A 57,671-nucleotide genomic window follows, 5' to 3' on the forward strand; every position below is an offset into this window, starting at 1 on the left:
AGAACAAAACTACGCCGCAGGCGTAATGTCGCTCAACGTTTTAGCAGCTTGGCGATGGAGCTGACTTTTAGCACAAATGCTCAATAGAATTACTACTGTTCAACATTGCACAGAAGCCCAATAGAAGCACTTCACCGGCGCTATTGCCAATTTTTTTGTTATGAGCAGTATTTATCTTTTCTTCAACCATACACATAATTGCATTCCTTTGTTTGTCCATTGCATATATGGTTTCAAAAAATAGTCCGCAAATTTAGGCATAAATGTTTGGCAGATATAATATTCGTGAAAAGCCAATTCGTAGTCGTTTTGTCTTGCGTGTTCTTGAAATGATTTAAGGTCAAACTCGTATAAGTGAAATGGTTCGTGCATTGGACTTAAATTTCCAACGTAGTCAGTTCGTTTTAGTTTGTAAAACAAGTTGATTATTTTTCCAATAAGCCAATTAGATGAAGGAACTTCAATGTGGATTATCCCATTTGGCTTTAGCCATTTCATTGCTTTCAAAATTGAGTCAGACGGGTCGTACAGGTGTTCTAAAACTGCACCGAACGAAATAAAATCAAAATGATTTTCGGGATATGCAACTTCTTCAATCATTCCTAATTTTAACTTGTCAGGATTGATATTCATTTTTGAAATTGCTCTTTCGTGAAATTGTTTTGAAGGTTCAAAACCATAAGTGTCAAAACCCGCTTTGCTCAATGCAATCATTTGTTTTCCCAAGCCTGCACCAATGTCTAACGATTTCATTCCGTCCTTGAAGTCAAGTAGTGTCTTTAGTCTTGCTATTTCGCCTTGAAAATAGTTGTCCGTAATGGTGAAATAATTTTCTTTCCAATAGCTTTCTGGCGGAACTCCGTAATGGTCTTGTATGTCAAACGGCACAGGTTGCGGATTTGAATAAATAAGTCCACAGTTTGCACATTTTACAATCGTTGTCGTTATACCGATTTTGTTTCTTGGATTTTTTCCTTGAGAAGTATTTAATCGTTTCCCAAGAATTTTATGTGTGTCTGTCTTTGAACCACACATATTACAGTTGTCTATGTGGTTGAAGTAATACCGTTTGGGTGCTGCTATATTGCTCATAACGTTTTAGCAGCTTGGCGAAGTGGCGGATTTCGGAGTACAAAACTTTCATTTAACCATAAAAGCCGATGCGAGATAGAATTTTCAATTAACCACGTCACCCTCCATTGTGCCAAACGCCTGTTATGCGGTCGTTCTTTTTTCATTCGTCAGTTTTGTTAGTTCATCAATACAACCCTTTAAGGGGGCTTCTAAAAATTAGTTTTTTTTATTTTTTTCAGACACAAATCAGAATCCTTTTAAATCTGGGTTGAAAAAGTAAGCAATTGTACAAAATATTTTTTAATTCACATACAAAATTTTTATTTTTTATTCGATAATTCGCAACTAACTAACTAACTAACTAACTAACTAACTAACTAATGGTGGGTTCTATAATTTAAATCATTGTTATTCAAGCAATTATATGTATATTTGCGTATAATTTAACACGAAAACAATATGACATCACAAGAGTATAAAACCAATGGCCAAAAAGGATTATTTGACGAGCAATTTACTATTGAACGTTTGTCTGCAATTGGCAACCCATTAGAAATAATAAGCGATGTTGTTGATTTTGAGGCATTTCGCAACACATTAGCATCTAACTTATTAAATACAGAAAAGAAAAACCAAAAAAATAATCCGAAAATACCGGCTTAAAAACCAAATACACAAAAAAGGATACAGAGGTAACCCTTTGACGGATAAACAAAAAGCAAAAAATAAGATAAAATCTAAAACAAGGGTAAGAGTAGAACACGTATTTGATTTTATGGAACAAAGCATGAACGGGCTTGCTGTTAAATCTGTAGGAATAGCAAGAGCAACAGGTATAATCGAACTCATCAATCTTACCTACAACTTATTCAGGCTTGAACAAGTTCAAAGATTAAACTTATTTACATCGTAATATGCTATTAGTTAGTTAATTAGTTGCGAATTATCGAATAAAAAATAAGAATTTTGTATGTGAATTAAAAAATAATTTGTACAATTACTTACTTTTTCAACCCAGATTTAAAAGGATTCTGATTTGTGTCTGAAAAAAATAAAAAAAACTAATTTTTAGAAGCCACCTTTGAATTTTTATAGCTTTAACTTTTTGAGAGGAACTTTTTGAGCTATTTTTTTTGTTTAGTCAATTATCTATGAGATATTTTTTAATTGCAATTTTAGTTCTGTCTGTATCATTTACAGCTTGTAAAAAAGATAAAGATACCCCGCCACCCGTAGAAAACAAACCAACACTTACGTTGGGCTTTTCTGTTGATAATCAAGCATTAGAATTTGACAAAATTCAGTACAAAAATGCTGCCGGAAATAATTACAGCGTAACTAAGTTGCTATTTTATATCTCCGCCTTTGAATTTGAAAAAAAGACCGGAGAAAAAGTATTGTTAGACAATGTGTTTTTGGTAGATGCACGGGACCCACAAAAGATTTCTTTTACGTTACCGAATCTACCTTTTGGGGACTATAAGAGTGTTAAATTTTTGATCGGCTTAGATAGCTTGCACAATATAGATAACGGCCTGCCAAACACACTTGACAACGTAAATATGGCTTGGCCAACTATGATGGGAGGCGGCTACCACTTTATGAAACTTGAAGGGAACTTCTTAGCCGATACTACAAGTTACGGATATGCAATGCACTTAGGCAAAAATAAAAACCGTGTACCAATCGAAATTATCCAAAACTTTAGCATCAGTAATAATTCCAACCAAATAAAGCTAAAAATGAACCTAAACGAATGGTATCAAAGCCCAGCAAATTATGACTTTAACATTGACGGAAATTATTCGATGCACGATAGCACAGCTATGGCCAAATTAGTACAAAATGGAATGGACGTTTTTACGTTAAATTGATAGAAAAATGAGGAAAATTAATTTATTATTGTTGTCTCTCACCCTATTTGTGGGAGTTATTTCTTGTAAAAAGTCGGAAGACACCAAGATAGATTCAAATTTTCCGCCCTACAATCCTACGTATATTGACATACAGATTCCTAAGAATCTACCCAATATGGTAATTCCTCCCGATAACCCAACAACCGTAGAAGGTGTTAGGCTCGGGAGGATGCTTTATTATGACAAACTGCTGCATCCAACCGGCAAGCAAGCCTGTGCTACCTGCCACCTACAAAGTTCTGGATTTACTACTCCCGGAACAAACATTATTCCGCATATTAACTTAGGATATGGAAGTAAATTTTTATGGGATGGATCTAAGCAGGGAAACTTAGAAAAAGCTATGCTCTTTGAAGTAGAAATCTTTTTTGGAACGGATGTTTCTCGTCTGCAAAATGACAGTAAATATCCGTTGTTATTTCATCAGGCTTTTGGATCTTCTATAATTGATTCCCAAAAATGCGCTTATGCCTTAGCGCAGTTTTTGAGAACTTTAATTTCCGGAAACTCTAAGTTTGACCGTTATATGCGCCGAGAAGCGGCTTTGACACCCAGTGAAATGCAGGGGCTTATCTTGTTTAATACCGAAAAAGGGGACTGTTTTCACTGCCATTCTGTGCCGCTAACTACCGATAGCGACCTGCATAACATCGGCTTAGATTCTATATTTAATGAAACCAATGCCGGATACTATAATATTTCCCATAACTCGGCGGACTTAGGCAAGTATAAAAGCCCTTCTCTCAGAAATGCCGGATTAAGAACCAGCTTTATGCACGATGGCCGCTTTAAAACCTTAGAAGAAGTTATTGAACACTACAATAGCAAGGTAAAGCTATCCCCGTCATTAGACCCGATAATGACCAAGCCAGGTAAAGAATTTGGCCTACAACTTTCTCCTACCGAAAAACAAAATCTAAAAGACTTTTTGTTGACTCTTACGGATTCAACAGTATTAACAGATCCGAATTTTTCGAGTCCTTTTTAGTTTGTATTTAGCTCTTTAACGAGATATTTCCCTGTTTCTGATGCGTCATTTTGGGCAATATCTTCGGGCGTTCCTTCGGCGATAATATAGCCGCCACGTTCACCGCCATAAGGCCCCATGTCTATAATCCAGTCAGCTATCTTGATTACATCTAAATTATGCTCTATTACCAGCACTGTATTTCCTTTACCTACTAAGCGGTTCAGAACATTCAGTAAATTTTCAATATCCTGAAAATGCAATCCGGTAGTTGGCTCATCTAAGATATAGATGGTTTTTCCGGTATCTCGTTTGGTGAGTTCGGTAGCTACCTTAACCCGTTGTGCTTCTCCGCCGGATAACGTTGTAGAAGACTGCCCAAGTGTAATGTATCCTAAACCGACATCATAAAGGGTTTGCAGTACTTGTTTGATTTTAGGATGAGCTTCAAAAAAGGTAAGTGCCTGCTCTACACTCATTTCCAACACATCATTGATAGATTTCCCTTTATATCTGACTTCTAATGTTTCTCTATTATAGCGTTTTCCTCGGCACTTTGGGCATTCTACCAAAACATCCGGCAAGAATCCCATTTCGATTACTTTTTTGCCGCCGCCACTACATTCTTCGCATCTTCCCCCTTTTATATTGAAAGAAAACCGTCCGGGCTTATAGCCCCGTATTTGGGATTCAGGAAGTAGCGCGAAAAAAGAACGTATCTCATCAAATAGCTTTGTGTAAGTCGCCGGATTGCTGCGCGGTGTTTTGCCAATAGGCGACTGATCTATCTCAATAACTTTGTTGATATATTCTAAACCGGATATTTCCTTAAAGGGTAATATTGGCTTCGGATGCTTAAAAACGTGTTCGTGTAAAATTGGGTATAATGTGTGCCGAATGATAGTGGACTTTCCAGAACCGGATACTCCCGTAACACACACAAACATTCCCAACGGTAATTTTAACGTAATATCTTTGAGATTATGGCCGGTAGCTCCTGATAAAGTAAGAAAATAACCATTACCTGTTCTGCGGATTTTGGGTACTTGAATTTGCTGCCGTCCACTAAGATAATCTGCTGTGATTCCAGCTTGTGCGCAAAAAGTGGTTTTATCTCCAACGTTAATGATGTTTCCCCCATTTTTCCCGGCACCTGGCCCAACGTCTATGATATAATCAGATTCTAACATGATTTCCTTATCATGCTCTACCACCAAAATGCTATTTCCTAAATCTCGTAACGACTTTAAGGAGTTGATAAGCCGCATATTATCTTTTTGATGCAGGCCGATGCTGGGTTCGTCTAATATGTATAAAACGCCGCTTAGCTGTGTGCCTATTTGTGTCGCTAATCGGATTCGCTGGCTTTCTCCACCCGATAAAGTGCCTGCCGGACGGTTCAAACTTAGGTAATCTAACCCAACGTCCAATAAAAATTGGACTCGCTTACGAATCTCTTTAAGAACCGGATCGGCTATTGTAGCATGGCTTTTGGAGAGCTTAGCCGGTAATTCTGATAACCAGTTCATTAACTTCTGCATATCCAAAGCAGCAATCTCGCCGATATTTTTTTGATCTATCTTAAAAGATAAACTTTCTTTTTTTAAGCGCGTTCCAGCACATTCAGGGCATTTTACGACATCAAAATACTTGCTAAAATAGGTTTCAATAGATCCTCCATACAGGCAAAACTTTGTAATCATTTGCAAAATACCGGGAAAAGTATTTTTTTCAAAAAAACGAATTAACTCACTAATATCCAGTTCCTTTCTTTTTGCTTTAGTAGTAATATCTTCTTGTTCATCTTCTCCACGAAGCAGTATATCTTGATGTTCTGTAGGCAATTCTGCAAAAGGCTTCTCAAGTTTGATTTTATGTCGTTTGGCAACTGCCTTTATCTCTGATACTAAAACACTCACATAGTGGTAATGTATGTAAGAATCTTCTTCTTCAAAAGCCCAGCCGCCGTGCAACAAAGGCTTTGAGGGATCAATAATAATTTTATTTAGATCCAAAATCTTGACTTCACCTACGCCTGAGCATCCCGGGCAAGATCCCACCGGAGAATTAAAAGAAAAGGTATTGGGTTCAGGCATCGAATAACTCAGGCCGGTAGAAACCTCCATTAACGTTTTGCAATACCAGCTGACACTGTCTGATGTTTTTGGGGATGAACTCTGTAATAAAACTCCAACCAAGCCATTCCCGAATTTAAAGGCAGATTTAAGAGAGTTTTCAAACCGCTTCAAATCACTTTCCGGAATTAAAGAGTCTATGACTAACTCAATGTTGTGGGTTGCGTATCTATCAAGCTGCATTTTGGGACGGAGGTCTTTGATAACACCATCTATTCTTGCCTTAGAATAACCATATTTAATCATGGATTCAAAGAGTTCTCTATAATGTCCTTTCCTTTGGCGCACCAAAGAAGCAATAATAATGGTTGGTTTTGTGCCAAATGCAGCTAATATAGAAGATTGAATTTCTTCTTCGGATTGGCTGAGCATTTCTGCACCCGTTAAATAACTGAAAGCAGTACTCGCTCGGGCAAATAGTAATCGTAAAAAATCATAAATATCTGTTATCGTGCCCACAGTAGAGCGCAGATTCTTAGAGGTTGTCTTTTGGTCAATAGAAATAACCGGACTTAATCCGTTTATAATATCCACATCAGGGCGCTCTAACTCTCCTATAAACTGACGGGCATAGGCAGAAAAAGTCTCTAAATATCTTCGTTGCCCCTCCGCAAATATGGTATCAAAGGCTAATGATGACTTTCCGGAACCACTTACACCGGTTATTACCACCAACTTATCTCGGGGAATTGTTACATGAATATTTTTTAAATTATGAGTCCTTGCTCCAACAACTTCTATTTCTGCACAACCAATATCTTCCGTAGCCTCCATAGTTATTAACCAGTGCAAAGTTCTAAATAAAATACCAAAAGAGCATTACAAAATAATATGCCGTTAAATCAAGTTCAGCAAAAATTAGTATCTTTGCGTAAGGTTCGGAATCATGAAAAAAATCAATATTGCCATTGATGGATATGCCGGGTGCGGAAAATCTACTACTGCAAAATTGGTTGCACAGAAACTACATTATCTATTCGTTGATTCCGGCTCGATGTACCGAGCAGTTACCTTGTATTTTATTCAAAATCAGGTAGATATAACCAATTTAGAGCAGGTAAAAAAAGCTCTGTTAGATATTCACATAGTGTTTAAGAACAACGCCCAAACGCACCAACGGGAAATCTATCTCAATGGCATTTGTGTAGAAAAAGAAATCCGCAGTTTGGAGGTTTCTAATTATGTAAGTGAAGTAAGTGCATTGAAAGAAGTGCGGGTGAATATGGTAAAACAGCAGCAGCGTATGGGGCTTCACAAAGGTGTGGTGATGGACGGGCGAGACATCGGCACGGTTGTTTTTCCCGATGCAGAACTTAAAATCTTTATGACAGCCACATTAGATGCCAGAGTTCAACGAAGAAAACTCGAATTTGCAGAAAAAGGACAGTCTTACTCAGCAGCTGTTCTACGCGAAAACCTACTTTCTCGAGATGAAATTGACACTACCAGACAAGAATCTCCGCTTCGCCAAGCCCAAGATGCTTATGTTTTAGATACCACTTCGCTCTCCATTGACGAGCAGGTGAATTGGGTTATTGAAAAAGCGCAGCATATTATGGGGTCATTAGAATCTGCCCAAGCTCGGCAGGATATAATCCGGCAAGAACAGTCAGTAATTTAGTGCGTTGCCGGCACACTTTTGGGAAGCCGTTCGCCCGCAAGTATCATAATATCCGTCTTGTTTTCCGGCGGAGGAAGCGGACAAACATAGTCAGCATTAAAAGCACAATACGGTAAATATGCTGTGTTAAAGTCAATTATGAATCCAGCATCCTTAGGCGAAATGTCTATAAACCTTCCGCCACCGTAAGTAGTTTTTCCGGAAGTCCCATCTTGAAAAGCAAGCAAAATTTCATTATTCTGGGAAAGTTTTGGCTTCAAACCCATCCAAACACATTTTTTCCCGTGAATTTCAAAAGTAATTCGTGCCGTAATTTCAAGTTCATCCGAATAAGGTAGCGGTTGTGGCAGATTTTCTACCAAAGCATCAACTCGAAAACTTGGGTCTATCTGATAATAATTTAATGGTAGCCAACTATTCTTTAAAGAATCCGGCATGGGAGAATCCGGAGAAGTCCGGAAATACTGATCTTTTGCAGCTCGTTGTTTTTCAAGTTGCTGAAAATAAACAGAATCTCCGGTATCATTGAATTTATTACTGAGTAAACTAAGCAAAACTCCAACAGCTATGGACAATATCCCAGCTAAGAGAATTTTATACCAGAAGCTCATTTTATCTACTTAAAAATAGGTTACGCTCTTCGTAATATTTCTTAAAGAACTCATCTTCAAGATTTTGCATAAACCTGATTTCTTCACCAGTTGATTTCATTTCAGGCCCAAGTTCTTTTTGAATCTCCGGAAACTTTTGATATGAAAAAACAGGTATTTTCATGGCATAACCGCTTAGTTTTGGGCTAAACTCAAAGTCTGTTAGCTTGTTAATGCCTAACATGATTTTGGTAGCAAAGTTTACATACGGTTGCTGATAGGCTTTGCAGATAAATGGTAAGGTACGAGATGCTCTGGGGTTAGCCTCAATAACCATTATTTGTTCTTGATGATAAACGAATTGGACGTTAATAAGTCCTTTTACCTGCAAGGCGAGTGCTATTTTGGTTGTATATTCTTGAATTTTGGTGATTGCTTCGGGGGGCAAAGAGAAAGGCGGCAAAACGGAGGCAGAATCGCCGGAATGAATCCCCGCCGGCTCAATATGCTCCATAATACCGATGATATGAACGTTTTCTCCATCACAAATTGCGTCTGCTTCTGCTTCGATAGCTCCATCCAAGAATTGGTCAATCAGCACTTGATTACCGGGTAAGTCTTTGAGAAGGTCTATGATGTGCTCTTCAAGGGCTTCATCGTTGATAATGATTCTCATACCTTGCCCGCCAAGTACGTATGAAGGGCGTACCAAAACCGGATAGCCGATTCTTTCTGTGATGGTTATTGCATCGCCGGCACGTGCTGCAACCCCAAAATCAGGATACGGAATCTGTAATGACCTCAATAATTCCGAAAAACGCCCTCTGTCTTCGGCGGTATCCATAGAGTCAAAACTTGTTCCAATGATAGCTACACCGTATTTATTGAGTTTTTCGGCAAGTTTTAAGGCCGTTTGCCCTCCTAATTGAACAATAACACCTTCGGGTTTTTCTTGACGGATAATGTCATAAATGTATTCCCAAAAAACAGGTTCAAAATAAAGTTTATCGGCTACGTCAAAATCTGTAGAAACGGTTTCCGGGTTGCAATTCACCATAATGGTTTCAAAGCCGGCTTCTTTGGCGGCAAGAACTCCGTGTACGCAGCAATAGTCAAATTCGATACCTTGTCCAATGCGATTTGGGCCAGACCCTAAAATCATCACTTTCTTTTTCTCTGTTCGCACTAATTCTGTTTGGGCACCAAAAGTAGAGTAATAATAAGGCGTTTGGGCAGGAAATTCTGCAGCGCAAGTATCTACACAACGATAGGTACGCTCAATTCTAAGGGAAATTCTTTTGTGGTAAACCTGACTTTCTAAGCAGCCTAAAAGGTGCGCTATTTGTCTGTCCGCAAACCCAAAACGTTTAGCTTCCAGCAAAATATCCTCAGAAATTGTATCTAAGGTGTATTTAGAGATAACGCGTTCAAAATTTGTACTACTTTCTATTTGTTTTAAAAACCAGGGGTCTATTTGGGTAAGTTTTTGGATTGTCTTAAAGGGAATCCCAAATAGGAAAGCATCGTGGATTTGGAAAATTCTATCCCAAGAGGGGTGTTCAAGGTTATGCAGAAGAGTTTCGTGTTTACGTGTTTCTTTGCCGTCAGCCCCTAATCCATTTCGCTTAACTTCTAATGATTGACAGGCTTTTTGCAGTGCTTCAATAAAGGTGCTTCCGATAGCCATTACTTCTCCTACGGATTTCATTTGCAGGCCGAGTTCTCGGTTTGCTCCATGAAACTTATCAAAATTCCATCGGGGGATTTTGACCACTACATAATCTAAGGTTGGCTCAAAACAGGCGGAAGTCGTTTTGGTAATTTGATTTTTTAGTTCATCTAAGGTATAGCCGATAGCAAGTTTAGCGGCTATTTTGGCAATAGGGTATCCTGTAGCCTTTGACGCTAAGGCAGAAGAACGAGAAACTCTGGGGTTGATTTCTATGGTAACGATTCGCCCGGATACTGGGTCCATCGCAAATTGAGCGTTACAACCGCCGGCAAAACTACCTATTGCCCGAACAATTTTCCGCGCAATATCCCGCATCTCCTGATACTTAGTATCCGGCAACGTTAAAGCAGGAGCTATCGTTACCGAATCCCCTGTATGAATACCGGTAGGATCAACATTTTCAATAGAACAAATGATGATAAAATTACCGGTATTATCTTGTAATAATTCTAATTCGTATTCTTTCCATCCAAAAATACTTTCCTCCACCAATGCTTCATGGATAGGGCTTGCTTGAAGCCCACGAATTAACACGGATTCAAAGTCCTCTTTTTTATGGACGAAACCTCCTCCGGTTCCGCCTAAGGTATAAGATGGACGAATTACCAACGGGTATCCTATGGCCTGCGCTATTTCTTTACCTTCTAACAAAGAACGGGCAATTTTAGCTTTGGGGACATCAACTCCGATTTCTTGCATGAGTTTTCGGAATATCTCTCTGTCTTCAGCTTTTTTTATTGCTTGCACATCTACACCAATCAACTGGACACCATGTTGTTTCCAGATGCCTAAACGCTCACATTCCATACAGAGATTTAGGGCCGTTTGGCCACCCATAGTTGGCAGAACGGCATCTATAGAATGTGTAGAAATGATTTTTTGAATTGATTTGGGTGTTAACGGAAGTAAAAAAATATGGTCTGCGGCAAAAGAATCCGTCATAATTGTTGCCGGATTAGAATTTATCAAAAATACTTCGATACCTTCTTCGCGAAGTGAACGAGCCGCTTGTGAACCGGAATAATCAAATTCGCAAGCCTGACCGATAACAATAGGACCACTACCTATCAACAGTACCCGTTTAATAGCAGGGTTGCGGGGCATAGCCGCGAAATTACACAACTCTGCCTAACCGAAATCGCTTTTGTTGAAATTATTTTATCGGACACTTGGATGTTTTAAAACAATACCTCAAGTTAAATAATAAGCTGGTTTTGTATAATATATCTGATAATAAGTATATTACAATTTTTGTCATCTACGTAGAAAAAAAATAACTTATTTTTGAGGCAAAAAAATAATAATAGTGCAAGACGAAGTTTTTAATTGGATAGAAAAAGAATACCATCGCCAACAGTATGGCATTGAGTTAATTGCATCTGAAAATTTTGTAAGTCCAGCAGTATTGCAGGCTGCAGGGTCATGTTTAACAAATAAATATGCAGAGGGTTTACCGGGTAAACGTTTTTACGGGGGTTGTCAATTTGTGGATGAAGTAGAAAATTTAGCGATTCAACGGGCTTGTCGTTTGTTTGGAGCTATTTGGGCTAATGTTCAGCCACATTCAGGGGCGCAAGCCAATGCCGCTTTAATGGCAGCCGTTTTAAAACCCGGCGATAAACTACTCGGTTTTAATTTGGCACATGGCGGCCACCTAACTCACGGTAGCCCGGTAAATTTCTCCGGAAAATTATATGAAGCACATTTTTACGGCGTTAATCCCCAAACAGGAATTATTGACTTCAACCAAATTGAAGATATTGCTAAAAAAGTTCAACCGAAACTGATTATTTGCGGAGCGAGTGCTTATGCCAGAGATTGGGATTATGCTACATTACGCCAGGTTGCAGATAAGGTAGGTGCTCTCTTAGTGGCAGATATAGCGCACCCAGCAGGGTTAATCGCGACCAAGTTGCTAAACAATCCATTACCACACTGCCATTTTGTAACGACTACTACCCATAAAACCCTTCGTGGCCCTCGCGGAGGCATGATCATGATGGGGCAGGATTTTGATACACCTAATATAGAGCAGCGCGCTAAAGGTACTCCTAAAAAAGTAACAGCATTGTTGGACTGGTCTGTCTTTCCCGGGACCCAAGGCGGCCCATTAATGCACGTTATTGCCGCTAAGGCCGTAGCGTTTGGGGAAGCATTATTGCCGGAATACACAACTTATTGTAAGCAAATCATCGCAAATGCTCAAACGCTCGCAAAATCATTGATAGAAAAAGGGTATCAAATTGTGTCTGACGGAACAGATAATCACCTGATGCTGATAGATTTACGCAATAAAAACCTTACTGGGAAAGTTGCTGAAGCAGCCTTAGGTAAAGCCGAAATTACGGTTAATAAAAATATGATTCCCGATGACCCACAAACTCCTTTCATAACCAGCGGTATCCGTATTGGCACACCGGCCATCACCTCAAGAGGCTTAACTACCGAACATATGCCCTTAATTGCAGATATGATTGATAGAGTTTTGACCCAGCCAAACGATGAAACTGTTCACCAAAAAGTACGTCAAGAAGTGCATGACCTAATGAGCCAGCATCTATTACATTATTAACGTCTGATGTCAAGAAATATCTTGCATATTTTAAAAAATAATTTTGACTGAAAACTTTTTTCAACTACCTAAGCGTAGCCAACTTTTAGCTGAAATACAGCAGGAGGAGTATGATATTGTTGTTATTGGAGGCGGAGCAAGCGGTTGTGGCGTAGCTTTAGAAGCTGCATTGCGCGGCTATAAAGTTCTTTTGATAGAAGCATTTGACCTTGCGCAAGGGGCATCATCTGCATCCACAAAATTGGTGCATGGAGGAGTTCGTTATTTGGAAAAAGCTATCCGTGAGTTTGACTACGGGCAATATAAATTAGTACAAGAAGCTCTACATGAACGAGTTAGGATGCTGCACAACGCGCCACACTTAGCTCAACCCTTAGAGATAATTATTCCGGTGTACCGCTGGTGGGAAACTTGGTATTACAAAATCGGCCTGTGGCTATATGACTTAATTTCTGGCGATAAACGCTGGCCGTCCAGTAGAGTTATTGCTGCTAAAGAAGTTTTTAGTAAAGTTCCGGAACTTAATCGGGAGAAAATTGCCGGAGGAATATTGTACTATGACGGCCAGTTTAATGATTCCCGTTATGCCGTTGCGGTAGCTCGTGCTGCCCAAAAAGCCGGTGCACAGATATTGAGTTATGTTGCTTGTACAGAACTATTAAAAAACCATGAAAACCAAGTAGAATCTATACAGTTTCTGGATAATTTAACGGGGATAGGCGGGAAAATTCGTGCAAAATGGTTCATTAACTGCACAGGAGCTATGGCAGATAAAATCCGCCAGATGGCGCGCCCAAATATTTTGCCAAGGCTAAAACCCTCTAAAGGAGTGCATTTAGTATTTCCTAAAACGTTATTAACCCACAAAACCGGCGTTTTAATACCTAAGACTTGGGATGGAAGGGTTATTTTTTTGCTCCCTTGGCAGCAAGGAGTTCTTTTTGGCACAACAGACACTGCCGTAAATGACTCATATTCACAACCTAATGCAGATCAATCAGATATAGAATATTTAATTGACTATTTTAAGCAAGTTATTGATACTAAGTTTCACCAGACTTCTTTTCAGTCAGTTTTTGCAGGGAACCGTCCATTGGTTCTGGAAGATCCGGAAAAACCTACCGAGGCATTAATTCGTAGCCATGAAGTAGAAGTTTGGGAGGCAGAGCATATCATTCATCTACTGGGTGGGAAATGGACAACCTACCGCCAAATGGCCGAAGATACCCTAAATGCGTTGGAAAAAACAACTCGCAACGCTGCAAAAAGTAGTTTAACAGAGAGTCATAAACTTCCGGGATTTGGAGATTTACCCAGATTCCCAAACTCAATTCCAGCAGATATTCAGCAACATATTCAGCAGTATGGATCTGAATCCCAGTGGTTTATAGATTATTTTGAACAATATGGAGTTGTTCGGCTGTTAGAAAAATACCCATTTACTACGGCGGATGTGATTTTTGCTTGCCAATTTGAATTTGCCTTAACAATTGATGATATTTTAGACAGAAGAATACGCTTAGAAACCACAGATTTACGGGCTGCTTATGAAGTTGCTCCGTTAGTTGCCCAGATATTGCATCAAAATTTTGGGGATTTTTTCCCTGACCCAGATAGTTTAGCCAATAATTATCGGGAGAGCTTGCAAAAAAAACTAACTTTGCTTAACCAATAATCTATGGCAGGAATCTATGTACATATTCCTTTTTGTAGAAGTGCTTGTTCTTATTGTGATTTTTACTTTACGGTAAATCACAGAAGGTTAGCAGATTATGTTGAGGCTGTTCAATCAGAGATTTGGTTACGCCGTAATGATCTTTCTCAAAAGATAGAAACTATTTACTTTGGTGGAGGAACGCCTTCGGTGTTATCTATTCAAGCTATTGAAGGTATTTTAAATCAGATATTTAAGTATTTTTCAGTCCTTTCTGATGCTGAAATTACGCTTGAGGCAAATCCGGAAGATATTACCGCAGAAACCTGTAAGCAATACATAGCTACAGGGATTAATCGGCTAAGTTTGGGGATTCAATCTTTATCAGATGATACATTGGTACGGTTAAATCGCCGACACACTGCCGATGCGGCAAGTACTGCTTTAAAAACAACTCTTAGTGCAGGATTTCGTTCAGTTTCAGCAGACGTTATGTATGGAATTCCGACCGAAAAAAATAATTCATTTCATGAGACTATTAAGCAGTTATTGTCAATACAAGTGCCGCATATTTCGGCATACGCACTTACCGTTGAATCCAAAACAAAGTTGAGTTTGGATATTATGAAAAACCAGTATCCGCCGGTTTTAGATGAACAGCAGGTGTCTGAGTCTAATTGGTTAAATGAAATATTGACAGAAAACAAATTTGAACGTTATGAGATTTCTAACTATGCTTTAAGTGGGCATTATTCAAAACATAATATTGGTTATTGGAGTAGGAAACCTTACTTAGGGATTGGAGCGGCGGCACATTCTTTTGTGAACCAAACACGTTCTTGGAACATAAAGCCGGTTTCTGAATATATTCGGGCTGTCCGAGAAAATCGTTCTTTACAGGCTGGGCAAGAAACTTTAGTGGGAAACACTATTTGGAATGATTTTGTTTTGACTAAGTTACGCATGAAGCAAGGGTTTACATGGCAAGAGGCGGAGCAGAATTTTCCCAACTTTCAAAAACAGTCATTGTTAAAAGTCGTTCAACCGCTTCAGCAAAAAGGCTGGTTACTACCCGATAGTACCAAAATTGCTCTAACCCAAGAAGGATTTCATTTTGCTGATAAGGTTATAACTTCCCTATTTTTATAAGAACAAAGAAGATGTCTAACTTATTTTGCTTAGGTTATACTGCTGTTGCGGCTTATGTAAAACAGTTTTCGGTAATATCATGGGTAGATGCTATCTTAGTACCGTTTTTTATTGTAACGATACTTGGTATAGCGATTTTTTTTCGAAATTGGCGATATGCAAATAATCCGGTAAAGAAGTATTTTTTACCGGCATTAGCATTAAAAATGCTGGGTGGGCTTGGGGTGGGGCTTGTGTATGAATTTTACTACTCTGGTGGGGGAGATACTTTTGGGTATTACAAGACCATAAAAGTAATGGAAGAAGCATTTTGGGAGAGTCCTAAAGACGGTTTTAATCTGCTTACTATAGATTTTAGTGATACCGAAAATTATACAAACTATGACCTCTTAAAAAAATATGGATCAAAAATGCCTTTTTGGGGGCAGATAGATACTTATAGCGTTTGTAGAGTGTTCTTCTTTTTTGGAATCCCTACATTTGGGTCATATTATGCATTAAGTATTTTTTCTTCAGTATTTTCTTTTATAGGTGTATGGGGGCTTTTTCGGGTTTTTGTGAGTTATTATCCGATGCTTATCAAGCAAATGGCCATCGCGGTACTTTTTATACCATCGGTGGTGTTTTGGGGGTCAGGGGTTCTTAAGGATAGTATTACCTTAGGAATGTTGGGAATGTTGGTTTATCTAATTTACAAAGTATTTATTAAAAAGAAGCTAAATCCATTCTACTTAATACTTCTTTTTGTGTCAGGCTACATGATTTATCTTATCAAGCCTTATATTGTGATATCATTTATCCCGTTTGCAATATTTTGGGTGGGGTTAGAAAATCAGAGTAAAATCCCCAATGCGTTAATTCGTTTTGTTATAGGCCCTGTATTAATTGTAAGTTCTTTAATAGGGGGCTATTTTGCTTTAATTCAGCTTTCTGAGGGGTCATCCCGCTTTTCAGTGGATAATGTTGCTCAGTTTGCAGCAGCTCATAGAAATGATATGTTGAATAATCAAGATTATTATAGACTTAATGAAAGTGGTGGAAGTCGATTTGATATAGGGTCGTTTGAAGCAACTCCAACAGGGATTTTAGTTAAGTTTCCCATTGCGGTATTTACCACTTTTTTTCGCCCTACGATATTTGAAACACGTTCTCCGTTAATATTTATTTCAGCAATTGAAAATGCGTACTTATTGTATTTGACAATTATTATCTTGTACTCAACCGGACTTATGGGTTTTTTTCGGCACATTATCCAAAAACCAATTTTGATATTTTCATTTTTCTTTAGTATTGCTTTTGCCTTTTCTGTCGGGCTTGCAACAAGCAACTTTGGCGCACTTGTTCGGTACAAAATCCCTTGTATTCCATTCTTTGTTGCGTCTCTCTTTATTGTAAATTATTTAGAAAATGAACGAAAACGTAAAATTAAGGTACAGAATGAGTTGTTTAGAAAAACTATGCAACAAACGTATCAAAAAATGAATACAACCTAATATTCTTGTGTCTTATCACAAAAGTATAGTGAAACGGTATTATTTATCCTGAAATTGTTCAACCCAACTCTCCATTGATTGTTTGAACGGCTGAAAAGATACCGATTCGGGTATAGCGGTTAAACAAACTTTCTGTTTAGTTATCGGATGCTTAAACTCTAACAAATAGGCAGATAAAGAAATGGACAAATCTGGTAAAAAAGCAGTATTTTTTCCATATTTTCCGTCTCCTTGTATGGGGCAGGCTATTCGAGCTAACTGCGCCCGAATTTGGTGCTGTCTTCCGGTAAATAACTGCACATCTAACAAAGCTAAGCCATTCAAAGTTTGAATTACTCGATAGGCCATTCGTGCTTCTTGGGTATTTTTCTGGGGACTATTGTAAGCTACTGTAATATTTTTACCTGGTATTTTTTTGAGATGATGAATCAACTCTTGGGATTCCGGGCGAGGGATCTGGGTAGTGATAGCAAAATACCGCTTCTTGATTTCTCCAAGCCGAAACTGCTCTGACATACGTGCAGCAGCCTTGCTGGTTTTAGCTAAAAGCATAATCCCCGATGTTGGCCTATCCAAACGGTGCAATAACGCTACATATACATTCCCTTGTTTTTGGCAACTATTTCTAAGATAATTTTCTGCCAAAGTAACCATGCTCTCATCCCCCGTAGTATCTCCTTGGGACAAAACTCCCGTAGGTTTATAAACTGCCAGTAAATGATTATCCTCAAAAATCACCGATAAACCCACTTGTTTCACAAAATAGCCCACAAAATTACTACTTAGCAAATAGTATCATACTAAAAAATACCATAGAGCGTAATAAACTACTTTATGGTGAGTTTTTAGCATTCAAGAATACAGTGGTTATCCTATTTGTTATCAGACTCTTGGAGTTTTTTTGTAAAAGAACGGGAGTTATCGAGCAAAACTTTTCTAACTTTCGGGTCTGAAACTAAAAGTTTAAGGTATATGGCCGAGAGAATTGAGATGCCCAAAATGAGCGATACAATGACTGAAGGAGTTATAGTGTCTTGGCTTAAAGAAATTGGAGATACTGTAAAATCCGGAGATATTATTGCAGAGGTCGAAACAGATAAGGCTACAATGGAATTGGAAGCTTATCAAGATGGAGTGCTACTTTATCGCGGAGTAGAGGCAGGCGGGAGAATTCCGGTAGGTGCTTTGTTGGCAATATTGGGAAAATCGGGAGAAGATATTTCTGCACTAATTAACAAAAAAAACCCTGATACACAAACTATTGCAAAAAAAGAACCTACAAACGAAAAAAATATCGCTCCGGAAGTTACCGTTGTTAATCCTACTGTTGAAGTTTCCGTAATTCAGCCGGAAAATGATTCTCGTGTCAAAGCATCTCCTTTAGCGAAGGCTATTGCCAAAGACAAGGGAATAGATTTAGCACAAATAAGCGGCAGCGGAGACGGTGGCAGAATCATCAAACGTGATTTAGAAAACGTTGATATTTCAAAACCCAAAACTTCCAACACAACCACTGCTCCAAAAGTCATTTCAGGAATCGGAGAAACTTACGAAGACGTTCCAACAAGCCAAATGCGGCGTACCATAGCCAGAAGGTTAGCAGAAAGTAAGTTTACAGCTCCACATTTCTACCTAACAATAGAGATTTTGATGGATGAAGCCATCCGCACTCGGGAAGCACTAAACCAAAGCTCATCAGTAAAGATTTCTTTCAACGATATGGTCGTTAAAGCAGTTGCTTCTGCATTACGTCGTCATCCCAAAGTGAATGCTTCATGGTTTGGAGACTATATTCGGTTTTATCATCACATTCATGTAGGGGTTGCCGTAGCAGTTGAAGACGGATTGCTTGTTCCGGTGATTCGATTTACTGACACAAAGGGATTATCCCAGATTGCAGAAGAAACACGCAGTTATGCCCAAAAAGCCAAAAATAAGCAACTGCAACCCACTGATTGGGAGGGTAACACTTTCACAATCTCTAACTTAGGAATGTTTGGCATAGACCAGTTTACGGCAATCATTAATCCGCCGGATGCCTGTATTTTGGCCGTAGGCGCAATTACCCAGCAACCTGTCGTTAAAAATGGAGAACTCGCAGTAGGGAATGTGATGAAGGTTACTTTATCTTGCGACCATCGGGTGGTAGATGGTGCATTGGGAGCCGCCTTCTTACAAACACTGAAGGAAAACTTAGAAAACCCGGTCCGAATGCTTTTGTAACCCATGAATTTTCGAGATAATTGGCTGAGGATATTATCTCAAATCCAACAAGTTGCTAATCGGGTTGGACGTTCTCCCCAAGAAATTACTATAGTTGCGATATCCAAAACGCGCCCCATTGAGGAAATTCAGGAAGCATACGCTGCCGGCCAATATATTTTTGGAGAAAATAAACCCCAAGAACTAAGTGCAAAACAAACCCTGCTCCCCCAAGCTACTTGGCACTTAGTAGGGCATCTGCAAACCAATAAAGTGAAATATATCGCCCCTTTTGTTCAACTCATTCATTCTTTGGATTCTGTTAAATTAGCAATAGAGATAAACCGCCAAGCCCAGAAAAATAACCGAATCATCCCCTGCCTTTTACAAATTAATATTTCACAAGAAACTACCAAAGGCGGTTTTGCCGCCGAAGAACTCTCTGTCTTTTGGGAACAACAAGCAAATTTCCCAAATATCAGAATTGACGGCCTAATGGGAATGGCAGAAGAAACTGATGATAAAAAATTGATTCATAAACAATTCCAAAGCCTGTATCAACTTCGGGAGAAAATTTTATCGGAACATAAAAGTAGTTTGGGAAATTTACCCCTACTCAGTATGGGAATGTCTAATGATTTTGAAATAGCCATTGAAGAAGGAGCTACCCACATTCGGCTGGGAAGTGCTTTGTTCGGTTCACGCAGTTGAATTTCGTTACTTTTTACAACTTTTGGGATTACAGAATAACCATTACCAACTAAAACCATGATTGTAAACAATATCTTTCAAAATATTCAACAGCTAAAAGAGAAAAAATCATTCTTTTTTGAGGGTGCTACCTATACTTATGAGGAGTTAGGGATCTATGTAACAAGTATTTACGGAAGTTTACAAAAGTATGCCCAATCGGGAGACCGTATTGGAATAATTACCGGAGATAATATTTTTACTTATGCTTCGTTATTGGCTTGCTGGGCACTACGCTGCGCTTATGTTCCATTAAATCTAAAAAACCCTTCCAACCGATTACAAGACCAAATAGAACAAGCCGAACTCTCTTGTATTCTGGGGTTCAAAAATTTACCATTTGAGTGTAATATTCCCTTTTTGAATACTTCGCAGATTCCGCTTAAACCGGATAGATTTATGCCGCTTCAAGTTCAGGATGATGATTTAGCGTATCTATTATTTACATCCGGTAGCACAGGCCGCCCAAAAGGAGTTCCTATTTATCATCGAAACTTAGATAGCTTTCTGCAAACAATATTATTTTCAGGAATTTACGACTTTCATCCAGATGACCGCTTTTTACAGATGTTTGAACTAACGTTTGATTTATCTGTCTTTAGCTGGTGCGTGCCGTTGTGTGTGGGTGCAAGCATCTATGTAGTGCCGGAAAGCGGCGTTTCGTATCTAAAAATCAGTTCATTATTAGAAGATCATGACTTAACAGTTGCTTTAATGGTTCCTTCTGTATTGAGTTATTTGCGGCGTTATTTTGATGAAATAACCCTGCCCTCGCTACGTTGGGGACTATTTTGTGGAGAAGCTTTACCGGCAGATTTAGTAACAGAGTGGGCTACTTGTGTGCCAAATGCTTGCTTAGAAAATGTTTATGGCCCCACAGAAGCAACTATATTTTGCACTCGCTACCGAATTTCATTACCGATACCCGCTCAATATCAGCATAATGGAATAGTTTCTATTGGCCAGCCTTTTCCAAATATGCAATGTATCATTGTTGATGAAAAGGGAATTACTGAACTCCCGGGTAAAAGTGGTGAACTATGTTTGGTGGGCAACCAAGTAACAGATATGTATTGGCGAAATCCGCAAAAATCAATAACTGCATTTGTGGATATTCCCGCTTTCGGGCAAGGATATAAAACCGGAGATATTTGTATTGAAACCGATGATAATCACTATAATTACATAGGACGCGCAGACTTCCAGTTGAAAATTGACGGCTACCGAGTAGAAGCCGGAGAAATAGAACATCACGCCCGAAACTTTCTGCAAAAAACAACCATCGCCTTGGGTATTAGTGAAAATAATCAAACAATTCTTGTGTTAGCAGTAGAAACAGTTCCCAACGATATAGACATTCCCCAGCTCCTTGAGCATCTGAAATTCAAAATCCCGGATTATATGATTCCCAAAAAAATAATTCCAATAAAGCAATTCCCAATCAATCTGAATGGGAAAATTGACCGAAAAGCTATCCATGAAATTGTTTCAACCCAAATTTTGAACAACTAATTACCAACTTAATTAGATTGATTTTTCATATTAAAGAAATTATTTTTTATGGCAGAAAAAAAAACACTTTATTTAGATAGTTCACCGCTAACATACCCGCAGTTAGTTGATTTTTGGAAGTATCCAACGGTTGTGAAACTATCAGAATTTAGCCAAAACCGAATTTTGCATAGCCACCAAACTATGTTGTCGCTCATCTCTTCGGGTAGTGCTCCAATTTATGGCATAAACACAGGTTTTGGGTCGCTGTGCAATACTTCTATTCCGGCAGATCAATTAGGCCAACTTCAACTTAATCTATTGCGCAGCCATGCAGCCGGAGTAGGTAAGGATGTCCCGGCAGAAATTGTACGACTAATGATGTTGCTCAAAATACACGCATTAGCCCAAGGTTATTCCGGTGTATCATTGCCGTTAGTAGAGAGATTACTGCTCTTTTTGAATGAAAATATCTTACCGGTTGTTTATCAGCAAGGTTCATTGGGGGCAAGTGGAGATTTAGCCCCATTAGCACATTTATGTTTGCCATTGATAGGAGAGGGGGAGGCTTATTTTTTAGGGGAGAAAAAACAGTCAGCAGATGTACTTCAGCATTTACAAATAGAGCCTTTAGTCTTAGGGCCAAAGGAAGGGTTAGCTTTGCTAAATGGAACTCAGTTTATGAGTGCTTACTCTGTATATGCGTTAATTCAATCCCGCAATATCTCGTTTATGGCAGATTTTGTGGCAGCGTTGAGTTTGGATGTCTTTGACGCACGAAAAGAACCATTTGACAGCCGAATTGCAATGGTTCGGAAGCATCCGGGGCAAAAAATAGTTTCTGAAAGAATTACAACTATGCGAAAAGATTCTGAATGGGCAGACCAAGCCAAAAAAGCAGTGCAAGACCCATATTCTTTTCGGTGTATCCCGCAGGTACATGGGGCAAGCTATGATGCCATAGAATACGCTGCGCAAGTCTTTTTAACAGAAATTAATTCCGTAACCGATAACCCACTTATCTTCGATGATCCAGAACCCATAGCAATTTCAGGTGGGAATTTTCATGGGCAACCATTGGCATTAACCTTAGACTTTCTTTGCATAGCCTTAGCCGAATTAGGTTCAATAGCAGAACGTAGAATATTTTGGCTTTTAGCCGGTTCTCGAAATTTACCTCCTTTTTTGACAGAAAATCCGGGCATAAACTCCGGCCTAATGATAGCCCAATATTCCGCAGCAGCTTTGGCCAGTGCCAACAAACAGCTATGCACACCCGCCAGTGCCGATAACATTCCCTCATGCAACGGCCAAGAAGACCACGTGAGCATGGGCGCAAATGCTGCAACAAAACTATATTCCGTTATCGAAAATACCTGGAATCTACTGGGTATTGAATGGCTTGCCAATACAACAGCCGCATGGATTAAATCCAAACAAGAACAAAAACAATTACCAGTTAACCCAAATTTAGCCAAAGTAGTACGGCAATTCCATGAAATTTGTCCCTATTACGCGGAAGATACCTACCTTAATCCACGAATAATAAAAGCTACCAGCTTCTTAAAAAATATAGATACTGACACTTTTTAGGTAGAAAAAGATTTGGATTTTATAAAAAAAAGATAGAATTTTACAACCCAACTATATTTTCTTCGTATAAAGAACTAATTTCAACAACTTTTATGAAACGCGTTTATTCTCTGGTTGTTTTGCTGATTTTGTTTTTGGGTTTTACACAACAAAATCTACTGGCTCAAAATAAATATAAGTGCGAAATAGATCAGTCGGTTCAGGGAGGCTTCCTGAATTTAGATTTTTATATTCAGCGAACTAGCGGGTCAGATTTTTATTTAGGGTCTTCTAATTTCAGTATTTATGTTACTGCCGCCAATCTAAACATTGATGCGATGCAACAAGATTATACAGCGAATGGCCCTTGGGATAGTAACACCGACCCTAATTCCTATTATCCGCTATCTTCCGGCCATGGGTTAGATTATGTAAACTTAAACGTAAATGAGCAAACAACGATGCAGGGCCCTGGTCAGTTGGTAACCGCCACACGTACCAGAATAGGCCGCATTAAAGTCCCAATAACCAATCCAGCAGGGTTTAATACAGTAATTTGGAGAATAAAACCGATGGCTTTATATTCATTTTCCTTACAAAATATCAAGTCGTTAGGGACTTTCGTAAATCCGGCACCCAACTTCCCGTTATGTGAAACCCCTGCAATACCAATCTTATCAGCCTTAAATGGCAGCCAACTTTGCAACGGAGCCAGAACCTTACTTAAATCAAATTTTTCGGGTAAAAATGTATGGTATCTGGATGGAAACTTAATCTCAAACTACGATGCTGATTCTATGTGGGTAAGTTCAGCCGGTAACTATACCGTTGCTGCTCAAAGTTATTCTTGCGTATCTAACCAATCTCCGGTTATTCAAATACAAACCGGAACTTGTTCCTGCCCGATTGCTACAAACCTAAGTGCGCTGCCCGATTATACCAAAGCAGCTTTGAGTTGGACTCTAAACACAGATTTTCCGTATTATCATGCGGATAGCTGCCAGGTTCAAATCAGAAAGTTAGGATCATCTAACTGGATGACCCGAAAAAATGCAACGTTGAGTTCTTTAACGGTTTATCTCTTAGACCAGAATACAACCTATGAGTGGCGGGTACGTACCTTCTGCGGACAAGGTAGTTCTACTTTTTCATCAATAGGAGTATTTACCACAGGAGCACCTTGCGGAACAATTTCTAACTTAGTGGCCTCCAATATCACGACCAATTCAGTGGCACTAAATTGGCAGATTTCCGGTGCCGTGCCGGATTCATATCAAGTAGGTTTTCGCCGTGCCGGCGAAAATGGCTGGATTCTTAGAACAGCTACTACAAATTCAATAACTTTAAACGGATTATTTAATAACCAAGCCTATGAGTGGCGAGTGCGTTCAATCTGTGCTTCTTCCAATAGTATTTGGACACAACCCTCAAACTTCAATACTTTACCCGGCTGTCTCAAACCTACAAATCTTACTGCTTCTAATATTACCATAACGGGCGCAACTGTTTCTTGGGATAACTTAGCCAATGCAGATAGCTTTAATGTACAGTATCGAGTAGCCGGTAACAACGGTAATTTTATCCAAAGAAATACTAAAACAACTTCTTTTGGCTTAGTCAATCTCTTATCGAATACTACTTACGAATGGCGTGTACGCGGTTTTTGCTCCGGCACTACTCTCGGATTTTCTGATAACGCTACTTTCAGCACCACAATTATGAAAACAATTGCTTCTGACCCAGATGCAGTTTTCAGAACCTATCCTAACCCAAATGCTGGTATCTTTACAGTTGAATTTAATCTAATTCAAGATGCTTCTGTAAAAATCAAAGTATCAAACCAACTTGGCCAAACAGTATATGAAGCCAGCGACTATGTAGCCAAAGGAAACTACAAGCACGAAATCAATATAGCAAGTTTTGAAGCCGGTACCTATATCGTTGAGGTTTTTGATGGATCTCAAACATGGGTATCCAAAGTAGTGAAAAGTACCTATTAATTATCATATTTTTGTAGTAATATAATATTCAAAAGCCGCTAACTTACATTAGCGGCTTTTGAATATTATAAGGTCTTTTAGCAACTTGCTGCTTAAAATATACACCCATAGCAAGTAAATAGTGCAACAAAGCAATATTTTAGCCTTAATTAACGGTAAAAAAAGACCATTCTACTATAAAGGTAAACGATTCAGGAATAAAACAGCACTACGAGCCAAATAATTGTATTTTTGTGGTCGGAAAACCGCGTTATCGGTTTGTTGCATGAGATTAGTATTATTGTTTTTTGCGTACACTTTTTGGAGTACATATTTTGTGCAGGGGCAGGCTACATTTTCTTCTGGCTCTATTGCGGATTCTATGGTTTGTGCCGGCACAAATGGAATTGTTTATGTGGCAGATGATTTATCAGGACCATACTCTTGGAACGTCTTAGGTGGTAGCATCATAAGTGGGCAGGGAACGCAGTCTGTAACTGTAGATTGGGGAACAAGTACCAGCGGAGCTATTGAACTTACCGTTGGTGCTGCTACTGTAACTAAGACTATTACAATTACAGCCCTTCCCGAAGGAAATTTAGCCGGTACAGCTACAATTTGTGCTGGCCAAACTACTTATCTATCTGTATTGCTGACCGGAATAGGCCCATTTGATATACAGTACTTTGACGGCACTACTATATTTGCCCAAAATGGAATTTCTAATGGAGATGTTATCGCCGTTTCTCCTACGGTAACTACCACATATTCATTAGTTTCTGTTATAGATAAAGGCACCCCGCTATCTTGTTCCGCTTTGATTTTAATTGGTACCCCTACTGTTACGGTGAATACGCTACCTACCGGAAATATTTCGGGAAATAAAACCTTATGTAAAGGCGATACCGCTACTATTCATGTAAGCATGACAGGAACAGGCCCGTTTGAATTTGACTACTCAAACGGGCTTTCTACAACTACTGTTGTATGCTACAATACAGATACAAGTATCATAATAAATCCATCAAATACAGTAAGTTATACCTTAACTCGACTAATTGATTTAGGAATAACGCCCCAGTGCCAAGCAACCCAACTCACAGGAGCAGCCACTTTTACGGTAAATCCGCTCCCAACCGGTACTATTTCCGGCCTTGATACAATATGCCCAGGAGGCTCTGCTATAATCAACTTTTCTTTTTCCGGAACCGGCCCTTTTAATGCAGTTTATTCTGACGGAACAAACTCTTTCAATTTATCCAATGTACCGGATTCTGTTTCTGTAACCGTTTCACCAGCAACCACTACCACTTATTCATTAGTTAGTTTAACGGACTTAGGAACTTCCCCAAACTGTGTAAGTAATAATTTATCTGGATTTGCCACCATAACGATAGAACCCTTCCCCATAATTACCGCTACACAAACGAATTTTTGTTCAGGTGATATTCAAAACTTTTCGGGTTCAACTGGATTATGGTCTATTTCTTCAAATATAGGCTCTACAATCAATTCTGTAACTGGAAGTTATATTTCCGGAACGGCAAATGTTGCTGAACAAGATACTGTATTTCTCACATCTCCGGCAGGTTGCAAAACACAGCTTTTACTAACCGTTCACTCCCGACCGTTTTTAAGCCATAATTCAAGTACACAAGACACTGCTTTTTGCCAAGGTGGAATCTTGACTCTTGCTCAAGCCCATCCAAGCGATTCACTTTTTGGCGGATCCTCAGGAACTATATTTATTGGAACCGGAAATGTATCTGTTCAGTTTAACATTCCTCAACAAGAATACATTATCTCAAAGTCTTCCGGAAATTGCCGAGACACTATTTTAGTTACAGTAAACCCATTTCCAAATGTTATCGTTACTCCGTTAGGAGATACAACTTTTTGTCAAGGTGATTCCGTAGTGCTTGAAGCACAAACAGGCTACAACAGTTATCAGTGGTTTCGTGATGGATTTTTGTTATCCGGTGCAACTCAATCAAGTTATACCGCAGCTATTTCAGGTAATTATAAAGTTGAAATAATCAATTCTTTTGGTTGCCGGGATACTTCATCTGAGATTACTGTTACAGCAAAATCACTTCCGATTGCAAATATTACGACAAATGACCCCCAAATATTTTGTTTTGGGAATCAGTCAGTTATACACGCAACAACCGGATTATTAACCTATCAATGGTTTCAAAATGGATTAGCTATATCAGGTGCAATTGCGGATTCCTGTATTGTTACTCAGTCCGGAATTTACAACGTTTTGGTATCTAATACTTTAGGATGCGTTGATTCTTCTACCAATGCAATTTTATTTGTGGTGAATCCACTACCAGTATCTACATTATTGGCTCAAACTACAACTACTTTTTGCCAAGGTGATTCTGTTGTTTTAGAAGCTACAAGCGGGTTTAGTAGCTATAATTGGTTATTAGACGGAATTAGCTTAGGTGTAACCAACAGCAATTTATACACAGCAACCGTTTCAGGAAACTATCAAGCTATTGCTTTAGATGGAAATGGCTGCTCTGATACCACCACCCAAACGATAATAGTAACCGTTAATCCTATTCCGGTATCCCAAACAATTAGCGGAAAACAAGCCGTTTGTCGCTTCACAAATAATGTTGTTTATTCTGTACCGGCTACATTAGGAAGCACTTATTCATGGCAAGTAAGCGGAGGAAGTATAACCTCCGGATCCGGAACTAATTCTATCACAGTAGATTGGGGCGGATTTGGAGATGGACTAATATTACTTACCGAGAAGAATAAGTTTAACTGTGTGGGGCCAACGGATTCTCTTTCAGTCTTGATTGATTCAATAGCTACTCTAAGTGTAAAAGGAGTTTCTATTGCCTGCTTAAATACGACAGAATCATACGTTACCCAGCATCCCGGAAGTAATTATGTATGGAATGCAGTTGGTGGAGTGATTTTATCTGGTCAAGGGACGGATTCTATTACTGTAAATTGGAATACCGCAGGAGCCGCCTTACTTCAATTAACTGTATCGAATACAAGTGGTTGTACTACATCAGTTAGCAACCCGGTTAATGTAGTGAACCAATTAGGAACACCAATTATTGTAGGAGATACATTAGTTTGCAGATATGTTCCTGAGTCTTATCATGTGGCGCATCCGGGGCCGGTTTACAATTGGGTTGTTTCCGGTGGAAATATCTTATTTGGCCAAAATACAGATTCGGTTGTAGTAGAATGGATAAATCCGGGGATAGGCGGTGGCTTAACTTGCTATGTAAGCAATGGCGGCAATTGTGCTGATAGCAGTTCATATTTTGCTGTTCAGGTAGATACAGTAGCCACCCCACAAGTATTTGGAGCTAATACTAATATCTGTGCCAAAGAGATATTCGCTTACTGGACTGATCACACAGGACCAAGTTACACTTGGAAAGTTGTAGGCGGCCAAATTATTTCAACGATTGCTCAAGACACAATTATCGTATTTTGGGATACTCCCGGAAATGGCTATGTACGCCTTGTTGTAACAAACACAAACGGATGCCAAGATAGTTTAGATTACGCTGTTACCGTAAACGATTCTGTGCGGGTTCCACTCATCATTGGAGATACAGCGGCTTGCTCAAATAGCACTAAAATATACCGCACAAATCATCCCGGGCCTAACTATCTATGGTTTATTGCAGGGGGAACTATTTTAAGTGGACAAGGAACAGCTACAGTTACGGTAAATTGGGGAACAGTTCCTTTGAGTGGAATAGCCGTCAAGGTTACTAATGCCATTGGCTGTCAAGATAGTAGTAATATTCCGGTTCATGTTACAGTTGTTGATGCGTCTTTTAGCGGCCTTGAGTTAGGATACTGCCTAAATAGCCCGCCGGATACATTATTCCCAGTTCAGGCCGGTGGCACATTCGTAGGTGTTGGAATGAATGGAAATATTTTTACTCCTTCCATTTTGGGCACTCAAACGATAAAATATATCATTGTAAATGGCGAATGTATAGATACAGTTGCCCAAACTACTTTTGTAACTGAAAACCCGTTTGGAGATGCCGGCTCAGATATTTTCTTATGCCAAGGACGCGGCCCAGTTACCTTACAAGGTGCAACATTAGGAGCACCGGGTTGCAACTTTACCTATCAATGGTATGATGTCAATGGTAATTTTATTTCTGCTGTATTAAAACCCGTAGTAAATCCTTCATCCACAACAGGATATATATTTACAACTAATTGTAATGGCTGCACAAGCACCCCAGATACTGTTATGGTATTTGTCTCTCCAACACTTCAGGTATTACCATATAATAATCAGGTAGCTTTTTGTGCCGGTAGCGGGGGAACACAGATAGGCGTAACCGCTTCTGGCGGTGCTGGAAATTATGCTTATGCTTGGTATCCTACCACAGGGTTAAGTTCTGCTTTTGTGGCGAATCCAATTGCAAATCCAACAGCAAGCACTCGTTATGTGTGCGTGGTTACGGATATACGGGGCTGCTCTTCTGATTCTGTAGAAGTTTTTGTCCTCGTAGATTCTGTGCCGCAGGCTAATGCCGGTCCTGATAAAATTATTTGCAAAGGTTCGGGGCAAGGAGTCTTTTTGAACGGTCAGGGTGTAGGTGGCGGCTTTGGAAGTTACCATTATCGTTGGTATCCAAGTACCGGTTTGAGCGATTCTTCTATTTTAAATCCATACGCAAACCCAGATACCACAACTATTTATGTTCTACAAGTGATCTCCAACCAAACCGGTTGTTCTAGCAGCCCTACTGCCTTAGATACCATAGCAACGGCAGTAGTATTTGTAGAAGAAATTCCGACGGCTCATGCAGGACCGGATACCTTTGTTTGTTTAGGGGGAGGCGTTCCGGTTGGAAATATGCCGGAGGGCGGCGGACCAAATTATAGTTACTTGTGGTCTCCTTCTACCGGCCTAAGCGATTCAACGGCAAGACGGCCCATGGCAAGCCCAACCCAAACAACGACCTACTTTGTAACCGTAATTTCCAATGGCTGCGCCAGCACTGTTGATTCAGTATTGGTAACAGTAATTCCAAAGGCTACGGCTGAAGCTGGCCCCAACAAGCAAATTTGCCCTAAAGATTCTACTGTCTTAGAAGGTTTGGGAACTTTGTTTGGAGTACCTGATTCCTTACTTTCATACCGTTGGGAGCCAACGCAAGGATTAGATAATCCGTATGCACGTAAGCCAATGGCTTCGCCGGATACAACTACTTGGTATCGCTTATTTGTAGGCTATCTTGGCTGCGAAGGTATTTATGACAGTGTTTTGGTTACTGTTTCACCGGTTGCCACCGTAGATGCAGACACCACTAACTCACCTACCGGCTTAGTAGTTTGTTCCGGAGCCGAAATCCACTTACCTGCACGGGTTATTGCACCGGTTCAACCGGTACATATCGAGTGGTATCCTACAACCGGTTTAGATAACCCATTCACATTAAATCCAATAGCTCGACCTACCGAAAGTATTGTATATTATCTTTCTGCCAGAATTGGAATTTGCACAATAACAGATTCAGTAGTGGTGAACGTTTTGCCGGGCATTGTAGCTACTGTTTCAGGAGATACAAACCGGATTTGTCAAGGTGATTTTGTCGTTTTACGTTCCAATACAGGGCTTGGCCAAGAGCATTATGAATGGTCTCCCACTATCGGGCTGCTAAATAACGGAACTTCACAAGTAGTTGTAGCTCCGATGGTTTCAACTCTTTACACAGTTAAAATATCAGAAGCCGGTTGCGAAGATACTGCAAGTTATTACATAGAAGTTTTACCCAAGCCGGAGGCTAAATTTGTAAACACTATCGTAGATGGCTGCGTTGGCCATGAAGTTTCTTTTGTAAATCAAGCCCAAAATGGAGTTAGCTGGTTATGGATATTTGGGGATGGTACGTTCTCTAATGAGCACAATCCCGTTCATATTTATCAACAGCCCGGAATATTTCAACCAATACTGATAGCTCGGGCAACTGGGGGCTGCGAAGATACATTTTTTGCACCAGAACCAATAATAATCAATGAGTTGCAAGCAGACTTTGTATCTATTCCAAACTATCCGGTAAAATTGGTACTGCCATTGACAGAAATTGTGTTTATAGATTCTACTCCTAATTCTACCTCTTGGTTATGGCTTTTTGGGGACGGAACATCGGCCACCGGAAAATCAGTTACTCACTCTTACCAATATTTTGGAACTTACTATGTAACGTTATTCGTAACGAACCAGATAGGCTGCACAGATACCGTTATTCATGGCCCGTATTCAATTATTGAACCAGATATTATTATCCCGGACGTTTTTACCCCTAATGGAGACGGTATCAACGAAGTTTTTAAAGTGAATTATACCGGCGGATTATCATTCCAGTTAGTGGTGCTTGACCGTTATGGAATGCAAATGTTTGAAACAAACGATCCAAATACCGGATGGAATGGGAAAAATAATGGAACTGACGTACCGGAAGGAGTTTATTACTACAAAGTTATAGTTGGAAATAAGCATCCTTATACTGGAAATGTTACCTTACTGAGATAACTTAGGTAAGGTAACATTTAAGCATCTGGGTAAGTTTTTCGGCTACTAACGATAAGCAAAAAAAATAGGGCTGAACTTTTGTTATTTTCAGAAATATTGCGTTGTTTTGCGGGCTAAATTTTAAGGGCAAAATATGGCCGAACAACCAACTCCTGTTATTAACCAGCCAAAGACCGAAATTCCCGTTGTGGCAGAAACCGTTGAATCTACCATAAATTATGATGTACTTATTCAAAAGTACAAAAATTTTGCTCTGGGAATCTTAGGGGGCATTGTACTTGCTATTGGAGGATACTTATATTATCAAAGCTATTTAGGAGACCAGCAGAAAGAAGCTGTTGATCAGATGGTTCGGGCTGTCCGCTTTTTTGAAAAAGATTCAGTAGATAAAGCAATAAAAGGAGACTCACAGTATCCTGGATTTGAAAAATTGGCAGATGAATATAGCGGAACACCCGCAGGTAATTTGTGCAAATATTATTTAGGATGCTGCTATCTCAAAAAAGGAAATATAAATAAGGGAGTTGAATACTTGGAGAGTTTTTCCAAAGGAGATGACCTGATAGGCGCATCAGCCTACGCTGCACTTGCCTTTGCCCACGAAGAGAAAAAAGACTTTGCGGAAGCAGCTAAAAATTACCGAAAAGCTGCCTCAATTAACGAAAATAGCCAGACAACTCCTTTTTTCTTAATGAATGCCGCCAGAAATGAAGAACTTGCCGGAAATAACGCCGGTGCCTTAGAAATATACCAAACAATTAAGCGAAAATTTCCCAATAGCCAAGAAGGCCAGAGTGTCGAAAAATACATCGCTAAGTTTGAAGATTGATGGGAAAGAAACAACCCGCCGAAATCACCTATAACAACAAACAAGACCACCAGAATACGCGGATAGCAATAGTTGTTGCTAAATGGAATAGTCAAGTAGTAGAAAATTTACGAGAGGCGGCAGTAGCAACTTTACAGAAATATGGGGTTATCCAAATATCGGTACTGTATGTGTCCGGTTCTTATGAACTCCCGCAGGGAGCTAATATCGCCCTTCAATATCAGCATTATGATGCTGTTATCTGCTTGGGTTGTGTGATACAAGGAGAAACCCGCCACTTTGAATTTATTTGTCAATCCGTAAGTAGCGCTATCCAACAAGTTTCGTTGAAATACAATAAACCGGTTGTTTTTGGCGTTTTAACAACAGACACCTTTGAACAAGCAGAGGAGCGTGCCGGCGGTAAGTTTGGGAACAAAGGCACAGAAGCAGCCATCACAGCCTTAGAAATGATTGATTTAACCCAAAATATATCATCTTCAAAAATATGAACAGCATAAAAACAGTAATAAGCCGCGCATTTACTTATTCGGAATATTTAGAATTAATAAAAAAACTGCTGGCAGAAAATAAAACAACGGGAACTGACCATAGCTCGGGAATGATAAACTACACCAAGTTAAATCTTTCTCGTATGGAAAAATGGAATAAAATAGGCCAACTACTACCAGAATGGGAAAAACTAAAGAACATTAAAAACCAAACTTGGTGGCTGATAACTGAAGCATGGTGCGGAGATGCCTCACAAATTGTCCCATTTATCGCAAAAATTGCGGAAAACTACCCTCAAATAGAACTTAAAATTATCTTACGAGATGAAAACCAGTCTGTTATGAACCAATATCTAACAGACGGAAACCAGGCGATTCCAATATTAGTAGCTATTGAGTATAACCACGAGCATAATACAGAAAAAGAACTATTTGTTTGGGGACCCAGACCCCAAAATGCACAAAACCTTGTAAAAGAATGGAAAAAAAATCCAAACAACAGAACCAAAGAGCAGCTTTACGAGGAAATGCACACTTGGTATGCACATGATAAAGGAACTAATATACAACAAGAGTTGTTCTCAAAAGTAAGTTCTAATTAAGTGAGTACAAATTTAAACCTACATAAAGTAACCTTCCTATTTGAAAATAATCCACAAAAAACCATTGAGGTTCAGGCAGTTACAGGAGAAACACTGTTGGATATTTCTAAAGAAAATGAGATAGGGCTTCATCATAATTGCGGCGGTGTTTGTGCCTGCACAACGTGCCATGTCTATATTGAGTCAGGAATGGAAAATATATCCGAAATGAGTGCCAGAGAAGAAGACTATGTGGATAGTGCATTAGATCCCAGGTTAGAATCTCGTTTAGCCTGCCAATGCGAAATATCAGGAGATGTGGTAGTTACTATCCCTGACCAGAGCCGCCTTTCCGAATAACAAAATTAAATGCAGATGGAAAGTAAGCACTTTGAAATTCCGATTAACTGGAATGACACCGAAGACATTGCTATGGCTTTGTATGAAAGATTCGGCCATGAGTTTAACGAATCAAAAATTTATCGAATTCGTTTTGTAGATTTACATAAATGGATTTTGGAAATTCCTAATTTTGTGGGAAAACCAAACGAATCAACCGAAGCTCACTTAGAAATGGCCCAAACTGCGTGGGTCTATGAGTGGCGAGATAACGAAAAAAATAACCTTTAAATTAATTTTATAAAAAATATGTATCCAGAAGCATTTGTAGCGCCGATGCGCAAAGAACTATCTGATGTAGGGATCTTAGAATTACACACTCCCGAAGAAGTTGTAAAAGCTCTTGACAATAAGTCAGGTACGCTTTTATTGGTCGTAAATTCTGTATGTGGTTGCGCTGCTGGTGGTGCCCGCCCGGGAGTGATAAGTGCCTTAAACCAGCCTACACGCCCAGACCGTATCGTGAGTGTATTTGCCGGCGTAGATAAAGAAGCAACCCAAAAAGCCAGAGAATATCTAATGCCGTTCCCGCCTTCATCACCAGCAATTGCTCTATTTAAAGATGGGCAACTCGTTCATATTTTAGAACGGCATCACATCGAAAGAAGCACGGTTCAAATGATTACCGAAAATTTAATAGCAGCTTTTGAAAAGCATTGCCGTTAATTTTTAACTTGCGAAACCTTTTTTAGCTAATTAAATTTTTGTTTTTTTAAAGTTATGGCGATTCGCATTACCGAAGAGTGCATTAACTGTGGTGCCTGTGAGCCGGAGTGCCCCAATAATGCTATTTATGAAGCCGGTGCCACGTGGGCTTTTGATGACGGAACCAGCCTATCAGGTGTCGTAGATCTCCCAGATGGCACTACTGTGCAAGCAAGTGATAGGCAAGAACCCCTTTCAAATGATGTCTTTTTTATTGTACCATTCAAATGCACAGAATGTATTGGTTTCCACGAAGAACCACAATGTGCGGCTGTTTGCCCAGTAGATTGCTGTGTACCGGACCCGGAATACAATGAAACAGAAGAAGAATTGATACAAAAGAAAGAATGGTTGCACGGTTGATGCCCCATAAAAACACAGGATATACGTTGTTGTGTATCCTGTGTTTTGCTATTCAGCATACTTTTGCTCAACTTCCGACAATTTATCCTTACCCTGAATGCGATACCGCAAATGTGCCGGTTGTGCCAAAACTCCCGCGTGGTTTTTCCTATAAGATATTATTCCAAGAAGAAACACCCGTTTACAATGCACAATCTGCCAAACAGGGAAAAGCCAAACGAAACTTAGATTACCTTGCTTTTATTCCCACAGATTCAACCGGAAATAAAGGTCTAATTTATGTTTCCCACGAAACCAATGATACCTCAACAGTTTTGGGAGATGGCGGCGGAGGAACCGTTTTTAATGTAGTTAAATCTAAAAAAGATAACATTTGGGCAATAGATGGAAAAATTCATAATATTGATTTTAAGCCGGTTGGGGGAACCTACAACAATTGTTCAGGCGCGATAACTCCTGCCAAAAACATCCTAACTGCCGAAGAGTTTCCTCCGGCTTCTAATACTGAATTATACCGTAAAGGGAGAGGCTTCCGAGATACTACAGATTTTTCCGGCATAAAACGATACCAAAATATGGGCTGGATGGTAGAGGTAGATCCTTTTTCCCACAAAGCACTCCGCAAATTATATGCGATGGGACGTTTTTCGCACGAAGGAGCATTAATTATGCCGGACAGAAAAACGGTGTATTTAGCAGACGACTTTGCCCCAGCAGTATTCTTTAAGTTTGTGGCAGATACTCCTGAAATTTTTGATAAAGGGCAACTATTTGCATTTAAGCAGCAAGACGCACTACACGGAGAATGGATACCTTTGCCGCGAGATTTAGATTCGCTAATATATGCCCGCGACGTAGCTATTAAACGAGGTGCTACATTATTTCTTCGATTTGAGTGGATGACCCTCGTTGATAATAGACTGTTTATCACCGAAACAGGTGCAGATTCTTTCTCCCTGCAAAAAAGCATAGATTTAGGCGGGAAGCCTGCATTCCACTTAGAGCAATATAAAGTTTCATCTCCCGAAGGAGATTTGTATGACTATCCCTATGGCTCTGTACTCGCCTTTGATGTAACCCAAAATGTAATGTCTCAGCATCTTGCAGGCGGAAGTTCTCCCCAAGACCCCTTTAAGCACTTTTCAAATCCCGATTGTATCACCCATTTTGAAAAAGACGGAAAGAAGTATCTTGTTATCAGCGAAGATGTAGTTCGCACAGACAGAGGACGTTGCTCGTCTTATGCAGAAACCAATAAACTAAACTATAACGAGGTTTTTTTGCTGGATACATCTATTCCCGTACCTCGAGTCCATGATTTGCACCGGATAATGGTAGCACCTTTGGGCTGCGAAACCACCGGATCTTTTTTCTCCCCAGACCAGAAAACGCTATTTATCAATATTCAACATCCCAGTGAAAAAAATCCCACTCCCTTCAACAAATCAACGATGATTATGGTATCGGGATTTTAAAATTCTTATTAATAATAAGCTGATTATCATGAAGATGTATTGAATTAATCTTTTTAGTGTTAATTCTATCAGAATATCTATGGGTATCAAGGATTTTATATCCTTGCCAAGCAATAAAGATTTAGATTATTGAAAATATTATGTTCTTGAAAATCAATCATATAGTAGATTTGCATGATGCAAGGTATGCTGCTGCCGAAGGAGTGCATTCGATAACGCTCTGTGCGGATAGAAACCATCATCATAATTTATCGGAATCTATGATAGCTGAGTTTATCTCTTGGCTATCGGGAATAGAGGTTCTTTTAGACTTAGGAACTGATTATGAGCAAATTTCTTTGTGCCGAAAATATAATCTTGGTGCGCAGATACGCTTTAGCAAGGACTTTTCTAAGATAGATTTTCAACCCAAAATAATTACTTACTCCATAGAAGAAATCAGATATTTACCGCAAGTTTCTGATAATCAATATTATGAATTTATTTTTCCGAGCTTTACCCAGCCTAAATTAGTTAAAGAGGTTTCTGGCTTTATTGGGAATAAGAATATTATCATACAAGCTGATTCAATGCCGGAGGAGTATTTTTCCCAATTAAAGCCGGTAGGTTGGGCTTGGGAGAATAAGCTAAAATTAGATAATGGGCTGTTAGATTTTGATGAATTTGAGAGAATTTATCAGGAAGTTTCTGCAGTATCCAAAATCCGTTAAACAAAAAGTCTAATATTAACGTCTAAAAATTATTGAGCTACCAAGATAGAGTAGCTGAGGTAGCTAATAGCTGAATTTCAGCAATTTTGGCTGCAAACTGTTGATTTATCAAGCGATTTAGTGAACGCTCGTAATTTTCAATTGCTTGTGTAGCTTCCCACAGACTAATATGGCCGTTTTTCAACTTGTTTAAGGCAGAGTTTGATAATGATTCTGCTAACAGGATATTTTGTCTTTCATTGCGAAGTTGCTGTATTGCCGTTTGGTATGCTTCCCAGTCTTTTTTGAATTTTATTTGCTGATTTTGCCTTGCGCCTTGCAGTTTTTGATATTGAATTTGTTGCTGTATATTACTCGATTCGATGGTGCGTTTAGCTGCTCCTCCGGAAAAAATAGGCACAGAAAGCGAAATTCCGGCACTTGGCCCATAATTTTGATTCAATAAACTAAAACCTGCTGCAGCCTGACTTAAACTGTAGTTGTAGCCGGCAGAAAGCCGTAATGTAGGAAAACGTAATGATTGTGCCTCTTTTGAAAGCCAAACTCCAACTTCAACATCAGCTAAGGCAGATAGCAAGTAGGGATGTTTGCTAAGGTTAGAATAGAGTTTGGAATATTGCAGGGTAGTGTCAATATCAAAATTTTCCGGAAAACGATAGGAAGAATCAGGGGAAACCTGTATTTGCTCCAGCAAGTCAAATTCTGCGTATTTTAGCATAAGTTTTTGACTTTCAAAGTTTTGTACGGCTACATTTTTGTCAAATTCTGCTTGCTGAAACTCATCTTGGGTGCTACGCCCCATATCAATGCGTTGCTGAATAATCTGTAATTTGTTTTGAGCTGTTTCGATAAGTTTTTGGCTTGTTTTGAGATAAGCCTGTTGCCGGAGCACGTCATAATATTTCAGTAAAGTGGCAGAAGCTGTTTCTAAAATAGTAAGGTCGAGATTATACCGAGCTTGTGAATCCAGAACAGCTAACCGTTTTTGGGTGGCCTGTATTTTCCAACCATTGAATAACGTCCATGTTCCGGCTAACTGTGAGTTGAGGCTATTGGAAGAAGCATAGTTTTTTTCAATGATAGTTCCGTTGCTTAGCTTTTGGTATAAATTAGATAGCTGCGGATTATCGTTTAGTGTTAGCGTAACTACCGGCAATGCACCTGCAATACTAGGGTGATTGTTTATATGTGCTATATCAGCTTGACTACGAGCTACTTGAATCTGATAATGATTTTTTAAAGCAGCATCAACGGCTTGTCGAGCTGTTAGGGTTTGCTGAGCAACTACTTTTCCGCCCATAAATGAAAATAACAGAAGAATAGCTGCCTTTTTAAAGAAAGAATGAAAATTGAACATTTTTTTCCAACTATGTAGGTCAAATAAGCGTGAGTCTGTGGTAGATTGCCGGGATAAATACACTGCGATGGGAGCTGTAACCAAGATGGGAATCCAAACTCCTAACCATGTTGGTAGTACATCTTCGCGGGCTAATTTTTTCCCTTGTGTCATCAAAACATAAAATAAAATAAAGAAACCAATAGAAATGATAACCGGCATTCCTAAGCCTCCCTTTCTGATGATTGCTCCTAAGGGCGCTCCAATGTATAGAAATATAATACAAGCAATTGGTAAGCAGAACTTTAAATGATATTCGATACTATATTTAGCTTCACTTCTTTGTAATTCTGAATTGCGCAGGCGGGCAACTTCTAAATAATTCAGTGAGCCGCGAACCGAATTAAGGGTTCTTTGGCATATCTCTTTGCGCTGGTGCTGCGGGAATAAGCTAAGTGGATTGGAAAAAGTAGTGGTATCAGCATTATTATGCTTCTGTAAACGGGTTTCAAACATAAATTGTGGGTGTAAAAATAAACGGGTTTCTTCGGCAATAGTTTTGCGAAACTTTTTCATAGAATCTAAGGCAGTCCCAATCTCTTGAATATTTAACATATATTGATGAGAGGCAAATAGCTGCTCGTCAGTTTTATTAAGAGAAAATCCGGTTAGGTCAAATCGGTATCTTAATGTATCAAAATAGAAGCGGGTATAAGTCCATTTTTGGGTTTTTCCGGGTTCAGGAACAGGTTCATTATGCTGGCTACCATGAAAAAGTGTCATCATCATAGAGCGCTTATCCGGTGAAATAATCATACTGCCGGAATCTGCTAAGATTCGCTGAACAACTCCGCGATTTTGGGTATGGTCATAAATCTGAACATCATACAAAGTATTGGTTTCCGGATTTTTTCCAGAAATGCGTAAAGTATAACCATCTATGCCGTGATAAAATAATCCGGGCTTCAAAACAAGTTCGGGCTTAGTTTGTTGCACATCATATAACAAACTATACAATTTAAGGTTCGCTATCGGAATCAAATAAAAAGACAATGCAAAAGCAACTCCCATCAGCAAAATAGTAACCAAAGCCAATGGATTAATGACCCGAAAGAGGCTGATTCCGGCGGATTTGATGGCTGCTAATTCATAGTTTTCCCCTAATTTGCCAAGTGTCATTAAAGAAGCTAATAAAATAGCCAAGGGTAACGCCAGCAAACAAAGTGAGGCACTAGCATAGCAAAATAGCTGCATAATGACCCAAGTACCAAACCCTTTTCCAAAAATATCATCCTGATATTTTGCTAAAAATTGTAGCACTAATATGAAAAGTGTTACCGAGAACCCAGCAGCGAAAGGCCCTATGAAAGAGCGCAGAATAAGAAGGTGAAGTTTTTTTAAAAACAACGGAATTTACAAATATTTAAGTTGAATTTCTGCGATAGTTTCCCGAATTCCCCGTGCCGGTGAAGCCTCTCCAATAACTTTAAACTCCCAATTTTGCCCAGAACGAACTAATTTAGCCAAAATCATCGTAACGTGCCCAGAAAAAGAACGCTCCGAAGAACAGTTATAGGTTGCAAAAACTTCCTGCACATATTTAGGAGTACCTTCATAAATGCGAATCTTGGAATAGGGAATATGCGCAAAATCCTGATTTTTAAAGGAATTTAAAAAAAAAACAATTTGCTCAATAGCCGGATTTATTTTGGAAAGTGTAACGCTAATTACTTCATTATCAAGATCATCATCACGCCCTAAATCACCTTGGCGGTCATCTCCGCTATGCTGAACAGCTCCATCTGCCGAAATAAGTTTATTAAAGAAAATAGTATCAACGTTGTTTTTTTTATTATCAAATAACGAAACGCTTGCATCTAAATCAACGGTTTCGGTTTGTTGAAATAAGTTAAAAAAAAATGAATGCTGAATAGCCCCCCAATTTACCCCAACGCAAATATGCTCTAACTTTGCCCCTTGTTTTTCTAAAGAGATAGAACTGCCCTTGCTGAGATTGATTCCGGTTTTTTTGTCTAAGTTGATTCCCATTTCTCAGGTATATTTATTTACATAGCCTTCTAAGCCAATTTTAGTGCCATTTCCGGTAGCTTGAAATTGCCATTCGTTATTTTCTCTACGCAGCCGCCCAAATTCCACCTCAGTCATGTCGGAAAATTCGCTTCCTAAGTTATATCGTAAGATTTCCCGCTTGGTATCCACATCCACAATTCTGATGTAGGCATCGGCAAGTAACCCGAAATGCTGCCGTTTGGCTATCCCGTCATGGATACTTACTATAATGATAATTTCTTGAATAACAGCATCTACACTTGCAAGGTTTGCCAAAACCATTTCGTCATCATCATCACCGATACCGCTCCGGTTATCACCAGTATGCTGAACAGATCCGTCCGGAGACTTCAAATTATTATAAAATATAAAAAACTCATCTACGGGTACTTTTCCGCTACTACTTAGCATAAAAATAGAAGCATCTAAGTCTAATGCTTGGGTAGTTTTAAGCTCCCAACCCAACCCAATAAGGGCTTTTTTGAGGCCAGGTTCTTGTTTTGTAAGGTTAAACTTACCTCCCTTTTGTAGGTTAATTGCCATAACACATCACACTTCGAGCCGCAAAATAACAAAATTTAATACTATCTTTCTAATATATCAAATGTAATCCCAAACCTTAAAAAAAAGAAAAAACGAATAAACAAAAAAAGTAAACAAAATGACAAAATTCCGAGTTTTAGCAAAATTTCAAATAATCACAAATTGACGTATTGTTGTTGTTTTGTGTATGAATAATAACAAGAAAACATAAAAGGCTGATTATAAATTAGATAGTATATTATAGAAAATAAATATGTTATAATATTGATAGTTATTGACTATATTGTAATGCAAAATAGTTGAATAAAAACAAAAAAAAACACTTATTCGTTGTAAAAGTGATTTTTATTTAATATTTTTGGAGTTCGGAAGGTGTATAACATTTACCACTATGAAACGTTTTTTTACAATAATCATACCGCTATTTATCTTATTGATAATGAGCGGTTTTCGGGACAAAGATGATAAGCCCGAAATGGAGTTTACTTATCGTGTACAAAGCTATCTTACCAGACAAGTTCCTTCATCAAACTTAGACTTCATCTTCTTAAATGATGATGATTTAGAAGAGATGATAGCAAAGTATAGATCTGTTTACCCCAGAAAAAAAGAGGAAGAATTACGCGAAGGAGTAATATCCTTAAAAGAGCAGTCTCGTATCACCAGAAAATTATTTACGAAACTGTATCATTCCGTAGAATCTATGACTTTGGTTGAAAAAAACCAAGATAACGCACATGGCTACCAATGGTACCGATTAGTCTATGACACCAAACTTGCTAATGGCTTAACCGTAAAATTAGGCTTCGTAACAGTAGGTTTGACCAAAGGGCTTAAAATTGTGGCAATGAGCCAAGACGATATTAATGCCTATGATAAACTGATGAGAACAAATGAGAAATTATGCCCTACTTGCCCATCCAAAAATTAAATGAACTATGAAAAAGATTTACCACTCAATAAAATTTCTGGTAGCTGCGTGCCTAATTTATACTCAAGGGATCTTTGACGCAGATGCCCAGTATCAGTATAATGACGGTGTAACGGCAGCCGGAACTAACTCCGGAATTACATTACAAATACGCGCAAAACGTTTTTGGAGCCGTGAAGACTTTGAACCAACCGGATTATTCGGAAACTCAGAATATACCTACAAAGTACGGGTGAAACCCAAAGACGATATTACTAATGCCGGCTACACAGCGTGGAAAGTAGTAACCGATGACAACAAAGGATACGAATGGAGCCCCGATGATAACACCGTAATAGCTTCTTACAGTTACGCAACCGCTAACGTCCCAACTGCATTTGAATACGAAATGCAAGCCTTTGAAGATGACTGCGGTAGCCGAACAGTCTATGACTGCTGTACCGTTTTTGGAGTCTGTACCGGAATCTATGATGATAATTTTCAAGCAAAGAGCGGTGTAGTACAATTCAGAGGCGGACAGCCCGGAGTCTGGACTATCGCCCAGCAAGAAACTAACGATGCCCACTATGCCGTACAGTTCGAGTATATGTGGAACTTTAACACCGCCTTGCCCGCCACTTGTGCCCCCCTACAAGATGGACCAATGCAGCTAATAGTGGATGTAGTCGGATTATGGTCTGATTCAGATTGGGATTGTAACGGATTCTGTGGCGATGACGAAATTATCTACCGAATCCAAGCCAAAGACAACCTCTCTGCATGGCCGGGTTTCACCAATGTTGCCTATAACCAATCTGTCCCAATGTGGTACACCAATACTTACAACTTAGTTAATAAATCTTATGGTGCAGGCGTAAATACCCCTATTTCAGTAGATTATCAATTTGAAGGTTGGGAAGATGACTACGGCCCACAGTTTGTTTTTGATGCAGGTACGTGCGGCTTAGACCCATGGGATTTATTACAAAACTGCGATGATAACTATGCTACCGTAACCGGAAATATTGACTTTCGTTCTTCTCCCCCAAACAACGATAACTACGTAGATATTCGGGTAAACACAAGTGCCAGTAACCTACCCGGAGATAATCCATTCAAAACCAAGACAGTTCGTCTTCGGTATCGGTGGAATATGACCCAACCGCCCCAAATTATAACCCAGCCTACAAGCGTTCAAACTTGTGTAAACAGCGCAGCCTCCCTCTCGGTTACTGCAAATTATGATACCTACTATATCTGGGAACAAGGTAATGCCAGTGACTGTGCTAATGTAACTTCATGGTCGGCAGTTGGGACTTGCCCTACGTACAGCGTTCCAACCGGTTGGACGGGCACACGTACCTATCGCGTAAGAATACTGAATCGTGCCGGAAGCGGTGCCAGAAGCAATTCCGGCAACCACTTTCAGGAAACGATTTCAAACTGTGTAACCGTAACTCGTGGGCCATATTCCCCGACTCCGGCTATCACAGGCCCTTGTAGCCCAACCCAAATACCGGCAAGCACAAACCAAACATGGTCAGTTCCGTACATCCCGGGAGCTACTTATGCTTGGTCTATTACCGGAGCAGGTAATACTATCACTTCCGGAGGCGCATCCCCAACGGTAACAGCCAGTATCGGCTCCAATAGCGGGACTATTTCGGTAGTAGTTACCTATGCAGGAGGGTGCGGTACTCAAAATATAAACTGTAACTTTACCGTTGATGCTACCCAACACTGCGACTTTATTTATGTTTCTCCAACAGGGGGCGCAACAGCTTGCACACCCACAAACCCTTGTGGAATTGCAACCGGATTAGCTACATTATCCGGAACTCGCAACTACATAAGAATGGAGGCCGGAACATATAACTATGGTGCTAAAATATCAATCCCACTAAGCAATGTTACCATAGAAGGTGGCTTTACCAATAGCTCAGGAGTTTGGTCTAAGGTTACCGGATCCGGAAATACTATTTTGAATATTACTCCCCCCCTTGAAACTCAAGCACCTTCTGGCGTTACAGTAGGTCATTACATAGGTATAGAAGCTATTAGCAAAAATAACGTAGATATTAAAGATATTACCGTAAATGTGCTGACAGGCGGAACATCGGGTACTACGAATAATCGGGGAAACTCTATTTATGGGATGTACTTCAGTGGAGGTTCTAATTTAACCGTTACTCGTTGTGCGATGACTACGGGTAGTGCTGCTACTGGGCCGACTGGAGCTGCTATTGGTGGTGGTGGTGCTGCCGGTGTTGGCGGCGGCGGTGGCGGCGGCGGCCGATATGGGCACTGCGACCAACAGACAAATGAAGGGCAAGGCGGTGGTGGCGGTAATGGCGGCGGCGGCGGTGCCGGCGGTGCCGGAACTGCAGATAGAAACTGTGATTGTTCTGGATACAATGGTAATGGTGGTAATAGTGGTGGGAGTTTGCGTGCCGGCGGCGGCGGCGGCGGCGGTGCCAGCGGCGGCCAAGAAACAGGCGGCGGCGGTACTGGCGGTGCCGGCGGCTTTGGTGGCGGCGGTGCCGCTCGCGGCGGCGGCGGCGGCGGCGGCAATAGAGATTGTTCTAATAACTGCGGAAATGCTATAGGGGGTACTGGCGGCGGCGGTTCTGTAGGGGCTACAGGATCACCGGATTATTCTACTGCACCAACAGGTGCTAGCGGGGTGTTTGATGTTTATTACCGTGCCAATATGGGTGCCGGCGGTGGTGACGGTGCTGGTGGCGGTGCCGGCGGCGGCGGCGGCGGCGGCGGCGGCGAATATTGCTGCTGGTGCTGCCTTGACGGTGCTGGTGCTGGTGGTGCTGGTGGTGCCGGCGGCGGCCAAGGCGGCCAAGGGGGTACCGGCGGCGGCGGCGGCGGATCTACATTCGGAATCTATGCCTATAACGTAACCGTTTCTGTGGTAAACTCTGCTATTTCAGTTGGCTCTGCCGGTTCTGGCGGAACTGGCCAAAATGGCGGCGGCGGTGGCGGCGGCGGCGACGGCGGTAGAGGAGGCAACGAAGGAACATCCGGCGGGTGGAATACCACAGGAGGTGCCGGAGGTACCGGAACTGGTTCTAATGGAGGAAGTTGGGGGACAGGAACATGCGGTAATGGATGTAATGGCGGTGAAGTAGGTCCTGGCGGCGGCGGCGGCGGCGGCGGCGGCGGCGGTAGAGGCGGTAACGGACAAGGAGGCCCCGCAGGATACGCAATCCAAGTACAAGGTGCCGGCAGCGGAGCCGTAAACTGGACAGGCACATCCGTACCGGTATTCACCGCAAATGTAACTGCTAATTATGGTGTAGGCTGCACCAACTCAGAAATAGTACTCACAAAATCCGGCGCAGGAAACTGGGGAACTATTGACGGCGTTACCTACACAGCAAGTTCATCCTGGGGAGCCGGCCACGAAGCTGATAAAGCTCCTCTAAACCATAATACTGCGGCATCTAACTGGTCTGTTGCCGTAAACGATTTGAATCAGTGGCTACGCATAGACCTTGGATCCCCGCAAACAATTACCAGTTTTGCCACCCAAGGTAGATATAACTTTGACCAGTGGGTTACCCAATATATTGCAGAATATTCAAATGACGGGGTTTCATGGACTAACGTTGGTACATTTGCCGGTAATAGCGATAGAAATACTATTGTGCGCTACACAACCGGAATGCCGGTAACAGCCAGATATTTTCGCTTTAGACCAACGGCATATTTTGGACACATGACAATGCGTGCAGAAGTAGAATATCTGCGCTATGTAAATAATGTTTCAGCAAACTATACGAGTTATGGCACTAGCTCAAGCCCATTGTCTATTTACTATACCTCAACTGGATCCAAACCCATTATGGTGGGTTCACAACGTTATGAAGATTTGGTAAATATCCGAATCAATCGCCCTTTACCTGTGATGACCGTAACACCGGATTCCACTTGCTTGGGTTCTCCATTTAATCTTAGTGCAACAAGTGCTTATACGGTAAATGCTTGGTCATGGGAGATTATTAAAGTATCTGGTTCATATTCAGAATCTTCACCATCTACTCCAGTATATACCTCTTCGGCACAGAATCCGGGTGCAGTTACTCTTTCGGATACCGGAACATTCCAAGTACGGTTACGTGTTAGAGAAAACTGCTGCGGCTGGTCAATCCCTGTTTATAAAACAATTAAGGTTAAGCACATTCCTGCAGCTCCTACTTACAGTACAGGTCCGCTAACGGTATGTGCCGGATCTGGTTCTCAAAGTTATAGTGTTGTAACATCTGGTTCTGCTTATGGAGTGGGTGCTACTTATGTGTGGTCAATAGTAGGAGCTGCGTCCTACTCCGGAACGGGCAATACTCGGGGCATAGATTGGGGATCACCAGGGGTCGTTTCAACAGGAACTTATTCTGTTTATGTAGTTGAAAATGCCTGTACAAGTGCAACATTTACCCAAAACGTAACTATCTATCCGATTCCAACCGTAACGATAACACCTTCAGCAACAACTATTTGCTACGGTGATCCGGTAACGTTGACAGCAACTCCGAATTACACTCATGCCTCTATGGAATTTGAGTTTACAGTAAACGGAGTTTCTCAGGGTTGGGGTGTTTCTAACCCACTAACGGTTAATTTACCTTACGAATTAGTGAATGTTCCGGTTTCTGTACGAGCTAGAATAGCTACCGAAAGCGGTACTTGTATGGGGCCTGCCAATAGCCAAAATGTTTTTGTGCAAGCTAAACCCGGACTTTTAACCTTGACATCTTCTAACATTAATCCGTGTGATAATACACCTGTAACGTTTACAGCCGGCGGGGCTTACAACGTTATCGGAATGTTCCCTGAGTATCTATTCTTTAAAAACGATAATCCGAATAACTATTTTGGTATTGGCTGGGATACTCCCAATACAATTAGTTTGGTTCCGGGTGTAGATTTTGTAGATGGAGATGTAATTAATGCTCAGGTACGTAGCACAAGTGGTTCCCCTATGTGCGTGTCCAATCCGTTAAGAATTAAAGTGAGTGTAGGTTCTCCGCTTACGGCATCTCTTACAAACCAGAACAACCAATGTAATTCCGGTAATACTGGACAGCTAAACCTATCAGTTAATGGTGGCGCACCAGCATATTACGTTTTGTGGTCAGACGGCGTAAATAACTTTGCTAATGGCTATCGTAAACCTATTACTGTAACTTCTGCCGGCGCGGTTGCAAATTATGCCGTTCAAGTAGATGTAGCCTTTGTAGCCAATAAAATGAACGGAGATTATAGCAACATTCGCTTTACGGCTGCTGACGGATATACACAACTAAGCTATTGGATAGAATCTTATACGGTATCATCTGCACGAGTTTGGGTGAAAATCCCTTCGCTTACAGTTGGTAACAATACTATTTATCTATACTATGGCAATCCGATACTTACTTCTAAGAGTAATGGATACAATACTTTTACCTACTTTGAAGATTTTGATGACTTTAATGATTGGAAGGCTTACGGAAACGGTGCATCATTATCTAGACCATCTTCGGGAGTAGTTCAGCTAAATAATCCACAAAATGCTTGCCGTGTTTGGGCTGTTCCTAATGCAAGCATCCCAACATTAGCAAATGCAGAGATGCAAATGAACTATCGTTCAACGGGTTCCGGTCTTACAGATTATTATAGCGGATTTATGTGTAGAGTTACTGCTAATCCGTCTCCAGGAGCTATACGTGGATACCAATTTGGCCTGAGAAATAATGCCCTGAATTTATATGCCGGACGTATGAACCTGATGCAAGATAATTGTACTAATTTAACCGGAATTGGTACTGGAACGGGTGGTATTAACGCCAGTTTTGTTACCGGAAAACTTCGCTTTACAGGTGCTAATCTTACATGGCAACCGGACTATATTAACAACCCTCTTTCTACCTTAGCCGTTGTTGATGCTAACTACGTTACCGGTAATATTGGGATATTTACTTCGCTCTCTGCGGCAGATTTACAAGTGGACTGGATTTTTGCCAGACCTTATTTAGCATCTGATCCTGCTGTTGTGGTGGGAGGCGAGCAAGCGGCTTCAGCTACTATTCTAAACAGAACAGGAGTTGCACCGAGCACTTACTCAGCAGTAGTTTATGATATGAATGGCTGCCAAGTAACGACACCAAGCACTACCATAACTGCTCCTACTGCGTTATCTACCTCCGGGACGGTTACTCAAAATGTTGCTTGTTACAATGGTACAGATGGAGCTTATAATTATTCAATTTCTGGCGGCACTGCACCATACCACATCACGCTGGCTCCACCAAGTGGGCCAAATGTAACAGCTCATTACAACGGTTATAGAAAGCCCGTTACCTTTAACTCTACGATAAGTTCTACAAACCACCAAGTTATGGTTACTGTTGCTTTCGTTACAGGTAAGATGAAAGCAGATTTTTCAGACCTTCGGTTTACTGCGGCTGACGGATTCACACAGCTATCATATTGGAGAGAGAAGTTTTCTGCAGGTGTGTCTGCCGTATTTTGGGTAAAAGTTCCATCGGTCTCTGTGGGTTCTAATACGATTTATGCATACTATGGTAATTCAGCTCTAACTGATAAATCTAATGGAGATGCTGTATTTGAGTTTTTTGATGACTTTAATACTGCCGGCATAAACTTTAATAAGTGGTCAGTTGGGCAGATTGCGCCTACTACAAATACAGCTTGGAGCGTTTCTGGCGGTTCTTTACGAGGAGGGCATCAGTTTAAGTATTTGCAATCAAATACAGCCTTTACAGGAAATTATATCGCTGAAACTCGTATTTATGAAACGACACCTGCCCCCAATGGCTTTACTTCCATAGGTTTCTATGCATCCACATCAGACGGAGCAGCCATACTTACTCACAATGGAGTTACTTACTACAGAAATGACAATGGATGGGGTGGAGCATACGCCTTTAATGCTATTGGTCAGTGGGTAAGAGACCGTATAACGGTTTCCCCGGGAGCCAATATGTCCATAGCACAGCGTACCGGTGAGGTTTCAGGATCGTTGAGCCAAAGTTTCACTAACTCAGGATTAAATGCCGAAAATCTACGACTCGGAACAAGAAATGATGATTATCTTTCTTATGATCAATCATTTAATGCACAGTGGGATTTTATTTTTGTACGTAAATATCCAGATATGACTACGGCTGTTGGTGCAGAACAAGCACCGGTAGGCTCTTTATCCGCTACTGGACTTTCTGCCGGAACCCACACCATAACGATTGTTGATGTTAATGGTTGTTCTTCCTCGACGAGTGTTACGATTACACAGCCGGCTGGGCCTGCTCCCGTTTGGACAGGAGCCGTCAGCACAGATTGGTTTGATACTGGAAACTGGAGTACTTGTCTTCTGCCTACTTGTTCCGACTCCGTAACAATCCCAACCGGCGCACCACGCTATCCGGTAGTTACGAATGCTTCCAGAGCTTATTCCCAAGACTTAGTTATCCAAGGAAGTGCCTCAGTAACCTTAGCGACAAACTCTAATTTCTACATTTGCGGAGATATGCTGGTAAATAATGGTTCAGGTGTACTAAGCACACAAGCGAACTCTTCTATTACCTGGATGGGAAGCACTAACCAAATTTATGATGTACCAAATGGAACACTTCTCAGAAATGTAATAGTCTTACAAACAGTACCAAGCTATATCATCCTAAAATCTGATATGGTAATCGAAGAAAGCCTTACATTAACGGATGGTATTATTGACGGTTATACAAACAATAAGTTAACGCGTGTTAATAATTCAACGCCTACCTGCGTTAATACTGGAGATTTGAACAGCTATGTTTCGGGCCTTTTACGCCGGAAACTGTCTGCTACCGGTAGCTTTAACTTCCCCGTAGGAAATGCTTCTAAGGGCTATCAGCGAATTAATTTTAACTTTACATCCCCCACAACCATAGATTATTTAGTAGCAGGTTTTTCAGCTTATGTGTTATTACCCAGCCCAATAAATGTTTCTGATTGTGGTGCGTTATTTGACTGTGCCCCATTAGATAATGGAAAATGGACGGTGAACGCCTATAATTCCGGTGGGATACAAATCTCTGGTGATGGTGTGTATTCCGCTACATTATATTCCTTAGGTGCTACAAACTCATCCTGCGGTATAGCTTATACAGTTGTAAAGTCCCCAACGGGAATGGGAGCTTGGGCTCTAAATGGTACGTGTGTGATTCCAAGTAGTAACCCAACGTTGGTAACTCGTACCGGAATGAGCGGATTCTCGGATTTCGGTGTGTCGCAATCCACACAGCCTTTACCGGTTGATTTACTAACCTTCACAGCAGTGCCCAATAACACCAGCATTCGTTTGAATTGGGAAACAGCTCGTGAACAAAACAACAAAGGCTTTGATATAGAGCGCAGTACTGATGCAGGTAATAACTTTACCAAGATAGGTTTCGTTCAAGGTAAAGGAAATACAACGGCTACCTCTGAATATACATTGCTTGATAGAGATGTTAAATTTGATACACGCTACTATTATCGTCTCAAACAGATAGATAATGACGGTTCATTCAGATACTCAAATGTAGTAGATGCTATTCTGTTGGGTTCTGCTGCAAACTCAGTGGTAATGTATCCAAACCCAACTAACGGCTTGTTAAACATTGACTTCACCTCAACTATCGAAGATATTGCAGAGATTAAACTGGTGAATATGTTGGGCCAAGAGATAATAACTCGAAAAACAGAAGTTAAAAAAGGACTTACTACTTTTGAACTTGATATGCACGAGGTTTCGGTGGGAACATATACCATCATAATCACGACCAGCACAAAAACCTATACCGAGAAAATCGTTAAATCTCGTTAATAGCTTTTGAGAAAATTATCAGTTGAGGGGCGCAGTTTCCATACAGGAAACTACGCCCCTCAGCTTTGATACAAGCCATAGAAAGAAGCCTATTAAAATTAACTGCGTAGAAATAAAAACCTTTTAAGGCAATAAAAAATATGTATCTTTGCAACCCAGAAATTTATTGAACAATTAAAAGTTTTTATGCTTATTGTAAACGTTAAAGAAGGAGAAACAATAGATAAGGCATTACGCCGATTCAAAAAGAAATTTGAACGTACAGGGGTTTTAAAAAAAGTTCGAGCACGCACGTCCTTTGTAAAACCATCATTAAAGCGCCGAAATGTTATTAAAAAAGCTATTCGCAGAGAGCAATTTTTGCTGGGACTCGATAGTTAAAAAAGAAATAAATATATAGATTCCTGATACTCACTGGTTTAATAAACTTGTGTTATCAGGATTTTCATATTTAAAAAATCAAAACACTATGCCGGAAAAAATATTGATAATCGACTTTGGTTCACAGTACACACAACTAATAGCCAAACGTGTTAGAGAGCTAAATGTATATAGCGAGATTGTGCATTATAGTTCATCAATAGATTTGGTCAATGTTTCCGGTATAATTTTATCGGGCGGCCCAGCCTCTGTTTATCAAGAAAATGCACCTGACATTAACTTAGAGCAGTTTTTAGGGAAAGTTCCTGTATTGGGAATTTGTTATGGTGCTCAGCTATTAGCACACCGCTTAGGGGGCAAGGTTGCAGCATCTTCAGTGCGGGAATATGGGCCAGCAAATTTAAAACGTACAGCTTTTTCTACTTTATTAGAGCGCTTTCCCAACACAACTCAGGTTTGGATGAGCCACGGTGATGCAATATTAGCTGCACCCAAAGACTTTGAGATAATTGCAGAAACAGACCAAATTGCAATAATAGCTTTTCAAAATGTAGAAAAAGGAGTTTATGGCCTCCAATTTCATCCAGAAGTTACCCACACAGAAGAAGGGCTTCAGTATTTTAAAAACTTTATTTTGGGTATCTGTAAAAGCGAGGCAAATTGGACATCACAAGCTATTGTAGAGCAGACAGTTGCTAATTTAGCTATTCAAATGCCAACAGGAAACGCTGTTTGCGGCCTTTCCGGCGGAGTTGATTCCTCAGTTGCGGCATCATTAGCTCAAAAAGCTATTGGCAAAAGGTTATTCTGTATTTTTGTAGATAACGGATTGCTACGCCAAAACGAATATGAACAAGTATTAGAACAATATTCGGAAATGGGGCTAACCATAATCCCGATAAAAGCAGGGGATAAATTTTTAACTGCCTTAAAAGGCGTTATTGACCCAGAAGAAAAAAGAAAAATTATTGGAAAAATATTTGTTGACGTTTTCTTAGAAGAAGCAGCTAAGATTACGAACGTTTGCTATTTAATACAAGGCACAATCTATCCTGATGTTATTGAGAGCAAATCTGTTAAGGGTCCGAGTGCCAGTATAAAAACACATCACAATGTTGGCGGTCTTCCCCAAAATTTACCCCTTACACTTGTAGAGCCACTTCGATTCTTATTTAAAGATGATGTCAGACGGGTAGGAAAAGAAATCAAAGTTCACAAAGATATTTTGAGGCGGCATCCTTTTCCCGGTCCCGGATTAGCTATTCGCGTAATAGGAGAGATTACCGAAGAACGCTTAGAAATCCTCAGAAAAGCAGATGCTGTTTTTATACAAGAGTTAAAAAATCAAAATTTGTATAGAACTGTTTGGCAGGCATTTGCGGTACTACTTCCTGTTCAGTCCGTTGGTGTAATGGGAGACGGACGCACGTATGAGAACGTATTAGCCCTACGAGCCGTTACCTCCATAGACGGAATGACCGCAGACTGGGCAAAGCTGCCTCCAGAATTTCTATCAGACGTTTCCGCAAAAATTACCAATACAGTACACGGCGTAAACCGAGTAGTTTATGATATTAGCTCTAAACCCCCAGCTACAATAGAATGGGAATAATAGATTTACATAACATCCGGATAATCAGCAGAATATTAACTGTAATAATAGTTTATCTACTGCATAATAATTTACTTGCACAAACGCCGGACGTTCCACTAAAAGAAAATCCTAAAGCTAAAGAAGCTGTTTCCGTAGCACTAAAATATTTTTCACAGCAAGAATACCACGACGCAGCTTCCTTTTTCGAAACAGCTGCCCAACAGCAACCCCAGCATACCTTAACTACTTTTGCCCTCTATATGTCCGGCTTATCAAATTTTTATAGGAATGATAATCTTCGTGCCTTAGAAAGGTTTCAACTTTTATTAAAAAACTATCCCGCTTCAAAATATGCTGAAGATGCAGCTTATCACAAAGGAATTTTGATGGCCGAGAGAAGCGAATCCAGGGATGGAGGTTTTTATGTACTCCTAAACCTTGCGGAAAAGACTAAAAATGAGCAACTTAGAAATAATGCTGAAACCTATTTTAATCAATGCCTATACGAAAAATGCACCCGTGAGTACCTTGAAGAATATTACAACCGAGTAAGAAGCTCTTACAAAGGAACGGTCTTAACGGCTCTGTGTTTTAAACTAATTCAGGAAAAACAATACAAAAAAGTATCTGAACTCATTGGTGATTATCAAAAATCAGGAAACCAGCTTACACCAGAGTTACAAAAGATACAGCAGGTTTACGTAGATAGCCCAAGTTTCAATTTAGAAATCTCTAAAATGCGTGTGGCTATTTTACTACCTTTTTTTTCCAAAATAGCTGATACCGCTATGCAGGTTCCCGGTAGAACCTTAATGGCCTTAGAACTCTTTGAGGGTATCAAATTAGCTATTGACAATAACAAATCTCCTTTTATCCAAGAAATTGACATACAAGTATTTGACACAGAAAAAGATAGTATTAAAACGTTGACAGCTATTCACGACTTAAATCAATTTAAGCCGGATGTTATCATTGGAGATATTTTTAATGTTCCCTCTCGTTTAATATCTCAATATGCTGAGAATAAGAAAATTGTACATATTATACCGCTTTCGCCTGCGGACGAGCTAATTGAGCAGAAAAAATTTACCTTTTTGGCCAATCCGTCATTTCTTACGCAGGGCAAAACGCTTGCTAAATACATTTCAACAGACTTAGCACTAAAAAAGGTTTTGATTATAGATGATGGCAATAAAATTGCAAAATCCTACATTCAACCATTTTCAGATCAACTACTTAACTCAGGTACTCAATTCACGACGCGTACTTTATCTGATGAGGACAAGGAGTTTTATCAAGGAGTTTCAGGCTTAGTAAATGAAATAAAAAGCGATGGCTATGATGCCGTATTTTATCCATCTTCTTCCGAAGAGCGCGTAGTTTCTTTACTTGGCGGGATGAGCCGAGACAGCGTCTTTCTGCAAGTTATTGGCACTCAAGATTGGAGAAGATTTGAATCTATCGAAAAAGAAATGCTCCTAAAATTCAATGTGTTATTTTGCGATTATCAATATCTACAAAATGATTTAATTGGTTATGAGTACTTTAAAGATTCTTACTTGTCTGCATTTAAGACTTTACCGGGGCAATATGTCGGGCAAGGCTATGATATTATGCGTTTTTTGATGCTTGCGTTTCCGAATAAAATCGAAGCCGGCTCATTTGCCCAAGCACTACAAAATTTAGAATCTTTTCAGGGAGTACACCAAAATTATTACTTCAAAAATAGCCAAGATAACCAAGCAGTACAAATATTACAGTTTCGGGATGATGTTTTGACAAAAGTTAAATAACTTATGGATATTTATTTAGCTCCGACTTTTATTATAGATTCAGATAACCCGCTGATTATTAAGGCAGCTAAAGAGTGCGTAGTAAGCTGTAATAATCAAATTGAGGCTGCAATAGCTATGTATTTATTCGTTCGGGACACCATTCGGTACAATCCATACCGTTTAGACCTGCGTCCAGAAGGCCTACAAGCATCATCGGTGTTGCAGCGTGATAGCGGTTACTGTGTAGAAAAAGCTGTTTTATTAGCGGCTCTATTGCGGGCAAACGGAATCCCAAGCCGCTTAGGCTTCGCAAACGTCCGGAACCATATCGGAACACAAAGAATAGAAGAAAGATTGGGCACAGACGTGCTGGTCTTTCATGGATATACAGAGATTTACTTAAATCAAAAGTGGGTAAAAGCAACCCCGGCATTTAACCAAGAACTTTGCCACAAGTTAAACGTAGAACCATTGGAATTTAACGGCTTAGAAGATTCTGTTTTTCAAGACTATAATACTGAAAAGAAACTATTTATGGAATACCTCCATGACTACGGAACTTTTGCAGATATGCCGTTCCAATTATTTATAGATTCGTTAAAACAGTATTACGGAAAGATTTTTGAATCTGCTCAGCCCGTTCAGGGCGGCTATCTTGTAACGTTTTAAGTAGCAAACATTAAAATAACGAAAAGAACCTTAGAAGTGCTTGGAAATTTGGAGCGAAACTAACAACTTTGCAACCTACTAAAAACTTATAGTTTTCATGTCATATTTATTCACTTCCGAGTCTGTTTCTGAAGGTCATCCGGACAAAGTAGCAGACCAGATTTCAGATTCTATATTAGACGCTATACTATCTCAAGATCCCGATTCAAGGGTTGCTTGTGAAACATTGGTAACTACCGGCTTAACAATGATTGCCGGAGAAGTTACTACTAACGCAACTATTGATGCTGGAGAAGTTGCCCGCCAAGCTATTCGCGAAATTGGATATACAAAAGCCGAATATATGTTTGAGGCAAACTCCTGCGGTATTACCGTTGCCATTCATCAACAATCTCCTGATATTGCCCAAGGTGTAAATGAGGGTCAAGGCTTAGATACCGACCAAGGAGCCGGCGACCAAGGTATGATGTTTGGTTTTGCTACCAAGGAAACCCCTGAATTTCTACCTATGTCCTTAGCATTTGCACACCGTTTGGTAAAGGAATTAGCCAGAATCCGAAAAAATGAACCACATCTAATGCCCTACTTGCGCCCTGACGCTAAATCACAAGTTACAATTGAATATGATGATAACCACAAACCTTTGCGGGTTCACACAATCGTAGTTTCAACTCAACATGATGATTTTGCCCCAGAGGAAGAGATGTTAAGGAAAATTCGGGAAGATGTAAAAAGTATCCTGATTCCACAGGTAATTCCGGCAGAATTGATGGATGACAAAACCGTGATCCACGTAAACCCAACAGGCAAATTTGTTATCGGTGGCCCTCATGGAGATACCGGCCTAACCGGACGTAAGATTATTGTTGATACTTACGGTGGACGTGGCGCACACGGAGGCGGAGCTTTCTCCGGTAAAGACCCCTCAAAAGTAGATCGCTCAGCCGCCTATGCCGCAAGACATATTGCCAAAAACTTAGTCGCAGCAGGCGTTGCCGACGAATGTCTTATTCAAGTTTCCTACGCTATCGGAATTGCTAAACCCATTTCTATCTTTGTAAACACCTACGGAACAGCACACGTAAAACTCTCCGATACAGAGATAGCCCAAAAAATCAGCGAAATATTTGACTTACGCCCAAAAGCAATCATCGAAAGTTTAGGTCTTAAAAATCCAATTTACAGAGAATCAGCAGCTTATGGACACGTAGGCAGAGATTGCTACGAAAAAGAAGTACCACTTAACTTCGTAAAAATCACGGATAACAATGGCGTTAGAACACAAACACACCAGACATCAAGCCGTAAAGTAAAATTCTTCTCTTGGGAAGAGCTAAACTATGTAGATACTATTCGCAAAAAATTTCAACTCACTTAATAATAAGACTATCATTTTCTGCAAATGAATCTGTAATTTCGCGTAATTTTTTATGAAACATATTACACTACTCTTGGGGCTTTTGGCAATCCAAACGTTGGTATTTGCTCAAAAAGGTATTCATTTGGGCGTTCAGGCTTATCCGGGAGCAAGCTGGATGCTTAATAAGCAGGACAGAACGGTTTCGGATGACCAATTTAAGTATAAATATACGTGGTCAATGGGAGTCGGTGTAAAAGGCGGATACGGCTTCAATGACCACATCGCATTACACTTAGGGCTGCTCTATTTCACCCAAGGACAGGTACACCAATACAAAAACAGCAAATCAGATACTATTACCAACAACCTAAGGTTATACTATCTAAAAGTACCGGTTTTATTTCGCTGGACTACTGACGCTAACCGGAAATATGTATTTGCAGCCGAAGCCGGCCCACAGGCCTCTTTCTTCCTATCAAATAATGAGTGGAATAACGATAAGCGTTACTACCCGGAATCCCCGCAAGGGGTTACTTTAACCAATATGCCAAGCAGAAGAACTACCTTTACTCCGTTTAATATAGGACTTGCTGCGGCTGTTGGGGTGGATGTAAAACTCCGTTATAACTTGAAAATGAACGCGATGATTCGCGGAGACTTTGACTTTACAGACGCAGAAGATAAATCCAGAAAATTTGACGTTACCAAAGACGGAACTACTACCCGTGAAGATTATTACTACTCTTCATACACCCGTCCTTATTACTCAAAAGAAAGAAAAGCCACCAATAATGCAACTCTTAGTTTAGGAATTGGGTTTACCTATATCTTTATTCCAAGGTTCCATTATTAATTTTTAGAAATTTACAATATGCCAGAGGCAGAATTAAATCTTGCCTTGATTCAGTTTGCCCCTATTTGGGGCAAACCTGGGCAAAATACAAAACTATTGGATTCTTTATTAGAATCTGTATCTGCAAAGGCAGACTTAATAATTTTACCGGAGGCTTTTAGTACAGGGTTTGTAGTAGCACCAGAAGACTTTTTGTTGGCAGAAGATCTTAGCCATCCTGAAAATTCCCTTGAGTGGTTGCGGAAAAAAGCTGCACAGTACGGCTGCCCTGTATGTGGGTCTATTATTCACAGAAATAATTCCCAAAAACGCCAAAATACTTT

The 57,671-nt window shown here is 40.1% G+C and carries 41 protein-coding genes and 2 pseudogenes (1 of these 43 running past the window's edge); 34 read left to right on the forward strand and 9 right to left on the reverse strand.

Annotated elements, in window-relative coordinates:
* Window positions 1-171: 171 nt before the first annotated feature.
* Window positions 172-1,092 carry a class I SAM-dependent methyltransferase gene (locus LC115_08335; protein ID MCZ2356680.1) on the reverse strand — a complete coding sequence of 307 codons (921 nt, stop codon included), beginning with the start codon at window positions 1,090-1,092 and terminating at the stop codon, window positions 172-174.
* Complete coding sequence (locus tag LC115_08340; protein ID MCZ2356681.1) at window positions 1,089-1,238, reverse strand: hypothetical protein; 150 nt, start codon at window positions 1,236-1,238, stop codon at window positions 1,089-1,091. Before LC115_08340 ends, LC115_08335 begins: the two co-directional genes overlap by 4 nt.
* A 295-nt stretch (window positions 1,239-1,533) precedes the next feature.
* Here LC115_08340 and LC115_08345 point away from each other — a divergent pair, with 295 nt between their 5' ends.
* The 4 genes from LC115_08345 (at window position 1,534) to LC115_08360 (ending at window position 3,978) form a co-directional block, all read left to right on the forward strand.
* Window positions 1,534-1,737, forward strand: coding sequence for a hypothetical protein (locus LC115_08345; GenBank protein MCZ2356682.1), 204 nt, complete (start codon window positions 1,534-1,536; stop codon window positions 1,735-1,737).
* Window positions 1,718-1,987: a transposase gene (locus tag LC115_08350; protein ID MCZ2356683.1), complete on the forward strand. Its 270-nt coding sequence runs from the start codon at window positions 1,718-1,720 to the stop codon at window positions 1,985-1,987. Before LC115_08345 ends, LC115_08350 begins: the two co-directional genes overlap by 20 nt.
* 238 nt (window positions 1,988-2,225) lie before the next feature.
* The gene (locus LC115_08355; protein ID MCZ2356684.1) at window positions 2,226-2,948 is read left to right on the forward strand and encodes a hypothetical protein; all 723 of its coding nucleotides are present in this window, start codon (window positions 2,226-2,228) and stop codon (window positions 2,946-2,948) included.
* A 7-nt stretch (window positions 2,949-2,955) separates the two neighbouring features.
* A complete protein-coding gene (locus LC115_08360; protein MCZ2356685.1) occupies window positions 2,956-3,978 on the forward strand; it encodes a cytochrome-c peroxidase in 1,023 nt (340 codons plus the stop codon).
* Here the strand turns inward: LC115_08360 and uvrA are convergent.
* Window positions 3,975-6,866, reverse strand: coding sequence for an excinuclease ABC subunit UvrA (gene uvrA, locus LC115_08365; protein MCZ2356686.1), 2,892 nt, complete (start codon window positions 6,864-6,866; stop codon window positions 3,975-3,977). The two genes, LC115_08360 and uvrA, sit on opposite strands and share 4 nt — an antisense overlap.
* A gap of 112 nt (window positions 6,867-6,978) precedes the next feature.
* Here uvrA and cmk point away from each other — a divergent pair, with 112 nt between their 5' ends.
* Window positions 6,979-7,713 carry a (d)CMP kinase gene (cmk, locus tag LC115_08370; protein MCZ2356687.1) on the forward strand — a complete coding sequence of 245 codons (735 nt, stop codon included), beginning with the start codon at window positions 6,979-6,981 and terminating at the stop codon, window positions 7,711-7,713.
* Here the strand turns inward: cmk and LC115_08375 are convergent.
* Together LC115_08375 and carB are read right to left on the reverse strand one after the other, a co-directional pair.
* Window positions 7,710-8,324, reverse strand: coding sequence for a DUF1684 domain-containing protein (locus LC115_08375; protein ID MCZ2356688.1), 615 nt, complete (start codon window positions 8,322-8,324; stop codon window positions 7,710-7,712). The two genes, cmk and LC115_08375, sit on opposite strands and share 4 nt — an antisense overlap.
* 1 nt (window position 8,325) lies before the next feature.
* Window positions 8,326-11,139 carry a carbamoyl-phosphate synthase large subunit gene (gene carB, locus LC115_08380; protein MCZ2356689.1) on the reverse strand — a complete coding sequence of 938 codons (2,814 nt, stop codon included), beginning with the start codon at window positions 11,137-11,139 and terminating at the stop codon, window positions 8,326-8,328.
* A gap of 199 nt (window positions 11,140-11,338) precedes the next feature.
* On the opposite strand from carB, the gene LC115_08385 reads away from it, so the two are divergent.
* From LC115_08385 to LC115_08400, 4 genes are read left to right on the forward strand one after another with little or no spacing between them, the layout of a single operon-like run.
* Entirely contained in the window at window positions 11,339-12,607 is a 1,269-nt protein-coding gene (locus LC115_08385; protein MCZ2356690.1) for a serine hydroxymethyltransferase, read from the forward strand.
* A 43-nt stretch (window positions 12,608-12,650) separates the two neighbouring features.
* The gene (locus LC115_08390) at window positions 12,651-14,282 is read left to right on the forward strand and encodes a glycerol-3-phosphate dehydrogenase/oxidase (GenBank protein ID MCZ2356691.1); all 1,632 of its coding nucleotides are present in this window, start codon (window positions 12,651-12,653) and stop codon (window positions 14,280-14,282) included.
* A gap of 3 nt (window positions 14,283-14,285) precedes the next feature.
* Window positions 14,286-15,410, forward strand: a complete 1,125-nt coding sequence (gene hemW / locus LC115_08395; GenBank protein MCZ2356692.1) for a radical SAM family heme chaperone HemW — start codon at window positions 14,286-14,288, stop codon at window positions 15,408-15,410.
* Between the two features lie 11 nt (window positions 15,411-15,421).
* Window positions 15,422-16,903, forward strand: a complete 1,482-nt coding sequence (locus LC115_08400; GenBank protein ID MCZ2356693.1) for a hypothetical protein — start codon at window positions 15,422-15,424, stop codon at window positions 16,901-16,903.
* Between the two features lie 39 nt (window positions 16,904-16,942).
* Here LC115_08400 and LC115_08405 read toward each other — a convergent pair whose 3' ends face one another.
* Window positions 16,943-17,662, reverse strand: coding sequence for an RluA family pseudouridine synthase (locus LC115_08405; GenBank protein ID MCZ2356694.1), 720 nt, complete (start codon window positions 17,660-17,662; stop codon window positions 16,943-16,945).
* 231 nt (window positions 17,663-17,893) lie between these two features.
* Here LC115_08405 and LC115_08410 point away from each other — a divergent pair.
* The 15 genes and pseudogenes from LC115_08410 to LC115_08480 all read left to right on the forward strand — a co-directional run bounded on the left by LC115_08410 (window position 17,894) and on the right by LC115_08480 (window position 37,000).
* Window positions 17,894-19,126: pseudogene (locus LC115_08410) on the forward strand (pyruvate dehydrogenase complex dihydrolipoamide acetyltransferase).
* Between the two features lie 3 nt (window positions 19,127-19,129).
* Entirely contained in the window at window positions 19,130-19,816 is a 687-nt protein-coding gene (locus LC115_08415; protein MCZ2356695.1) for a YggS family pyridoxal phosphate-dependent enzyme, read from the forward strand.
* A 57-nt stretch (window positions 19,817-19,873) separates the two neighbouring features.
* Window positions 19,874-21,367, forward strand: a complete 1,494-nt coding sequence (locus tag LC115_08420; GenBank protein MCZ2356696.1) for an AMP-binding protein — start codon at window positions 19,874-19,876, stop codon at window positions 21,365-21,367.
* Window positions 21,368-21,415: 48 nt separating this feature from the next.
* On the forward strand, window positions 21,416-22,939 hold the full coding sequence (gene hutH / locus LC115_08425) for a histidine ammonia-lyase (protein MCZ2356697.1): 1,524 nt from the start codon (window positions 21,416-21,418) through the stop codon (window positions 22,937-22,939).
* A 92-nt stretch (window positions 22,940-23,031) separates the two neighbouring features.
* Window positions 23,032-24,918: a fibronectin type III domain-containing protein gene (locus LC115_08430; GenBank protein MCZ2356698.1), complete on the forward strand. Its 1,887-nt coding sequence runs from the start codon at window positions 23,032-23,034 to the stop codon at window positions 24,916-24,918.
* 265 nt (window positions 24,919-25,183) lie between these two features.
* Window positions 25,184-31,447 carry a gliding motility-associated C-terminal domain-containing protein gene (locus tag LC115_08435; protein ID MCZ2356699.1) on the forward strand — a complete coding sequence of 2,088 codons (6,264 nt, stop codon included), beginning with the start codon at window positions 25,184-25,186 and terminating at the stop codon, window positions 31,445-31,447.
* Between the two features lie 133 nt (window positions 31,448-31,580).
* Window positions 31,581-32,276: a tetratricopeptide repeat protein gene (locus LC115_08440; protein MCZ2356700.1), complete on the forward strand. Its 696-nt coding sequence runs from the start codon at window positions 31,581-31,583 to the stop codon at window positions 32,274-32,276.
* Complete coding sequence (gene ribH / locus LC115_08445) at window positions 32,276-32,767, forward strand: 6,7-dimethyl-8-ribityllumazine synthase (protein MCZ2356701.1); 492 nt, start codon at window positions 32,276-32,278, stop codon at window positions 32,765-32,767. Before LC115_08440 ends, ribH begins: the two co-directional genes overlap by 1 nt.
* Window positions 32,764-33,369 carry a thioredoxin family protein gene (locus tag LC115_08450; protein MCZ2356702.1) on the forward strand — a complete coding sequence of 202 codons (606 nt, stop codon included), beginning with the start codon at window positions 32,764-32,766 and terminating at the stop codon, window positions 33,367-33,369. The genes ribH and LC115_08450 overlap by 4 nt, the downstream gene beginning before the upstream one ends.
* Complete coding sequence (locus tag LC115_08455) at window positions 33,370-33,708, forward strand: 2Fe-2S iron-sulfur cluster binding domain-containing protein (GenBank protein MCZ2356703.1); 339 nt, start codon at window positions 33,370-33,372, stop codon at window positions 33,706-33,708.
* Window positions 33,709-33,723: 15 nt separating this feature from the next.
* The gene (iscX, locus tag LC115_08460; GenBank protein MCZ2356704.1) at window positions 33,724-33,978 is read left to right on the forward strand and encodes a Fe-S cluster assembly protein IscX; all 255 of its coding nucleotides are present in this window, start codon (window positions 33,724-33,726) and stop codon (window positions 33,976-33,978) included.
* An 18-nt stretch (window positions 33,979-33,996) separates the two neighbouring features.
* On the forward strand, window positions 33,997-34,413 hold the full coding sequence (locus LC115_08465; protein MCZ2356705.1) for a BrxA/BrxB family bacilliredoxin: 417 nt from the start codon (window positions 33,997-33,999) through the stop codon (window positions 34,411-34,413).
* 54 nt (window positions 34,414-34,467) lie between these two features.
* Window positions 34,468-34,815 (forward strand): 4Fe-4S binding protein, encoded by a 348-nt coding sequence (locus LC115_08470; GenBank protein ID MCZ2356706.1) that lies wholly within the window; start codon window positions 34,468-34,470, stop codon window positions 34,813-34,815.
* The gene (locus tag LC115_08475; GenBank protein ID MCZ2356707.1) at window positions 34,800-36,290 is read left to right on the forward strand and encodes a PhoX family protein; all 1,491 of its coding nucleotides are present in this window, start codon (window positions 34,800-34,802) and stop codon (window positions 36,288-36,290) included. Before LC115_08470 ends, LC115_08475 begins: the two co-directional genes overlap by 16 nt.
* A gap of 140 nt (window positions 36,291-36,430) precedes the next feature.
* A complete protein-coding gene (locus LC115_08480; protein ID MCZ2356708.1) occupies window positions 36,431-37,000 on the forward strand; it encodes a hypothetical protein in 570 nt (189 codons plus the stop codon).
* Between the two features lie 37 nt (window positions 37,001-37,037).
* On the opposite strand, the gene LC115_08485 is transcribed toward LC115_08480, so the two are convergent.
* Genes LC115_08485 through LC115_08495 form a run of 3 tightly spaced genes read right to left on the reverse strand, consistent with a single transcriptional unit; the run spans window position 37,038 to window position 40,949 of the window.
* Window positions 37,038-39,743 carry an LptF/LptG family permease gene (locus LC115_08485; protein MCZ2356709.1) on the reverse strand — a complete coding sequence of 902 codons (2,706 nt, stop codon included), beginning with the start codon at window positions 39,741-39,743 and terminating at the stop codon, window positions 37,038-37,040.
* A 6-nt stretch (window positions 39,744-39,749) separates the two neighbouring features.
* A complete protein-coding gene (locus LC115_08490) occupies window positions 39,750-40,385 on the reverse strand; it encodes a tellurium resistance TerZ family protein (GenBank protein MCZ2356710.1) in 636 nt (211 codons plus the stop codon).
* A 3-nt stretch (window positions 40,386-40,388) separates the two neighbouring features.
* The gene (locus tag LC115_08495; protein ID MCZ2356711.1) at window positions 40,389-40,949 is read right to left on the reverse strand and encodes a TerD family protein; all 561 of its coding nucleotides are present in this window, start codon (window positions 40,947-40,949) and stop codon (window positions 40,389-40,391) included.
* A gap of 391 nt (window positions 40,950-41,340) precedes the next feature.
* Here LC115_08495 and LC115_08500 point away from each other — a divergent pair, with 391 nt between their 5' ends.
* The 10 genes and pseudogenes from LC115_08500 to LC115_08545 all read left to right on the forward strand — a co-directional run.
* Window positions 41,341-41,880 carry a hypothetical protein gene (locus tag LC115_08500; GenBank protein ID MCZ2356712.1) on the forward strand — a complete coding sequence of 180 codons (540 nt, stop codon included), beginning with the start codon at window positions 41,341-41,343 and terminating at the stop codon, window positions 41,878-41,880.
* A 1,132-nt stretch (window positions 41,881-43,012) separates the two neighbouring features.
* Window positions 43,013-43,564 (forward strand): annotated as a pseudogene (locus LC115_08505) (hypothetical protein).
* A 1,215-nt stretch (window positions 43,565-44,779) separates the two neighbouring features.
* Window positions 44,780-50,716, forward strand: coding sequence for a DUF2341 domain-containing protein (locus LC115_08510; protein MCZ2356713.1), 5,937 nt, complete (start codon window positions 44,780-44,782; stop codon window positions 50,714-50,716).
* 186 nt (window positions 50,717-50,902) lie between these two features.
* The gene (gene rpsU / locus LC115_08515; protein ID MCZ2356714.1) at window positions 50,903-51,097 is read left to right on the forward strand and encodes a 30S ribosomal protein S21; all 195 of its coding nucleotides are present in this window, start codon (window positions 50,903-50,905) and stop codon (window positions 51,095-51,097) included.
* A gap of 88 nt (window positions 51,098-51,185) precedes the next feature.
* Entirely contained in the window at window positions 51,186-52,709 is a 1,524-nt protein-coding gene (gene guaA / locus LC115_08520; GenBank protein MCZ2356715.1) for a glutamine-hydrolyzing GMP synthase, read from the forward strand.
* A complete protein-coding gene (locus tag LC115_08525) occupies window positions 52,700-54,484 on the forward strand; it encodes an ABC transporter substrate-binding protein (GenBank protein MCZ2356716.1) in 1,785 nt (594 codons plus the stop codon). Before guaA ends, LC115_08525 begins: the two co-directional genes overlap by 10 nt.
* A 3-nt stretch (window positions 54,485-54,487) precedes the next feature.
* Window positions 54,488-55,135 (forward strand): transglutaminase-like domain-containing protein, encoded by a 648-nt coding sequence (locus LC115_08530; GenBank protein MCZ2356717.1) that lies wholly within the window; start codon window positions 54,488-54,490, stop codon window positions 55,133-55,135.
* Between the two features lie 97 nt (window positions 55,136-55,232).
* Window positions 55,233-56,513 carry a methionine adenosyltransferase gene (metK, locus tag LC115_08535; GenBank protein ID MCZ2356718.1) on the forward strand — a complete coding sequence of 427 codons (1,281 nt, stop codon included), beginning with the start codon at window positions 55,233-55,235 and terminating at the stop codon, window positions 56,511-56,513.
* A 52-nt stretch (window positions 56,514-56,565) separates the two neighbouring features.
* The gene (locus tag LC115_08540) at window positions 56,566-57,348 is read left to right on the forward strand and encodes a PorT family protein (GenBank protein MCZ2356719.1); all 783 of its coding nucleotides are present in this window, start codon (window positions 56,566-56,568) and stop codon (window positions 57,346-57,348) included.
* An 18-nt stretch (window positions 57,349-57,366) separates the two neighbouring features.
* Window positions 57,367-57,671 carry the 5' portion of a nitrilase family protein gene (locus LC115_08545; GenBank protein ID MCZ2356720.1) on the forward strand. The gene runs 544 nt beyond the window's last position, so 305 of the gene's 849 nt are visible here — the first part of the coding sequence; its start codon is at window positions 57,367-57,369; the stop codon falls past the right edge of the window.

It is taken from the genome of Bacteroidia bacterium (genome assembly GCA_026932145.1).
In the GTDB taxonomy this organism is placed as follows: Bacteria; Bacteroidota; Bacteroidia; order J057; family JAIXKT01; genus JAIXKT01.

What these genes read in the sequence shown, in the direction of transcription:
- LC115_08525 (MCZ2356716.1), top strand. Translation starts at nt 52,700, where the DNA reads ATGGGAATAATAGATTTACATAACATCCGGATAATCAGCAGAATATTA.
- metK (MCZ2356718.1), top strand. Translation starts at nt 55,233, where the DNA reads ATGTCATATTTATTCACTTCCGAGTCTGTTTCTGAAGGTCATCCGGAC.
- LC115_08420 (MCZ2356696.1), top strand. Translation starts at nt 19,874, where the DNA reads ATGATTGTAAACAATATCTTTCAAAATATTCAACAGCTAAAAGAGAAA.
- carB (MCZ2356689.1), bottom strand. Translation starts at nt 11,139, where the DNA reads ATGCCCCGCAACCCTGCTATTAAACGGGTACTGTTGATAGGTAGTGGT.
- cmk (MCZ2356687.1), top strand. Translation starts at nt 6,979, where the DNA reads ATGAAAAAAATCAATATTGCCATTGATGGATATGCCGGGTGCGGAAAA.
- LC115_08450 (MCZ2356702.1), top strand. Translation starts at nt 32,764, where the DNA reads ATGAACAGCATAAAAACAGTAATAAGCCGCGCATTTACTTATTCGGAA.
- LC115_08540 (MCZ2356719.1), top strand. Translation starts at nt 56,566, where the DNA reads ATGAAACATATTACACTACTCTTGGGGCTTTTGGCAATCCAAACGTTG.
- LC115_08500 (MCZ2356712.1), top strand. Translation starts at nt 41,341, where the DNA reads ATGAAACGTTTTTTTACAATAATCATACCGCTATTTATCTTATTGATA.
- LC115_08340 (MCZ2356681.1), bottom strand. Translation starts at nt 1,238, where the DNA reads ATGAAAAAAGAACGACCGCATAACAGGCGTTTGGCACAATGGAGGGTG.
- LC115_08480 (MCZ2356708.1), top strand. Translation starts at nt 36,431, where the DNA reads ATGTTCTTGAAAATCAATCATATAGTAGATTTGCATGATGCAAGGTAT.
- LC115_08440 (MCZ2356700.1), top strand. Translation starts at nt 31,581, where the DNA reads ATGGCCGAACAACCAACTCCTGTTATTAACCAGCCAAAGACCGAAATT.
- LC115_08355 (MCZ2356684.1), top strand. Translation starts at nt 2,226, where the DNA reads ATGAGATATTTTTTAATTGCAATTTTAGTTCTGTCTGTATCATTTACA.
- LC115_08475 (MCZ2356707.1), top strand. Translation starts at nt 34,800, where the DNA reads ATGGTTGCACGGTTGATGCCCCATAAAAACACAGGATATACGTTGTTG.
- LC115_08490 (MCZ2356710.1), bottom strand. Translation starts at nt 40,385, where the DNA reads ATGGGAATCAACTTAGACAAAAAAACCGGAATCAATCTCAGCAAGGGC.
- LC115_08465 (MCZ2356705.1), top strand. Translation starts at nt 33,997, where the DNA reads ATGTATCCAGAAGCATTTGTAGCGCCGATGCGCAAAGAACTATCTGAT.
- hutH (MCZ2356697.1), top strand. Translation starts at nt 21,416, where the DNA reads ATGGCAGAAAAAAAAACACTTTATTTAGATAGTTCACCGCTAACATAC.
- LC115_08435 (MCZ2356699.1), top strand. Translation starts at nt 25,184, where the DNA reads ATGAGATTAGTATTATTGTTTTTTGCGTACACTTTTTGGAGTACATAT.
- LC115_08400 (MCZ2356693.1), top strand. Translation starts at nt 15,422, where the DNA reads ATGTCTAACTTATTTTGCTTAGGTTATACTGCTGTTGCGGCTTATGTA.
- LC115_08430 (MCZ2356698.1), top strand. Translation starts at nt 23,032, where the DNA reads ATGAAACGCGTTTATTCTCTGGTTGTTTTGCTGATTTTGTTTTTGGGT.
- LC115_08470 (MCZ2356706.1), top strand. Translation starts at nt 34,468, where the DNA reads ATGGCGATTCGCATTACCGAAGAGTGCATTAACTGTGGTGCCTGTGAG.
- uvrA (MCZ2356686.1), bottom strand. Translation starts at nt 6,866, where the DNA reads ATGGAGGCTACGGAAGATATTGGTTGTGCAGAAATAGAAGTTGTTGGA.
- guaA (MCZ2356715.1), top strand. Translation starts at nt 51,186, where the DNA reads ATGCCGGAAAAAATATTGATAATCGACTTTGGTTCACAGTACACACAA.
- hemW (MCZ2356692.1), top strand. Translation starts at nt 14,286, where the DNA reads ATGGCAGGAATCTATGTACATATTCCTTTTTGTAGAAGTGCTTGTTCT.
- ribH (MCZ2356701.1), top strand. Translation starts at nt 32,276, where the DNA reads ATGGGAAAGAAACAACCCGCCGAAATCACCTATAACAACAAACAAGAC.
- LC115_08345 (MCZ2356682.1), top strand. Translation starts at nt 1,534, where the DNA reads ATGACATCACAAGAGTATAAAACCAATGGCCAAAAAGGATTATTTGAC.
- LC115_08335 (MCZ2356680.1), bottom strand. Translation starts at nt 1,092, where the DNA reads ATGAGCAATATAGCAGCACCCAAACGGTATTACTTCAACCACATAGAC.
- LC115_08375 (MCZ2356688.1), bottom strand. Translation starts at nt 8,324, where the DNA reads ATGAGCTTCTGGTATAAAATTCTCTTAGCTGGGATATTGTCCATAGCT.
- LC115_08415 (MCZ2356695.1), top strand. Translation starts at nt 19,130, where the DNA reads ATGAATTTTCGAGATAATTGGCTGAGGATATTATCTCAAATCCAACAA.
- iscX (MCZ2356704.1), top strand. Translation starts at nt 33,724, where the DNA reads ATGGAAAGTAAGCACTTTGAAATTCCGATTAACTGGAATGACACCGAA.
- rpsU (MCZ2356714.1), top strand. Translation starts at nt 50,903, where the DNA reads ATGCTTATTGTAAACGTTAAAGAAGGAGAAACAATAGATAAGGCATTA.
- LC115_08495 (MCZ2356711.1), bottom strand. Translation starts at nt 40,949, where the DNA reads ATGGCAATTAACCTACAAAAGGGAGGTAAGTTTAACCTTACAAAACAA.
- LC115_08530 (MCZ2356717.1), top strand. Translation starts at nt 54,488, where the DNA reads ATGGATATTTATTTAGCTCCGACTTTTATTATAGATTCAGATAACCCG.
- LC115_08360 (MCZ2356685.1), top strand. Translation starts at nt 2,956, where the DNA reads ATGAGGAAAATTAATTTATTATTGTTGTCTCTCACCCTATTTGTGGGA.